The sequence below is a fragment of the Ensifer sp. NM-2 genome (assembly GCF_003024455.1).
GTDB classification, from domain to species: Bacteria; Pseudomonadota; Alphaproteobacteria; order Rhizobiales; family Rhizobiaceae; genus Ensifer; species Ensifer canadensis.
This window is the reverse complement of sequence record NZ_PVZR01000018.1, coordinates 113,614-159,659: the sequence shown is the minus strand read 5'-3', so window position 1 is coordinate 159,659 and position 46,046 is coordinate 113,614. Positions and strand designations below refer to the sequence as shown.

The 46,046-nt window shown below is 61.8% G+C and carries 49 protein-coding genes (1 of these 49 running past the window's edge); 20 read left to right on the top strand and 29 right to left on the bottom strand.

Annotated features, from left to right (window positions below; translation table 11 throughout):
- The coding region (locus C6558_RS28740) for an isocitrate/isopropylmalate family dehydrogenase (RefSeq protein ID WP_245449233.1) at positions 1-236 on the bottom strand (236 nt) is incomplete at its 3' end.
- A 267-nt stretch (positions 237-503) separates the two neighbouring features.
- Here C6558_RS28740 and C6558_RS28735 point away from each other — a divergent pair.
- The 3 genes from C6558_RS28735 to murI all read left to right on the top strand — a co-directional run bounded on the left by C6558_RS28735 (position 504) and on the right by murI (position 4,259).
- Positions 504-2,492: an FUSC family protein gene (locus tag C6558_RS28735; RefSeq protein ID WP_057208679.1), complete on the top strand. Its 1,989-nt coding sequence runs from the start codon at positions 504-506 to the stop codon at positions 2,490-2,492.
- Between the two features lie 89 nt (positions 2,493-2,581).
- Positions 2,582-3,427 carry an RNA methyltransferase gene (locus tag C6558_RS28730; RefSeq protein ID WP_025427171.1) on the top strand — a complete coding sequence of 282 codons (846 nt, stop codon included), beginning with the start codon at positions 2,582-2,584 and terminating at the stop codon, positions 3,425-3,427.
- Positions 3,414-4,259: a glutamate racemase gene (gene murI, locus C6558_RS28725; RefSeq protein WP_025427170.1), complete on the top strand. Its 846-nt coding sequence runs from the start codon at positions 3,414-3,416 to the stop codon at positions 4,257-4,259. The genes C6558_RS28730 and murI overlap by 14 nt, the downstream gene beginning before the upstream one ends.
- Here murI and C6558_RS40070 read toward each other — a convergent pair.
- The gene (locus C6558_RS40070) at positions 4,256-4,414 is read right to left on the bottom strand and encodes a hypothetical protein (protein WP_156407977.1); all 159 of its coding nucleotides are present in this window, start codon (positions 4,412-4,414) and stop codon (positions 4,256-4,258) included. The two genes, murI and C6558_RS40070, sit on opposite strands and share 4 nt — an antisense overlap.
- Before the next feature lie 255 nt (positions 4,415-4,669).
- Here C6558_RS40070 and C6558_RS28720 point away from each other — a divergent pair, with 255 nt between their 5' ends.
- Entirely contained in the window at positions 4,670-6,184 is a 1,515-nt protein-coding gene (locus C6558_RS28720) for an ATP-binding protein (RefSeq protein WP_025427169.1), read from the top strand.
- Between the two features lie 86 nt (positions 6,185-6,270).
- On the opposite strand, the gene C6558_RS28715 is transcribed toward C6558_RS28720, so the two are convergent.
- On the bottom strand, positions 6,271-6,606 hold the full coding sequence (locus tag C6558_RS28715) for a cupin domain-containing protein (protein ID WP_025427168.1): 336 nt from the start codon (positions 6,604-6,606) through the stop codon (positions 6,271-6,273).
- Between the two features lie 113 nt (positions 6,607-6,719).
- Between C6558_RS28715 and C6558_RS28710 the strand changes: the two genes are divergently transcribed.
- The 5 genes from C6558_RS28710 to C6558_RS28690 all read left to right on the top strand — a co-directional run bounded on the left by C6558_RS28710 (position 6,720) and on the right by C6558_RS28690 (position 11,018).
- Positions 6,720-7,247 carry a MarR family winged helix-turn-helix transcriptional regulator gene (locus C6558_RS28710; RefSeq protein ID WP_025427167.1) on the top strand — a complete coding sequence of 176 codons (528 nt, stop codon included), beginning with the start codon at positions 6,720-6,722 and terminating at the stop codon, positions 7,245-7,247.
- A 227-nt stretch (positions 7,248-7,474) separates the two neighbouring features.
- Positions 7,475-8,092 (top strand): 30S ribosomal protein S4, encoded by a 618-nt coding sequence (gene rpsD / locus C6558_RS28705; protein WP_025427166.1) that lies wholly within the window; start codon positions 7,475-7,477, stop codon positions 8,090-8,092.
- Positions 8,093-8,253: 161 nt separating this feature from the next.
- Positions 8,254-9,201, top strand: a complete 948-nt coding sequence (locus C6558_RS28700; protein ID WP_025427165.1) for a glutaminase — start codon at positions 8,254-8,256, stop codon at positions 9,199-9,201.
- Positions 9,202-9,312: 111 nt separating this feature from the next.
- Positions 9,313-10,197, top strand: coding sequence for a tRNA 2-thiocytidine(32) synthetase TtcA (gene ttcA, locus C6558_RS28695; protein WP_025427164.1), 885 nt, complete (start codon positions 9,313-9,315; stop codon positions 10,195-10,197).
- Complete coding sequence (locus C6558_RS28690) at positions 10,194-11,018, top strand: inositol monophosphatase family protein (protein ID WP_025427163.1); 825 nt, start codon at positions 10,194-10,196, stop codon at positions 11,016-11,018. Before ttcA ends, C6558_RS28690 begins: the two co-directional genes overlap by 4 nt.
- Positions 11,019-11,090: 72 nt before the next feature.
- On the opposite strand, the gene C6558_RS28685 is transcribed toward C6558_RS28690, so the two are convergent.
- The 8 genes from C6558_RS28685 to C6558_RS28650 all read right to left on the bottom strand — a co-directional run bounded on the left by C6558_RS28685 (position 11,091) and on the right by C6558_RS28650 (position 19,188).
- Positions 11,091-12,320, bottom strand: coding sequence for a multidrug effflux MFS transporter (locus tag C6558_RS28685; RefSeq protein WP_107028034.1), 1,230 nt, complete (start codon positions 12,318-12,320; stop codon positions 11,091-11,093).
- A gap of 118 nt (positions 12,321-12,438) precedes the next feature.
- Positions 12,439-13,674 (bottom strand): multidrug effflux MFS transporter, encoded by a 1,236-nt coding sequence (locus C6558_RS28680; protein ID WP_025427161.1) that lies wholly within the window; start codon positions 13,672-13,674, stop codon positions 12,439-12,441.
- 392 nt (positions 13,675-14,066) lie between these two features.
- Positions 14,067-14,405 carry a Grx4 family monothiol glutaredoxin gene (gene grxD / locus C6558_RS28675; RefSeq protein WP_025427160.1) on the bottom strand — a complete coding sequence of 113 codons (339 nt, stop codon included), beginning with the start codon at positions 14,403-14,405 and terminating at the stop codon, positions 14,067-14,069.
- 135 nt (positions 14,406-14,540) lie between these two features.
- Positions 14,541-14,783 (bottom strand): hypothetical protein, encoded by a 243-nt coding sequence (locus C6558_RS28670; RefSeq protein WP_025427159.1) that lies wholly within the window; start codon positions 14,781-14,783, stop codon positions 14,541-14,543.
- Between the two features lie 7 nt (positions 14,784-14,790).
- Entirely contained in the window at positions 14,791-15,024 is a 234-nt protein-coding gene (locus tag C6558_RS28665) for a BolA/IbaG family iron-sulfur metabolism protein (RefSeq protein WP_025427158.1), read from the bottom strand.
- Between the two features lie 19 nt (positions 15,025-15,043).
- On the bottom strand, positions 15,044-17,284 hold the full coding sequence (purL, locus tag C6558_RS28660) for a phosphoribosylformylglycinamidine synthase subunit PurL (protein WP_025427157.1): 2,241 nt from the start codon (positions 17,282-17,284) through the stop codon (positions 15,044-15,046).
- 196 nt (positions 17,285-17,480) lie between these two features.
- On the bottom strand, positions 17,481-17,663 hold the full coding sequence (locus C6558_RS41085; protein WP_371412312.1) for an acyloxyacyl hydrolase: 183 nt from the start codon (positions 17,661-17,663) through the stop codon (positions 17,481-17,483).
- A gap of 106 nt (positions 17,664-17,769) precedes the next feature.
- Complete coding sequence (locus tag C6558_RS28650) at positions 17,770-19,188, bottom strand: PLP-dependent aminotransferase family protein (protein WP_025427156.1); 1,419 nt, start codon at positions 19,186-19,188, stop codon at positions 17,770-17,772.
- A gap of 82 nt (positions 19,189-19,270) precedes the next feature.
- Between C6558_RS28650 and C6558_RS28645 the strand changes: the two genes are divergently transcribed.
- Entirely contained in the window at positions 19,271-19,525 is a 255-nt protein-coding gene (locus tag C6558_RS28645) for a DUF1127 domain-containing protein (protein ID WP_025427155.1), read from the top strand.
- 140 nt (positions 19,526-19,665) lie between these two features.
- Here the strand turns inward: C6558_RS28645 and C6558_RS28640 are convergent, their stop codons facing one another.
- The 4 genes from C6558_RS28640 to purC form a co-directional block, all read right to left on the bottom strand.
- Positions 19,666-20,073, bottom strand: coding sequence for a hypothetical protein (locus C6558_RS28640; RefSeq protein WP_025427154.1), 408 nt, complete (start codon positions 20,071-20,073; stop codon positions 19,666-19,668).
- A gap of 55 nt (positions 20,074-20,128) precedes the next feature.
- A complete protein-coding gene (gene purQ, locus C6558_RS28635; RefSeq protein ID WP_025427153.1) occupies positions 20,129-20,800 on the bottom strand; it encodes a phosphoribosylformylglycinamidine synthase subunit PurQ in 672 nt (223 codons plus the stop codon).
- 269 nt (positions 20,801-21,069) lie between these two features.
- The gene (purS, locus tag C6558_RS28630) at positions 21,070-21,312 is read right to left on the bottom strand and encodes a phosphoribosylformylglycinamidine synthase subunit PurS (protein WP_025427152.1); all 243 of its coding nucleotides are present in this window, start codon (positions 21,310-21,312) and stop codon (positions 21,070-21,072) included.
- A gap of 32 nt (positions 21,313-21,344) precedes the next feature.
- On the bottom strand, positions 21,345-22,109 hold the full coding sequence (purC, locus tag C6558_RS28625; protein ID WP_025427151.1) for a phosphoribosylaminoimidazolesuccinocarboxamide synthase: 765 nt from the start codon (positions 22,107-22,109) through the stop codon (positions 21,345-21,347).
- 335 nt (positions 22,110-22,444) lie between these two features.
- Between purC and C6558_RS28620 the strand changes: the two genes are divergently transcribed.
- Positions 22,445-22,759: an ATPase inhibitor subunit zeta gene (locus tag C6558_RS28620; protein ID WP_025427150.1), complete on the top strand. Its 315-nt coding sequence runs from the start codon at positions 22,445-22,447 to the stop codon at positions 22,757-22,759.
- Between the two features lie 57 nt (positions 22,760-22,816).
- Here the strand turns inward: C6558_RS28620 and C6558_RS28615 are convergent, their stop codons facing one another.
- Positions 22,817-25,369, bottom strand: a complete 2,553-nt coding sequence (locus C6558_RS28615; RefSeq protein WP_051509167.1) for an EAL domain-containing protein — start codon at positions 25,367-25,369, stop codon at positions 22,817-22,819.
- Positions 25,370-25,460: 91 nt separating this feature from the next.
- Positions 25,461-26,015, bottom strand: coding sequence for an alpha/beta hydrolase (locus C6558_RS28610; RefSeq protein WP_025427148.1), 555 nt, complete (start codon positions 26,013-26,015; stop codon positions 25,461-25,463).
- A gap of 161 nt (positions 26,016-26,176) precedes the next feature.
- Between C6558_RS28610 and C6558_RS28605 the strand changes: the two genes are divergently transcribed.
- A complete protein-coding gene (locus C6558_RS28605) occupies positions 26,177-26,995 on the top strand; it encodes a DUF2189 domain-containing protein (protein WP_057208670.1) in 819 nt (272 codons plus the stop codon).
- A gap of 58 nt (positions 26,996-27,053) precedes the next feature.
- Here C6558_RS28605 and C6558_RS28600 read toward each other — a convergent pair whose 3' ends face one another.
- From C6558_RS28600 to C6558_RS28570, 7 genes are all read right to left on the bottom strand, one after another.
- Entirely contained in the window at positions 27,054-27,359 is a 306-nt protein-coding gene (locus tag C6558_RS28600; protein WP_025427146.1) for a PilZ domain-containing protein, read from the bottom strand.
- Between the two features lie 229 nt (positions 27,360-27,588).
- Complete coding sequence (purB, locus tag C6558_RS28595; RefSeq protein WP_025427145.1) at positions 27,589-28,890, bottom strand: adenylosuccinate lyase; 1,302 nt, start codon at positions 28,888-28,890, stop codon at positions 27,589-27,591.
- A gap of 69 nt (positions 28,891-28,959) precedes the next feature.
- The gene (locus C6558_RS28590) at positions 28,960-29,514 is read right to left on the bottom strand and encodes a hypothetical protein (protein ID WP_051509166.1); all 555 of its coding nucleotides are present in this window, start codon (positions 29,512-29,514) and stop codon (positions 28,960-28,962) included.
- Positions 29,511-30,254: a DUF2259 domain-containing protein gene (locus C6558_RS28585; protein ID WP_025427143.1), complete on the bottom strand. Its 744-nt coding sequence runs from the start codon at positions 30,252-30,254 to the stop codon at positions 29,511-29,513. The genes C6558_RS28590 and C6558_RS28585 overlap by 4 nt, the downstream gene beginning before the upstream one ends.
- Positions 30,254-30,928 (bottom strand): ribulose-phosphate 3-epimerase, encoded by a 675-nt coding sequence (rpe, locus tag C6558_RS28580; RefSeq protein WP_025427142.1) that lies wholly within the window; start codon positions 30,926-30,928, stop codon positions 30,254-30,256. Before rpe ends, C6558_RS28585 begins: the two co-directional genes overlap by 1 nt.
- Positions 30,929-31,002: 74 nt before the next feature.
- Positions 31,003-32,010, bottom strand: coding sequence for a P1 family peptidase (locus C6558_RS28575; RefSeq protein WP_199197066.1), 1,008 nt, complete (start codon positions 32,008-32,010; stop codon positions 31,003-31,005).
- Complete coding sequence (locus C6558_RS28570) at positions 32,007-33,095, bottom strand: branched-chain amino acid ABC transporter substrate-binding protein (RefSeq protein WP_057208667.1); 1,089 nt, start codon at positions 33,093-33,095, stop codon at positions 32,007-32,009. Before C6558_RS28570 ends, C6558_RS28575 begins: the two co-directional genes overlap by 4 nt.
- A gap of 339 nt (positions 33,096-33,434) precedes the next feature.
- Between C6558_RS28570 and C6558_RS28565 the strand changes: the two genes are divergently transcribed.
- The 7 genes from C6558_RS28565 to C6558_RS28535 all read left to right on the top strand — a co-directional run bounded on the left by C6558_RS28565 (position 33,435) and on the right by C6558_RS28535 (position 39,196).
- On the top strand, positions 33,435-33,884 hold the full coding sequence (locus C6558_RS28565) for a flavin reductase family protein (protein WP_082523666.1): 450 nt from the start codon (positions 33,435-33,437) through the stop codon (positions 33,882-33,884).
- 122 nt (positions 33,885-34,006) lie between these two features.
- Positions 34,007-34,936: a MoxR family ATPase gene (locus C6558_RS28560; protein WP_057208662.1), complete on the top strand. Its 930-nt coding sequence runs from the start codon at positions 34,007-34,009 to the stop codon at positions 34,934-34,936.
- Between the two features lie 2 nt (positions 34,937-34,938).
- Positions 34,939-36,216, top strand: coding sequence for a VWA domain-containing protein (locus tag C6558_RS28555; protein WP_057208659.1), 1,278 nt, complete (start codon positions 34,939-34,941; stop codon positions 36,214-36,216).
- Between the two features lies 1 nt (position 36,217).
- Complete coding sequence (locus C6558_RS28550) at positions 36,218-36,550, top strand: XdhC family protein (protein WP_057208657.1); 333 nt, start codon at positions 36,218-36,220, stop codon at positions 36,548-36,550.
- 3 nt (positions 36,551-36,553) lie between these two features.
- A complete protein-coding gene (locus C6558_RS28545; RefSeq protein ID WP_057208654.1) occupies positions 36,554-37,261 on the top strand; it encodes an XdhC family protein in 708 nt (235 codons plus the stop codon).
- Positions 37,258-38,874, top strand: coding sequence for an NTP transferase domain-containing protein (locus tag C6558_RS28540; protein ID WP_057208650.1), 1,617 nt, complete (start codon positions 37,258-37,260; stop codon positions 38,872-38,874). The genes C6558_RS28545 and C6558_RS28540 overlap by 4 nt, the downstream gene beginning before the upstream one ends.
- A gap of 4 nt (positions 38,875-38,878) precedes the next feature.
- Positions 38,879-39,196, top strand: coding sequence for a TfoX/Sxy family protein (locus C6558_RS28535; RefSeq protein WP_025427133.1), 318 nt, complete (start codon positions 38,879-38,881; stop codon positions 39,194-39,196).
- 15 nt (positions 39,197-39,211) lie between these two features.
- On the opposite strand, the gene C6558_RS28530 is transcribed toward C6558_RS28535, so the two are convergent.
- The 5 genes from C6558_RS28530 to C6558_RS28510 all read right to left on the bottom strand — a co-directional run bounded on the left by C6558_RS28530 (position 39,212) and on the right by C6558_RS28510 (position 44,105).
- Entirely contained in the window at positions 39,212-39,649 is a 438-nt protein-coding gene (locus C6558_RS28530) for an NUDIX domain-containing protein (protein ID WP_025427132.1), read from the bottom strand.
- 8 nt (positions 39,650-39,657) lie between these two features.
- The gene (locus C6558_RS28525; protein ID WP_025427131.1) at positions 39,658-41,169 is read right to left on the bottom strand and encodes a DEAD/DEAH box helicase; all 1,512 of its coding nucleotides are present in this window, start codon (positions 41,167-41,169) and stop codon (positions 39,658-39,660) included.
- Positions 41,170-41,367: 198 nt separating this feature from the next.
- The gene (locus C6558_RS28520; protein WP_245449232.1) at positions 41,368-42,699 is read right to left on the bottom strand and encodes a M23 family metallopeptidase; all 1,332 of its coding nucleotides are present in this window, start codon (positions 42,697-42,699) and stop codon (positions 41,368-41,370) included.
- 48 nt (positions 42,700-42,747) lie between these two features.
- Entirely contained in the window at positions 42,748-43,617 is an 870-nt protein-coding gene (locus tag C6558_RS28515) for a ferritin-like domain-containing protein (RefSeq protein WP_057208648.1), read from the bottom strand.
- Between the two features lie 20 nt (positions 43,618-43,637).
- The gene (locus tag C6558_RS28510) at positions 43,638-44,105 is read right to left on the bottom strand and encodes a peroxiredoxin (protein ID WP_025427128.1); all 468 of its coding nucleotides are present in this window, start codon (positions 44,103-44,105) and stop codon (positions 43,638-43,640) included.
- Positions 44,106-44,425: 320 nt separating this feature from the next.
- Here C6558_RS28510 and C6558_RS28505 point away from each other — a divergent pair, with 320 nt between their 5' ends.
- A protein-coding gene (locus C6558_RS28505; RefSeq protein WP_084814275.1) for a DUF3971 domain-containing protein crosses the window boundary here: on the top strand, positions 44,426-46,046 show its beginning. Its footprint extends 1,775 nt past the window's final position; the window shows 1,621 of its 3,396 coding nt (coding positions 1-1,621); the start codon lies at positions 44,426-44,428; its stop codon lies beyond the right edge, outside the window.

The window sequence follows — 46,046 nt, the reverse complement described above, 5'->3', positions numbered from 1 at the left end:
TCCGGGGTGATCGTGGCGCACTTGACGCCGACGCCGTGCTTCTTGATGGCGTTGGCTGCATCGATCGTCACCTGGTCGTCGGTGGCGTCGCGGTTTTCCATGCCGAGGTCATAATACTCAAGATCGACGTCGAGGTAGGGATGGATCAGCTTGTCCTTGATGAACTGCCAGATGATGCGGGTCATCTCATCGCCGTCGAGTTCGACGACCGGATTGGCGACCTTGATCTTTGCCATGAATATGCCTCGTAGCTTAGCGGGACAACGGGAGCGATGTCCCTTCCTCTTTAGAAAAATCCAGAGCCCTATAGCATTGTGAAACGGCAAGGCAAAGCATGCTTGGCTGAAACTTTGGGTGGAGACTCGATCGACCGGCGGGCAGGGGCCGAGGATGGGTTTTGGACTGGTTTAAGCCGGCCTGCGCCTTGAAAAGATCGGAGGCAGCGTTAATCAAGAAGAAGCGGTGACGCGTCGATGGTCACCGTAGCAGGCAAAAGGCATCCGATGGAAATTCGCTCCCGCGTGCGCGACTGGCTTCTCGCCAATGATCCTGCCTTTTCCCGGCTGCGCCAGGCGACGCGCATCACCGCGACGATCGTTTCGTCGGTTTGCCTGCTGATGGCCTTCCACTATCTCGTGGCGCCATTGCCGCCGGCAGCCTACGGCCTTGCCGTTTCGCTCTCGATCGAAGGCGGCCTTGCCGTCCGCGACCGCACGCACGGCGAACAGCTCGTGACCCGTATAATCGCCGTCATCGTTGGCGTCTCGATGGTCGCGCTGGCCTCGGTGCTGGAGAGCCACCGCTACGTCTCCGATGTCGTTTTCCTGTCGATCATCTTCCTGGCGGTCTATTGTCGCTCCTTCGGGCCGAGATGGTTTGCCGTCGGCATGTTCGCCTTCATGTCCTATTTCATCGGAGCTTATCTGCGTCCGACGATTGACCAGTTGCCCGCACTGGTCTTCGGTGCAGCGGTTTCGGCCATGGTCGCCCACCTGGTCCGCACCGTGCTTCTGCCCGACCACCGCTATCGCGACCTCATGCGCGCTGCGGCCAGCGTCCAGCAGCGCGTCGACCAGATGCTGGAGGAGCTGGTCGATGTCGCACGCAAACCGACCCTGATCGAGACGGATCGCACCCGGCTGCACCGGAGGGAAGAGCGCCTCAAGGAGGCGGTGCTGATGGCGGAAAGTTTCATTCCGACCGAGAACCGACGCCCGGAACCCGAGCCCGGCCTTGCCTCGTCGGATGTGGTGATCAACCTTTTCGACCTGCATCTGGCGGCAGAAAGCGTCATCGTGCTGAGCCTTCAGGCCATGCCTCCGGTCGCATTGGTCGAAGCGATGCTTACGCGCAACTCCGCCGAGATCGAAGCGGAGACGGCGCGCATCGACCGCACGAACGAGCGGCTTGTCGAGACCGTCAAGGCGCTCTCGTGGCTGCGCAATGTTCGCCAGCGCCTCGCCCATAGCCTGGAAAAACTCGACGCGCATGATCTCGAGGATCCGGTGGAGCGAGCCGTTGCCCCGGCGTCCACGCGTCCAAAGCTGACAGTGTCTAATCCGGCGCTCAAAACGGCCATCCAGATCACGCTCGCCGCCGGCATCGCCATGGTGTTCGGGCTGATGCTGTCGCGCGACCGATGGTTCTGGGCGGTGCTGGCTGCCTTTCTCGTTTTTACCAACACCCGCTCGCGCGGCGATACGGCGGTCAAGGCGCTACAGCGCTCGGCCGGTACGCTATTTGGCATCGTGGTCGGCATCGTCGCCGGCACGCTGGTTGCCGGAAACATCTATTTGGTGCTGCCGCTGAGTGCGCTCTGCATCTTTCTCGCGTTCTATTTCCTCGCAGTTTCCTATGCGTCGATGACCTTCTTCGTCTCTATCGTGCTGTCGCTGCTCTACAGCCTGATGGGCGTGCTGACCCCACAGCTGCTGCAGCTGCGGCTGGAGGAAACCCTGATCGGCTCCATCGCCGGTACTGTGGTTGCCTTCGTGGTTTTCCCGACCCGTACGCGAACATCGCTTGATCTCGCGATCAAGGCCTGGTGTGGCGAACTGACAGGACTGCTGCAAGCGGCGAAGGAGGGCGCCTCCGGCATGGCGCTGATTGCGCGGTCGCAGTCCGTCGACCGCGCCTACCGCGAGCTTGCCGCGGCGGCCAAGCCCCTTGGCGTTTCCTGGCAGCTTGTCACGCGCCCCGGCCACGTCAGGCAGACGCTGGCGATCTTCATGGGGTGCACCTATTGGGCGCGCGTGTTTGCCCGTCGCGTTGCCGACGAGGCCGACGCCGTCGGCTCCACGTTCCACACCGACATCGACGAAAATCTGACATTGGTTCGCTCGATCGCGGAGAAAGGGGCCGGCTATTTCTACGACGGCGGCCGCGTCGCCGGGCCAGTCAGCCGACATCTGCCGATATCGAAGGACGATGCGGAACTGGGGCTGGAGATGATCGGCATCTCCCTCAGCCGTCTGCATCCGGCTACACCGTGATGCCCGCAGTCCTCAGCATGTCGGCCGGACTTTAATTTTCCGGTCTTTTGTGCGAGGGAAGCGCCGAACAGAAGGCGAAGGCGAAAGACATGGCAGGCACCAACAGCGAACGAGAACTCCTGACCGAAGGACCGGCGATCATTCTCGCCTATCCGCAGCTCGGCGAGAATATCGGCATGGTTGCCCGCGCCATGGCCAATTTCGGCCTGTCTGAACTGCGCCTCGTCAACCCGCGCGATGGCTGGCCGAACGAAAAGGCGCAGTCTGCCGCCAGCCGCGCCGACCACGTCATCGAAGGCGCCAAGCTCTACGACACGCTGGAAGAGGCGATCGCCGACCTCAACTTCGTCTATGCGACAACGGCGCGCGACCGTTACGGCTACAAGCCGGTTCGCTCGCCGATAGTGGCGGCGCGCACGCTGAGACAGCGCTTCGTAGCCGGCGAGGCGACCGGCATCATCTTCGGCCGCGAGCGCACCGGATTGACGAACGAGGAAGTGGCGCTTGCCGACGAGATTGTGACGTTCCCCGTCAATCCGGCTTTCGCTTCGCTCAATCTCGCCCAGGCGGTGCTGCTAATGTCCTACGAGTGGCTGAAGACGGGCATGGAAAGCGAAGACCAGACGTCGTTCCAGGCACTGGAGCAGCGTCCGGCGAAGAAAGACGATCTGCAGGGCCTGTTCGATCACCTCGAGGATGCGCTGGAAGCGCGCAACTATTTCCGCTCCGCCGACAAAAAGCCGAAATTGGTCGAAAATCTGCGCACAGTTCTGACCAGACCAGCCTTTACCGAAACGGAAATCCGGGTGCTGCGCGGCGTGATTTCGTCGCTCGATCGGTTTTCGCGTGAACATCCCCGAGGTTCCGGCGCTCCCGTTGATCACAGCAGGGCCGAGCACAACAAGAAAGTATCAGACAGCGGTGACAGCGACTGAACTGAAACCCATTCTCGTCTTCGACAGCGGCATCGGCGGGCTCACGGTGCTGCGCGAGGCGAGGGTGCTGATGCCGGAGCGGCATTTCATCTATATCGCCGACGATGCCGGCTTCCCCTATGGCGGCTGGGAGGAAGAGGCCTTGCGCGCCCATGTCATCGCGCTCTTTGGCCGGCTGCTGGCCGAGCACGATCCCGAAATCTGCGTGATTGCCTGCAACACCGCATTCACCCTCGTCGGTGCCGATCTGCGCGCCGCCTTTCCGCAGATGACCTTCGTTGGCACCGTGCCGGCGATCAAGCCGGCGGCCGAGCGCACGCGCTCGGGGCTGGTTTCCGTGCTTGCGACACCAGGCACGGTCAAGCGCGCCTATACGCGCGACCTCATCCAGTCCTTCGCCAGCCAATGCCATGTCCGCCTGGTCGGATCGGAGAACCTCGCCAAGATGGCCGAGGCCTATATTCGCGGCGAAAAGCTCGATGATGCGGAGGTATTGGCCGAGATCACCCCGTGCTTCATCGAGATGGATGGCCGCAAGACCGATATCGTCGTTCTCGCCTGCACGCATTATCCCTTTCTGGCCAATCTGTTCCGCAAGCTGGCGCCCTGGCCGGTCGACTGGTTGGATCCAGCCGAGGCCATCGCCCGGCGGGCCCGCTCGCTCGTGCCGCTGCCCGACGGCTTTGAGCCGTTGAACGGCGAGGACCCGGCGATCTTCACTTCGGGAAATCCCGATTTTTCCACACGCCGGCTGATGCAGGGCTTCGGCCTGACCGTCATGTCGAACGTCACTACCCCCGAACAGACGGCCGCCAGCGAAACGATCGGCTAGAAGAAGATCGCCAGCAGGACGCCAATCGACGCGGCGAGCGCAATCGCAATCAGGAAGTTCGCGCGGCCTGATTGCGCGGATTCCTTTTTCGAGACGATGCGTTGACCATCCTCGTAGTTCATCTGGAAGTGGTTTTCGGTCTCGTTCTGATCCATTCGTGGCCCGGAAATCCCGGTCGCTCAAAGACGTATGGGCCGGGGCAGGCGCTTGTTAAAGATGTATCAATAGGTTTATTCAACGTTTCCGCGCAAACAACCGGGTGAACTGGCCGATCTTTCCATGGTCCACAACGCGGTATTCCCTGTGGGTTTTCTGCAGCGGTTGCATGACCGCCGGCAAAACCGTGCTAGGTGTCGCTCGTTTGGCGAACTCAGCATGGTCGCGAATCAATCCAAAATGAAGAGGTGGAAATGAAGGTCGGCATCGACATGGGAGCGACGTCCGAAGGGACCTCGGCCTCGCTCGATATCGAAGAGCTTCTGGCCACCCGTCTTCTGGTGCAGGGCAATTCCGGTTCGGGAAAATCGCACCTTCTAAGAAGGTTGCTGGAGCAGTCTGCGCCATGGGTGCAGCAATGCATCATCGACCCCGAGGGCGATTTCGTCACACTTGCCGACAAGTTCGGCCATGTGGTCGTCGAGGGTGAGCGCACGGACGCTGAGCTGATCGGCATTGCCACGCGCATTCGTCAGCACCGAGTTTCCTGCGTGCTTTCGCTCGAAGGTCTCGACATCGAACAGCAGATGCGCAGCGCCGGCGTCTTCTTGAACGCCATGTTCGATGCGGATCGGGAATACTGGTATCCCGTACTCGTGGTGGTCGACGAAGCGCAGATGTTTGCGCCGTCGGTCGCTGGTGACGTCACCGAAGAAGTCCGCAAGATCTCGCTCGGCGCGATGACCAACCTCATGTGCCGTGGCCGAAAGCGTGGACTTGCCGGCGTCATCGCCACGCAGCGCCTGGCAAAACTTGCCAAGAACGTGGCGGCGGAGGCGTCCAACTTCCTGATGGGCCGCACATTCCTTGATATCGACATGCTGCGCGCTGCCGACCTGCTCGGCATGGATCGCCGCACGGCCGAAATGTTCCGCGATCTGAAGCGCGGCTCCTTCGTCGCCCTTGGCCCGGCGCTGTCGCGCCGGCCGCTGAAGGTGACGATCGGTGCCGTCGAGACTTCAGCACGCTCGACGAGCCCGAAGCTGATGCCGCTGCCGGAAGCGCCGCAGGACGTGGAAGACCTGATCTTCACGCCTGACGCCGACGAACTGACGCGGCCGATCATGCGCCGTGCCGTACCGCCGCCGCGCCCGGCAACCGATATTCTCGCGGAGCTTTCCCGGCCGCGCCCCGAACCGGTCGCCCCGGTGGAAACCAGGCCAGCCCAGCCGGAAATGTCGGCGGAGGAGCGCGGTGCGCTGCTGGACGGTCTGTTTACCGAGATTCTCGCCAATCCCGATGCCGCGTTCCGGCCGGATGCCGAACTGTTCCAGGATTTCCTCGTGCGCTGCCGGATTCGCCGCGTGCCGGGAGCAGCCCTGTCCTTGAGCGCATTTCGGCGCAAGATGGCAATTGCCCGCTCCGGCGTCGACACTGAGACTGCGGCGACAGAGGCCTGGGCGTCGGCGCTCCGGCTTGCCGATCGCGTCACCGAGGACCTGCAGGGCGTGTTCCTGATGATGGCGCAGGCGGCCGTGCGCGGCCTTGCCTGTCCGTCGGACGCGATGATCGCGCGCGCCTACGGCACCCATTCCGCACGACGCGCCAGACGCCTGCTCGGCTATTTCGAGGAGAATGGGCTCGTTGTCGTCCATGCCGATTTCACCGGCAAGCGTATAGTCGCCTTTCCGGACCTCGGCCACGAAACGGCGCCGGGCGACGCCAACGGGCCGGATGCAATGGATCCGTCCGCCGCTGCAGCTGAATAGGCACGTCCTCCGCCCGAGGCTTCAATTCCAAGTATTTGAAGACGAGACGGTACCGATGCACAACGCCACCCGTCGCTTGCGGGGCGTCAAACCCACTCCTGAATCACGCGGTCGGACGCGTGGATGCAGGTCATCTCAAGCCGGGTGTTGCCGCTGTTGACGAAACGGTGCGGCGTGCTGGGATCGACGATGATGATGTCGCCGGCCTTGCCGATGAGCGTCTGCTCACCGACCGTGAACTCCGCCTCGCCCGAATGAATGAGCCAGGTCTCCGGATAGGGGTGAACGTGAAGCGCCGGCCCTTGGCCAGGCTCCGCATCCATCAGGAAAAGCGAAACCGGCGTGCCGTACTGCCCCCCTTCAAAGAGGATCGTCCGGTTGGGGCTCTGTTTCTGCTCTGCACGGGGAATGACATGAAACATGCTGGCCTCCATCGGGGTTGGTTTACCGGTTCGAATGAATTATCTTGACGAGAAGATATTATGTAAAAATATCTTCTCGTCAAGATATATTGCCAAACACCGCGGAGTTGATAATGCAGCATGAGCAAGAGGAGAGGGACCACGTCGACCGGTTGCGCGCGCAATGGGATCGCGAATTGCCGGATCTCGATACGGAGCCAATGACCATCCTCGGGCGGGCCTATCGGCTTTCTAATCTCGTGCGTCCGTCGATCGAGGAAACCTTTGCCTCCTTCGGTCTCGACCGCGGCGAATTCGACGTGATCTCAACACTCCGGCGCTCCGGCCCACCGTATCGCCTCACGCCGACCGACCTTTATACATTGCTGATGATTTCGTCAGGCGGACTGACACATCGACTCGATCGATTACAAAAGGCGGGGCTGATCCTGCGCGAGCGCTCGGTATCGGATGGACGCAGCAGCGTGGTTGGGTTGACGGAGAAGGGCATAGCGCTTGCCGAAGCCGCGTTTCGGGCTGACATGGCGAGCGAGGCGCGCTATATCGCAGGTCTGAAGCCGGAGGAACGCGCAGCACTGGCAGCGCTATTGAAAACGCTGCTTGTTTCCTTGGAAAACCAACAGGCTGGCGACCCTGCCTGAAATGGTGCCGAATACGGTGATTTCGTTTGACAATGGCGGCTGGAAGCCCTAAAGCCGCCCCAACGCCGGGCAGAAATGTCCGGTGTTTCATTTGACATGTCCCGTGGTTTCTCCGGCAGCGTGATCGTGAGAATCCTGTCAGAACTCTCAAAATGGGTTCAGAGGAGGGCGTGTTTCCTTGATCCGGTTTGGCAACAGACCGGTGTAACCGACTGAAAGGAAATGCGATGAGCAAGCGCGAATCGTCCAAGTACAAAATTGACCGCCGTATGGGCGAAAACATCTGGGGCCGTCCGAAGTCGCCGGTTAACCGCCGCGAATACGGCCCGGGCCAGCACGGCCAGCGTCGCAAGTCCAAGCTTTCGGACTTCGGTGTGCAGCTGCGCGCCAAGCAGAAGCTCAAGGGCTACTACGGCGACATCCGCGAAAAGCAGTTCCGTGCGATCTTCGCCGAAGCTGACCGCCGCAAGGGCGACACCCCGGAGAACCTGATCGGCCTGCTCGAATCGCGTCTCGACGCGATCGTCTACCGCGCAAAGTTCGTTCCGACCGTTTTCGCCGCACGTCAGTTCGTCAACCATGGCCACGTCAAGGTTAACGGCGTTCGCGTCAACATCGGTTCCTACCGTTGCAAGCCGGGCGACGTCATCGAAGTCAAGGAAAAGTCCAAGCAGCTCGTTACGGTTCTCGAAGCCGTTCAGCTCGCTGAGCGCGACGTTCCGGATTACATCGAAGTCGACCACAACAAGATGGTTGCAACCTTCGTCCGCGTTCCGGTTCTCTCCGACGTGCCTTACGCCGTCGTCATGGAACCGCACCTCGTCGTCGAATTCTATTCGCGTTAATCCGAGGCTCTGGCCTTGTGAACGATCGAAACCGCCCGGAAACGGGCGGTTTTTTTGTCTCTTCAGATACGTGGCTGTTTGATCTGCCGCGCGTCTTGTTCCGCGACGGGGACTTGGTCGCCTCGGCGGGACAATGGCTCGCGCGACGAAGGGGAAATCGCATGCCGGAGCAGAAGACGCCGCAGGACCTGCAGGCGATCATCGAGGACATTTACCGCGAGCTGACGCCACGGCTCGGCGAGGGCAAGGTCGCCGACTACATCCCACAGCTTGCGCGCGTTTCTCCGAAACACTTCGGAATGGCAATCGTCACCACCGACGGGCAGGTGCACCGGGTCGGCGACGCCGAGGTGCCGTTCTCCATCCAGAGCGTCTCCAAGGTATTCACCCTGACGCTGGCGCTCGGCAAGCACGGTGAGACCATCTGGCACCGCGTCGGCCGCGAACCTTCAGGCTCGGCCTTCAACTCGATCGTCCAGCTCGAGCAGGAAGGCGGCAAGCCGCGCAACCCGTTCATCAATGCCGGCGCGATCACCATCAGCGACCTGATCCTTGCCGGCCACACGCCGCGCGAACTGATCGGCGAGATCGTCCAGTTCGTTCGTTATCTCGCAGATGACGATGCCATCGTCATAGACCACGAGGTCGCGCGCTCCGAGACGGCGACCGGCTTCCGTAATTTCGCGCTTGCCAACTTCATGCGCTCCTTCGGCCGGCTCGATCACCCGGTCGAGCATGTGCTCGGCGTCTATTTCCACCATTGCGCTCTGGCAATGACCTGCAGCCAGCTCGCCAAGGCGGGCCTGTTTCTGGCAGCCGGCGGCACCAACCCGCTGACCGGCCATTCCGTCGTATCGCGCCAGCGGGCCCGACGTATCAACGCGCTGATGCTGACCTGCGGCCACTATGACGGCTCGGGCGATTTCGCCTATCGCGTCGGTCTGCCCGGCAAGAGCGGTGTTGGCGGCGGCATTCTCGCGGTCGCACCCGGCAAGGCCTCCGTCGCCGTCTGGTCGCCGGGCCTGAACGAGAACGGCAATTCGCTGTTGGGATCGCTGGCGCTGGAGATGTTGGCCGCCCGCACCGGTTGGTCGGTGTTTGGCTCCTGATTTCGGACGAAGGGCCGTTTTCCCTTGATCTTGCGGATGGAACGGGGCAAGTGCTGGCCGTGACGTGCCGTGCGCTCTCCTTCCCGAGCCGGCCATTCCAGGATCGTTGCCATGGATCATTCGCCAGCCCTTTCGCCTGACGCAATCGACAATGCCGTTGAAGACGGCGATATCGAGACGGGTCTTCATCCGATCTTCGAACGCATGCCGTCGTCGGTCTCCTTCAACAAGCTGCGCAAGCGGCTCTTGCGGCAGACGCGCCAGGCGCTCGACGATTTCGGCATGCTGAAGGGCGCCAAGCGCTGGCTGGTCGGGATTTCAGGCGGCAAGGACAGCTATAGCCTGCTGGCACTGCTGATGGACCTGCAATGGCGCGGGCTGCTGCCCGTCGAGCTTGTCGCCTGCAACCTCGATCAGGGGCAGCCGAATTTTCCGAAGCATATCCTGCCGGAATACCTGGCCTCGATCGGCGTTAAGCACCGTATCGAGTATCGCGACACCTATTCGATCGTGAAGGAAAAGGTGCCGACAGGCGCCACCTATTGCTCGCTCTGTTCGCGGCTGCGCCGCGGCAATCTTTACCGGATCGCGCGCGAAGAGGGCTGCGATGCGCTGGTGCTCGGCCATCACCGCGAGGATATTCTGGAGACGTTCTTCATGAATTTCTTCCACGGCGGCAGGCTCGCCTCGATGCCGGCGAAGCTTCTGAACGACGAAGGCGACCTGATGCTGCTGCGGCCGCTGGCCTATGCGGCAGAGGACGACTTGGCGAAATTTGCCACTGCCATGGAATTTCCGATCATTCCCTGCGACCTCTGCGGCTCGCAGGACGGCCTTGAGCGCAATGCCATGAAGGCAATGCTTGCCGACCTCGAACGACGCATGCCGGGCCGCAAGGACACGATGCTGCGGGCGCTCGGCCATGTGAACCCCTCGCATCTGCTCGACCCCAAGCTTTTCGACTTCCAGTCCCTCTCGCCGGAGCCCAAAGAATGAGCCATTCCGTCGACATCGCCGCCCTTGCCAATCTGCTGCAGGAGGCTGCGGTCAAAGAAATCCTGCCGCGGTTTCGTAATCTCGGCGCGGGCGATGTCCGGATGAAGTCGGAAGCGATCGATCTCGTCACCGAGGGCGACGAGGCAGCCGAGCGCCTGATCAAGGCACGCATGGATGAGATTGCGCCAGGCGCCGTGTTCATCGGCGAAGAATCCGTTGCTGCCGATCCGGCGCTGCTCGACAAGCTGGCAGACGCCGATCTCGCCGTCGTCGTCGATCCGATCGACGGCACCTTTAACTTCGCAGCCGGCCTGCCGCTGTTCGGCGTCATGGCGAGCGTCGTGTCCAAGGGCGAGACCGTTGCCGGCATCATCTACGACCCGCTTGGCAACGACTGGGTAATCGCCGAGAAGGGCTCCGGCGCCTGGATGTGCCGTCCTGACGGCTCGCAGGAGCGCATGTCGGTGACTGCAGGCGTTCCGCTTGAAAGCATGGTCGGCGGCGCCTCGACGGGCTTCTACAGCCAAGAGGCGCGGCGCGAAGTCATGGCCAACTTGGCCAAGGTCCGTATTGCGACCAGCTACCGGTGCGCCGCGCACGAGTATCGCATCCTTGCCGGCGGCTACATCCACTTCTTGATGTACCAGAAGCTGATGCCCTGGGATCATCTGGCCGGCACACTGATCGCGCAGGAGGCGGGTGCCTATGCCGCACGCTTCGACGGCGCGCCCTATCTGCCTGCCCACCTCAATGGCGGCCTGCTGCTGACGACCGACAAGGACAGCTGGGAAACGCTGCGTCGCGAAGTCTTCACCATCTAAACACCGACATCGTCGAAACAGAAAAGCCCGCCTGGAGCGATCCAGGCGGGCTTTTTGTTGGTGAGGTCGATATCACATATGGCCGCCGCCGTGGTCGAGCGAGACATCCTTGTCGCCGGGATGGGTGAAGAGCTTGCCCTTTTCGGCCCAAAGGGTGGCCAGGATCGTCACGAGCCCGAAGAGGGCAAAGCCCCCGAGCAACGGCTGCAGCGTGCCATTGAACAACTGGCCGACGGCGCCACCGAGCAGTGCGCCGCCGGTCGTCGAGACGAAACCGGTGATCGCGGTCGCCGTTCCGGCAAGGTGACCCATCGGCTCCAGGCTGATCGCGGTGAAGTTGGTGGCGATGACAGCGAAGAACATCAGAAGAACCGAGAACATCAGGTAGCTGATGACGAATGCCGGCGTGCCCCAGAGCGACATGGCAAAGCCGATCACGGAAATCAGCGTGAACAGGATCATCGACACGTGCGAGATGCGGCGCATGCCGAAGCTGCGCACGAAGAAGCCGTTGGCGAAATTGGCAACGGCGATGCCGCCGGCAGTGCCGGCAAAGGCGATCGGCAGCCACTCGCCGAGGCCATAGACCTCGCCGAAGATCTGCTGGACGGTGACGATGTAGGCGCAGATGACCGCGGTGAACATCGTCATGCCGATCATGTAGCCGCAGGTGATGCGGTTGGTCAGCACCGTCTTGAAGCCGGATGCGACCGATGAGACGGAAAGCGGCAGGCGCTCTTCCTTCGGCAGCGATTCCTTCATGCGGGCCAGTGCCCAGACGAAGAGGACAGCGCCGACGATGCCGATCAGGATGAAGATCCAGTGCCAGTTGGCGTAGAGGATGACGAGCTGACCGATCGACGGTGCGACGATCGGAACGATCATGAAAACGATCATGACGTAGGACATCACCCGCGCCATCTCGCGACCACCGAAGCAGTCACGCACGATCGCCATGGTGGTGATGCGCACGGCGGCAGCGCCGATGCCCTGGACGAAGCGCAGGACCAGCAGCATTTCGAAACTCTGGGTCAGGGCGGCGGCAAACATCGACACGGTGAAGAAGGCAAGGCCGCCGAGCAGCACGGCGCGACGTCCGAACGTATCGGAAAGGCTGCCGAAGAAGATCTGCGAAAGCCCGAAGCCAAGGAAGAACACGCCGATGACGAGCTGGGTGTCGTTGGAGTTGGCGACGCTCAGCGACTGGCCGATGCTCGGTAATGCCGGCAGCATGCTGTCGATGGCGATTGCCACGCTCGCCGTCATGACGGCAATGGTGATGATGAATTCGACGAGGCCCATATTGAGGCGGGCCGCGCCCGAAACCCCGTCGACATGTTCGGATTGTGTGGTGATCGTGGTCATTGTGCGAACCCGTGAAGAGCAGATCTGGGAGGAATAATCGGCCGGCAGGCTATCGTCAGCCTGCCGGATTGTGTGCCTTGAACAGCTTTCCGCGTTCGGCGATGAGGACGAAGACGACGCCGATCGCCGCGACGGTGAAGTAGCCGATCGCGAGCGGTGTCGCCGTCCCATCGAAAGCCTGGCCGATGAAGGCGCCGATGACGCCGCCGCCGATGGTCTGGGTGAAGCCGAGCACCGAGGAGGCCGTGCCGGCGACGTGGCCGAGCGGCTCCATCGCCATCGCATTGAAGTTCGACGCGATCAGCCCGAACTGGAACATGGCGGCGCCATAGAGCACCACGAACAGCGGGAAGGGCACCGGACCATAAAGCGACGCCGCCATCCAGAGGAAGCTCGCCAGCGTGAAGCCGAGTAGGGCAGCATGCGACAGCGCCCGCATGCCGAAGCGCCGAACGAGCTGCGAATTAGTGAAGGACGCGACCGCCATCATCCCGGCAAATGCCGCAAACACGACCGGAAACCACAGGCCCAGCCCATAGACCCCGACCAGGATCTGCTGGGCAGAGTTGATGAAGCCGAAGAGCGCCCCGAGGATAACGGATGTCGCCAGCGTATAGAACAGCGACAGCCGGTTCGTCAGGACGATCTTGAAGCCGCTGAGGATGACCGAAGGGGTAAAGGCGCGGCGATGATCCGGGTTCAGCGTTTCCTGAAGCCGGAACACCACAAGCGTTGCGATCGTGAAGGCAAAGAGCGCGATGACGACGAAGATCATGTGCCATTCGGCAAAGATCATGATCAACTGGCCGACGCTCGGCGCTATGACCGGCACGATCATGAACACCATCATGATCAGCGACATCACTTCAGCCATGCGACGGCCGCCATAGACGTCGCGAACGATCGACACGGTAATAACACGGGTCGCGGCTGCACCGATGCCCTGGACGAAGCGCAACGCCAGCAGCGCGCCGAAGGTCGGCACGATGACGATTGCGATCGCGCAGACACCATAAATGCCGAGGCCGACGAGCAGCGGCGCCTTGCGGCCGAATCGATCAGACAACGGGCCGAAGAAAAGCTGCGCCACGCCCATACCGATAAGATAGGCGGTGATGACATATTGCCGATGGTTTTCGTCGGTTACACCAAGGCTGGCGCCGATCTCCTGCAGGCCGGGCAACATGATATCGATCGACACGGCATTGACCGCCATCAGCATCGCCATCAAGGCGATGAACTGAAATTTGCTGAGGCCGGGAGCGGCCGCTTCGTCTGTCATGCTCGTCATAGGCAAAATCCTTGCGGCGCGCCGGACGCAACCGAAATAGGTCAAGACCGGAGTTTGTTCCGGAAAGAGGCGACGTCGGCTGGCAAAATGCCGGTCGGCATGTCGAGAACAGTTGAGGGGACGGGCCTGGTCCGGCGCAGCGGTGCAGGCGGCATCCGATGTGAAGCGAAAGGGACTATCGGCGATGGGCAGCCGGGCCAAGCCGGAGCATGGGAACGGGCGAACGCCCTTTCAGGCTGCTTATGCCGCTTTATCGCGACCACTTCATGACAGAGCGTGAGTGTGCTCCGCCTAGTAAAGAACAACGAAAATTAGACGATCCGGATTTAATTCCGGAATCAAAAAAGGCGGTCACCCGCCTTTTCCGACCAGATCGGAGTTGGCGGCCTGACTTAGGCAGCGGCGCCCTTGACCGAGATTCCCTGTTCCTGCAGGTGCGACTGGAGCTCGCCAGCCTGGAACATTTCGCGGACGATGTCGCAACCGCCGACGAATTCACCCTTCACGTAAAGCTGTGGGATGGTCGGCCAGCTCGAATAGTCCTTGATGCCCTGACGCAGGTCCGCGTCGGCAAGGACATTGATGCCCTTGTAGTCGACGCCGATGTAATCGAGAATCTGGACCACCTGGCCGGAGAACCCACACTGTGGGAACTGCGGCGTACCCTTCATGAAGAGCACCACGTCGTTGGTCTTGACTTCGTTCGCGATGAATTCGTGAATTCCGCTCATCTTTTCATCCTTCCTGCGCCCGGTTTCAAGGACCGGATATCGATTGGGCCTTAGATAGCATGCATATCGGTGATTTTCATCACCCAAGTGCAACAAATATTGATGGGCCTCAAGATGTGGTTTTAATACAACTGCTCAGGCCGAACGGCGACGGGTCTTGCTGCGTGCGCTGGCGGTTCGCCGCCGGCTCACCTGTTTCTTGGCCGGCTTTCCGATGGCGGCTTCCAGGATATCCCCTAGAATGCCACCCGTCGCCGCCTTGCGCGTCCGGCGCTTGGTCCGCTTCGTCGCGGTCCGCTTGACGCCGGTCTTCTTCAGGATTTCCTTCAGCGCGCTGTCGACAACGCCACTGACCAGTTCCTTGATCAGGTCGGCCATTCCAGCCTTACTCCGGCGCGCTGGTCTGAAGGGCAAGGGCGTGCAGAACGCCGCCCATGTTGCCCTTCAATGCGTTGTAGACCATCTGGTGCTGCTGCACGCGGGTCTTTCCGCGAAAGACTTCGGCCACGACTTCGGCGGCATAGTGGTCGCCGTCACCGGCCAAATCGCGGATCGTGACCTTGGCGCCGGGAATTCCTGCCTTGATCATGTCTTCGATGTCGCCTGGTGCCATGGGCATGATATGCCAACTCCCTTTATTATTCTGCGGCAGCAGCAGCGTTGCTGGAGCCGTCCATAAAGTCAGGGAACCACGATTCATGGGCCGAGCGCAATTGCTGAATTGCGACGGCGCGCGCTGCACCGAGCTTGACGGCATCGCCGCCGGTCTTGCCGATTTCCGGCAGGGCAACGCCTGCCTTTTCCGCACGGGCGCGAACGGCAGCGACGTTACCGGCCGCAACCGTCAGCACGTAGCGTCCCTGGTCTTCGCCATAGAAAACAGCAATCGGATCATGACCTTCGACCACATCCACGGTCGCGCCGATATCCGAAGCCATCGCCATTTCGGCAACGGCGAGAGCCAGGCCGCCGGACGAGCAGTCATGAACTGATGTCGCCAGACCGTCGACGATCAGCCCACGGACGAAGTCACCGACCTTGCGCTCATGTGCGAGGTCGACATGCGGCGCCGGACCGTCAGTGCGGCCATGGACGTCGCGCATGTAGACCGACTGGGCGATGTGCGAACCGAGGCCTTCCGGCGCGCCGGCAAGCAGGATCGTTTCGCCGGCAGCGGCAAACCGGATGCGCGCCATCTTCGACCAGTCCTTGATCAGGCCGACGCCGCCGATGGTGGGGGTCGGCAGGATTCCCTGGCCGTTGGTCTCGTTGTAGAGCGAGACGTTGCCGGAAACGATCGGGAAATCAAGCGCGGTGCAGGCCTCACCGATGCCCTTGATGGCATGGACCAGCTGGCTCATGATCTCAGGACGTTCCGGGTTGCCGAAATTGAGATTGTCGGTTGCTGCCAGCGGCAGCGCGCCGGTTGCCGTCAGGTTGCGCCAGCATTCGGCAACCGCCTGTTTGCCGCCTTCGAACGGATCCGCCTCGACATAACGCGGCGTCACGTCGGAGGAGAAGGCCAGCGCCTTGCTCTGGTGACCCTCGACGCGCACAACGCCGGCGTCGCCGCCCGGCAGCTGCAGCGAGTTGCCCTGGATCAGCGTGTCGTATTGTTCGTAGACCCAGCGGCGCGAGGAATTGTTGGCCGAACCGACCAATTGCACGAGCGCATCAGCAACGTCCGTCTGCGGGATGTCGTTGGTCGCAAGCGCGGTCGGGACCTTGGCCGGGGTCCAGGGACGGTCGTATTCCGGCGCTTCGTCGCCCAGTTCCTTGATCGGCAGGTTCGCCACTTCTTCGCCCTGATGCAGAATGCGGAAACGCAGGTCGTCCGTGGTCTTGCCGACGATCGCGAAATCGAGGCCCCACTTGACGAAGATCGCCTTGGCGACTTCTTCCTTGGCCGGCTCAAGCACCATGAGCATGCGCTCCTGGCTTTCCGAAAGCATCATTTCGTAAGCGGTCATGCGCTCTTCGCGCACCGGCACGGTGTCGAGGTTAAGCTCGATGCCGAGGTCGCCCTTGGCGCCCATTTCGACGGCCGAGCAGGTGAGGCCGGCTGCACCCATGTCCTGGATGGCGATGACGGCACCCGTCTGCATCAGCTCGAGGCAGGCTTCGAGCAGGCACTTTTCGGTGAAGGGGTCGCCGACCTGCACGGTCGGGCGCTTTTCCTCGATCGATTCGTCGAACTCGGCCGAGGCCATGGTCGCGCCGCCGACGCCGTCACGGCCGGTCTTGGCGCCGAGATAGACGACCGGGAGGCCGACGCCTTCGGCCTTGGAGTAGAAGATCGCATCGCTTTTGGCGAGACCGGCGGCAAAGGCGTTGACGAGGATGTTGCCGTTATAGCGGGCATCGAACTCGACTTCGCCGCCGACGGTCGGAACACCGAAGGAATTGCCGTAGCCGCCGACGCCGGCAACGACGCCGGAAACGAGGTGGCGGGTCTTCGGGTGATCCGGCGAGCCGAAGCGCAGGGCGTTCATCGCCGCAACCGGACGGGCGCCCATGGTGAAGACGTCGCGCAGGATGCCGCCGACGCCGGTCGCAGCACCCTGGTAGGGCTCGATATAGGACGGATGGTTGTGGCTCTCCATCTTGAAGACGACGCAGTCGCCATCATCGATGTCGACGACGCCGGCGTTTTCACCCGGACCCTGGATGACGCGCGGGCCCTTGGTCGGCAGCGTGCGAAGCCACTTCTTGGAAGACTTGTAGGAGCAGTGCTCGTTCCACATCGCCGAAAAAATGCCGAGCTCGGTAAAGGTCGGCTCGCGTCCGATCAGGCCGAGAATGCGCTCGTATTCGTCGGGCTTGAGCCCGTGCGAGGCGATGAGTTCCGGGGTGATGGGGCGGGTGTTGGAAATCGTCATCGTCGACCGTCAAATCCTTCGGGCGGCGCGCAATCCTTCCACGGGATATGGCGCGTGCGAACCGCAACAGACACAGGGGGCGCTTTGCCGCTTCTTTAGCGTATGCTGCGGCGCGGCGCGACAGAAAAATACGGGCGATCAACAACGGTTGCCGCCCTTTTTGATGCCCTCACGCGCCTCAGGTGGTGCCGACCTGTCAGAACTTGTAGCCGAGTGCGAGATCGGCACGGGTCGAGCCATCGTTGGGGCCGCCGCAAAGTTCGGCATGCGAGGCATGCGCCACCGTTGCCGACAGGTTCCAATGCTCGTTTAATCTGAATCCGGCTGCGGCATATTCGCAGGCGCTGTCGAAAGCAAACTGACGAGAACAAGCGACGATGTCGCGAGGCGGTGGGATGAACGAAGAAAAAGCAATGCTGGCATGCCGAATTGTTGAGGCGAATCGATCTACACAAGACTGCTAAAACATACGGGACACCGGGTTATCAGTCGAAACTGTCGTAACCCACTCGTCCGCTGTCGAGCAACCGCCGCAAAGTCTGGAAGCCGTTGCGCACTTCGGCACGGTCGGCCGGTGAGGAAAAGCCGATACGGATACGGTGAAAGACGCGGTCCGCCCGGCCGGCCTTGAATTCGTCCTCGTCGTCGACGAGCACGCCTTCCTGCAGTGCAGCCTGCTTGAATGTGCCGGAAAGCCACGGTTCCGGCAGCTTCATCCAGAGGAAGGGAACGCACGGATGCGAGCTGAACTCGATGCCATCGAACACTTCGCGGGCAATCGCCTCGCGCGCCCGGATCTCTTCGATACCCTTGCCGCGCAGAATAGTGGCCGCTCCGGAAAGCACCAGCCGCGAACACAGCTCCGCCAGGATGAACGGCAGGCCGCCACTGACCATCTTGTGGGCAATGCGAATGCGCTGGCTGAAATGGGGAGGGCAGGCAACCCAGCCGCCGCGCACACCGGCAGCAACAGACTTTGAAAGACCACCAACCAGGAAGGTCCGCTCAGGTGCAAGCTCCGCTAAAGGCGGCGTCGGATCGCCGGTCATGGCGCCGTAGAGATCGTCCTCCACCAGCCAGACACCGTACTTGCGGGCGATATCGGCAATCGCCTGACGCCGGGCGAGCGGCATGACGGCAACGGTCGGATTCTGCGCGCTTGGCATAAGGAAGGCGAGCTTGGGATGCTGCTGCGCGCAGACCCGCTCGAAATCCTCGGGAATCAGGCCGAATTCATCCGATTCCATCAGGGTCGTGCGGCGCCCGATCAAGCCGGCGCTGCGGCTGACCTGGGAATAGGTCAAGGTCTCGAAGGCGATACGATCGCCGGGCGAGGTGACTGCCGCGATCACGGCAATGACAGCCGCGTGCGCTCCGAGCGTCGGCACGATCGTTTCAGGCGAGGGACGAAAGCCGCCGCGCGCCAGCCATTGGCATCCGGCCTCAAACCAGTGATCCGGGAAATTGCGCGCGTAGCTGGCAATGTCGGCGTGGTGATCGCGGCTGATCTCGCTCAAGAGCTCACTCAGGACAAAGCCCTGGCCGATGTCCGGCGCCGCGGTGCTGTCGAAGCGCAATTTGCCGGCGGGTGCAATCAGCGGCCGGGTGCCGGCCAAGGATGTGGTCAGCGGATCGGCCTGCTCGGGCGGGCGGCTTTCCTGGTGATCGAGAACATAGGTTCCGCGCCCGACCTCGCCGCTGACGAGGCCGCGTTCGCGCACGATATTGTAGGCGCGTCCAATGGTACCAATGGTGACACCAATGTCATAGGCGAGATTGCGCTGCGGCGGCAATTTTGCGCCGACGGGCAGGGCGCCTTCGCCAATTGCCTGTTCGATCTGGTCGGCGATCCGCGCATAAAGCGGACCATGACCCTGCTGAATGTCCGGGAGCCAATTTGTCATAGTGACAATTACCTAGATTACACAGCGAAATATGTCAATTATCACCAATGCAATGATAGCAATCGATGCATTGGAGCCTACAATGAGTACAATTGATACAATTTGCTCGGCAGTCGTGAAAAAGGCCCCTCGCGCGCGTCGCAAGATCGGGTTTGATGTCGAAATCTCGGGGAGTGCTAAGAACGCGCTTCAACGTCTCTGGCGGCTCTATTGTTTCCTGGCCGCCAAGAGACGCAGCCGGTTAGCTCTCGAAGAGATGAGCGATTGGCAACTGATCGATATCGGGGTCTGCGAGAAGGATGCCCGGCGGGAATCGTCCGTGGCGTTCTGGCGTTAACGGGCATCACACAAAGCGTGCGGTGGTTTTGCGATAGCGGCATGCGAACAAAGCGCCGTATGCCCTAGAGATTGCGACGCGCATCAGCGAACGCTGAGGGCACCAGCCAACAGCGTCCGAACTCTCAACCGGTGCCTGGATTAATTGCAGCCCTGGCCGCCAGCGGCCCAACGCCGGATATCTGCACTCATGCGGGTGGCGACCGGTTCGCTCATGAGCGGTCCGAACGCCTGCAACCGCGCCGGCTGGCCTTCCGCCTGGATGACGGCAAGCGGCCGTGCTTCCGGCGACTTGCGCGGCACGATCAGGATGCGGGGACGTCCGGAGAAGGAATTGAGTTCAGGGGCAAGCCGGTAGTTCTTGAAGGCAGCATCGCCCGATTTGAACCAGCAGCTGTTGGCGCCGAGCGCCACGCGTTCCATTGTCGGCAGGGCTGCCGAGCTTGCCGTCGGCGCCGGCGGGCGCGATGTTTGGCAGGACGCCAGAAGCGTCAGGGCGAACGCCGCGCAAGCAGGGCCGGTCAGGCGTCTAGAAAACATGGAAGGCATCGACGGTCTCGCTTGCGTTACGGGGATGGTCGGATGCCTTCTATCAGCGCGACGGTTAAGCGGCGATTACTTCGAGAGCCGAAGCGAAGATGCCGCGACCATCGGCGCCGCCATGAGCCGCCTCGATCAGGTTTTCCGGATGCGGCATCATGCCGAGCACGTTGCCGGCCGTGTTCATCACGCCGGCAATATCGCCCATCGAGCCATTCGGATTGGTGCCTTCGGCGTAGCGGAACACGACCTGGCCGTTGCCTTCGATCGTCTTCAGGGTCTCCGCGTCGGCGAAGTAGTTGCCGTCGTGGTGCGCAACCGGGCTGCGGATGATCTGTCCCTTGGAATAGGCGCGGGTAAAGTCGGTGTCGGCGTTGACGACTTCGAGCTTGACCTCGCGGCAGACGAACTTGAGCGATGCGTTGCGCATCAGCGCGCCCGGGAGCAGACCGGCCTCGACCAGGATCTGGAAACCGTTGCAGACGCCGAGGACCTTCACGCCCTTTTCGGCCTTCGCCTTGATCGCCTGCATGACCGGCATGCGCGCGGCAATCGCGCCGCAGCGCAGATAGTCACCGTAGGAGAAACCGCCGGGGATGACGATCAGGTCGACATCAGGGATCTCCGTTTCGGTCTGCCAGACGGTTACGGGCGCCTTGCCGGAGATCTTGGTGAGGGCAGCGATCATGTCGCGATCGCGGTTGAGGCCTGGAAGCTGGACGACGGCTGACTTCATGGTGCGGTTCAAACCCTGCCTGCGCCTCTTGAAGCTCATGCAATTCGAGGCGGTTTCCGATGCGGCCGAAGCGCAATTTGACGCGCTCGGGCCGATATTGGATGCACTGCGCATCCTGCTATTTCGAAACCATCGAGCCGCGGACAGTATGCCCCTTCGATGTCGTTTCGGCTGATCTGCGTGAGGATGGCCCATGTCAGATGGGCCTCCTCATTATTTCCAGATCACGCCGGCCTTCACGTCAGGCCATCCGCGGCACTCCGCCGCCATCAGGCGAGGGAGATGGTGTAGTTTTCAATCACTGTGTTGGCGAGCAGCTTTTCGCACATCGCCTTGAGGTCGGCCTCGGCCTTGGCTTTGTCGCCGGTTTCGATCTGTAGATCGAAGACCTTGCCCTGGCGGACCTGGCCGATGCCGTCGAAGCCGAGTGCGCCGAGCGCACCTTCAATTGCCTTGCCCTGCGGATCGAGAACGCCATTCTTCAGCGTCACGGTTACACGTGCCTTGATCACTTTCACTTTCCCCGAACTAACTTGACCAGAAATTACTTGACCAGAACGGGGCCGGTGCCGCGCACAGGCTCGTTCTCGTTCATGATGCCGAGACGGCGAGCCACTTCCTGATAGGCCTCGACCAGCCCGCCCAAATCACGGCGGAAGCGGTCCTTGTCGAGCTTTTCCTTGGTCTCGATGTCCCACAGACGGCAGCTATCCGGCGAAATCTCGTCCGCCAGGATGATGCGCATCATGTCGCCTTCGAACAGGCGGCCACACTCGATCTTGAAATCGACGAGCTGGATGCCGACGCCGAGGAACAGGCCGGTCAGGAAGTCGTTGATGCGGATGGCAAGCGCCATGACGTCATCGAGTTCCTGCGGGCTTGCCCAACCGAATGCGGTGATGTGCTCTTCGGAGACCATCGGGTCATCAAGAGCATCGGCCTTGTAGTAGAATTCGATGATCGAGCGGGGGAGGACGGTGCCTTCCTCGATGCCGAGGCGCTTTGCCAGCGAGCCGGCAGCAACGTTGCGCACGACGATCTCAAGGGGGATGATCTCGACTTCCTTGATCAACTGCTCGCGCATGTTCAGGCGGCGAATGAAGTGCGTCGGAATGCCGATACGGTTCAGATGCGTGAAGATATACTCGGAAATCCGGTTGTTCAGCACACCCTTGCCGTCGATGACGTCATGCTTTTTCTTGTTGAAGGCGGTCGCGTCGTCCTTGAAAAACTGGATCAGCGTGCCCGGCTCGGGACCCTCATAGAGGATCTTTGCCTTGCCCTCGTAGATACGGCGGCGACGATTCATGGATATTGTCTCTGTGGTTGTTGGCGCACTTGGGTCGCGCTAGTGGAGTCTTCTCACGGCGTCCATAGCTGAAAAGAACGCGTTTCACAATCGGCGTATCTTCCCTTCCCCTGATTTACCTAAAGCGTGTCGCAACCTTTCAGATTCGCTCCTTGCGCATCCGTTCTTTGGTTTTTCGCATGCCGTTGTCGCAAAACCGCTGCGCACTTTTGCGCGACATGCTTACGGTACCACGAAAGTCACGAAACGAGAAAACTTCGCATTGCACTTTGACCACTGTTTTGGTTTATGGCCATAACTATTTCCGGCATGGAATTCTCACGGGAGATCAATTGATGACGACGATGCAGGATCGCGAAAAGGCCTTCGAAGCAAAGTTTGCGCTGGACGAGGAACTGAGGTTCAAGTCTGAGGCGCGCCGCAACAAGCTTCTTGGTCTCTGGGCTGCCGGCTTGCTCGGCAAGAGCGACCCAGAGGCCTATGCGAAGGAAGTCGTTGTGGCCGATTTCGAAGAGGCCGGCCACGAGGACGTTGTGCGCAAGATCAAGGCCGATTTCGACGCTGCCGGCGTTGCCCAGAGCGAAGAGCAGATCCGTGTGCGCATGCTCGAGCTTCTCGGCGTCGCCATCGAGCAAGTCCAGAGCAGCTGATCTTCGAGGCTATCATACGCCCATGATATCGCCGCTCGGCCTCAGGTCGGGCGGTTTTTATTTGACCGCCTTGTAGCGACGCCCTTTTTCCGGCGGCGCATCCGCGTTCGGTGACAGTTTCCAGCCGCTCTTGATGCGCTGTTCGAAATCGAGGCGGCTCATCGGCTTTGCCAGGGCGTAGCCCTGCAGAATATCACAGCCAAGCTCCCTCAGTATCGCCGCGTGCTCCCACGTTTCCACACCTTCGGCCACCACCTTGATATTGAGCGAATGCCCGATGTCGATGATGGCACGAACGAGCTTTGCCTGCTTGGCGCTTTCGTTGATCGGCCCCACCAGCGCCCGGTCGATCTTCAGGCGGGCCGGGTTCAGGTTGAGCAGGCCGATAATCGAGGCATGGCCGGTGCCGAAGTCGTCAATTTCGATCTCGATACCGAGCGTGTTGAGCGCGGCGATCGTCGCGGCAATCTCGTCTTCGAGATCGTCAAGAAAGATGGATTCCAAGAGCTCGAAAGACATGACACCAGGCGGGATGTTCATGGCGCGAAGGTCTGAAATCAGGCTCGGGTCCCGCAGTCTGCGCGAGGAGACATTGACCGAGATCTTGGGGACGGTCAGACCGGCACGCCCCCAGGCCGCAAAATCGGCATAGGCCATCTCGACGATGTTCCTGTCGATCGCGGGCAGGGCGTTGATCTCTTCAGCTACCTTCAGAAAGTGGCTCGGAGGAAGAATTCCGCGTTCCGGGTGGTCCCATCGCACCAGAGTTTCGACGCCGGTGAGCTCCAGCGAGTGGGCGTCGAACTGCGGCTGATAGTAGGGCACGAACTGGCCTTCTTCGATCGCCTGACGGATATCGTCGCCGGTGCGTTTGGCGCTGAGGATCTGGTTCTGGATCTGCTCGGAAAACACCTCGAAGCGATCGCGGCCGAGGCTCTTGGCCCGGTAGAGCGCGATATCTGCATTCATCAGCAGTTGCTTGGGATCCGTCTCGACCTCGCCCCTCCAGGCAATGCCGATGCTGGCCCCGAGCCGGCAAAGCTGGCCGTCATAGGGAATGGGCCGGCGGAAGGCATGGACGATGCGGGCGGCCAGATCTCCAAGCTCGTCCATCCCGCGGCCGCGCCGACAGAGGATCACGAATTCGTCGCCGCCGATGCGGGCGATGAAATCGTCCTGGTCGGCATGAGACCGCAGGATTGCGGCTGCATGGGTCAGCATCGCATCGCCGGCCTGATGCCCGAGCGTGTCGTTGATCTGCTTGAAGCGATCAAGATCGAGGTGGAGGATAGCGTTGAGCGTCGGATCGTCCGCCAGTATCTGGTCGAGATAGCGCCTGTTCGGCAGGTCCGTCAGGTAGTCGTGCAACGCGTTGTATTCGATACGGATGCGCGCTTCCTCAAGCTCGCGGTTGCGGGCCTCGGTTGCGGCCTTGGCCTTGCGCAGTTCCTCCTGCAGCGCGATGTCTTCGGTTACGTCCCAGTTCGCGCCGATCAGTTTGCGGGTGCCATCGCGGTCGACATAGAACGCCGTGTTGGCGCGAATGTGCCGGATTTCTCCATTCGCCAGGACGATGCGGAACGCATTGGTGAAGGGTGCACCCGCGGCGACGCCGTCATTGACGCGGGCGATCGCCTTTTCGCGGTCGTCGGGGTGGAGCATATCTTCCCAACTGCGGCCGCTGGGCGCGCCGGCTTTGGGGTCAAGCCCATAAATACCGAGGATACGTTCGTCCCAAAGCGTCTCCTGGGTTTCAAGGTTATGGTCGAAGACCCCGATCTTCGATACGTCGAGGGCAAGTCTCAGGCGCCGCGAGATTTCCTCCAGCCGCGCCTCGGCCTCCTTGCGCGGCGTAATGTCGGTGTCGGTGCCGATGATGCGAGTGGGCTTGCCGTCCGGCCCATAGGCGACGGATGCGCCGCGGCTTTCGATCCAGACCCAGTGTCCGTCCGCATGGCGTTCGCGGTACTGGAAGGTGTTGTACGTGACCTCTCCAGAATCCTGGCGTCCGATCGAGGCCATGACATGCGCGCGGTCGTCCGGATGCACATTCTCGATCCAGCGATCGAGCGCGCCATCGACCTCGGCGTCATCAGCCAGACCACGCAGGCGCTTCCAGGTGGCGGAATAGAAGAGGTTTCCGGTCGAAAAATCGTGATCCCAGACGCCTTCAAGTGCGCTTTCCAGCGCATACTTCCACCGCGTCTCGTCGTTGCGAAGCCCCGCGATCTCGGCGATCAAGTGGTCGACCGGCAGCATCAGCAGCATGCGACCGTCCGCCATTGCATAGGAAGTGCAGACCACCGAAACGATATCGGCTGCTCCATGCAAGCGGATCGTCTGGGCGGACGCGGAAGATCGCACCGTCCCGGTCGGCCTCAGCAGGTGATGGTCGTCGGGGTGAACAAGGTCACGAAGAGAACGGTTGAGCAACTCTGCCGGCGGAAGACGCAGAAGCTCGCTGGCATAGGGGTTTACCGAAACGATTGACGCTTGTTCATTGAAAACGAGCGCCGCCACCGGCAGCTGGTCCAGCGCCGCTTGCGTCACGATATTCAGCTTCGCCGGCGCGCGGCGTTCGCTCCTGATGGGATCTTTCGGTCCGGTCACGTATCCCACGATCCAGCATTTGTTGCCGGCAGATGATGATCGCGGACCATGAACTTCGGATTAATGCCGAGTCGTCTTATTCGCAGTGCGATCAGGGTTGGAGGCGGCTGAGGAACTGCGCAAAGACCATCGTGCCTTCCGGCCAGGGGCCATGCCCGGACTCGGTGTTGAGGTGGCCGGATTCCCCCGCATCCACCAACAGCGAGCCCCAGGACTTGGCGATTTCGTCGGCATGCTCATAGGAGCCGAACGGATCGTTGCGGCTTGCGATCAACAGCGACGGGAACGGCAGCGGATCGCGGGGATAGGGGCCGAATGTCATGAGATGCTTCGGACGGATCGCGGCATTGGCCACGTCAGGCGGAGCCACCAGGAAGGCGCCGGCGATCTTCTTTTCGATGTGGGGCAGGGCATGGACCGCGGTCGCGACGCCGAGGGAGTGGGCGACGATGACCACCGGCTTTTCAGCGGCATTGACCTCCTCGACCATGCGCGCCACCCAATCCTCGCGCACGGGCTTGGCCCATTCGGCCTGCTCCACGCGGCGGGCGGTGGACATTTTTCTCTCCCAGCGTGACTGCCAATGGTCAGGGCCGGAGTTGGTGTAGCCGGGAACGATGAGGATATGGGCGTCGGAAAGTTTCATAATGGCCGCGATGTGGCGTCGAAAATCGTCGAAGTCAAGGCGTAGGCGACAGAGGCATCATTTTATGTATAATCGACACTGCAGGTCGCGGTCGATGCGGCTCGAGTTTTGCCGTTGTCGCTGGTCCGGGACCGCTCTGTAGTGGTTGAGGAGTGTGAGCCATGACAACATTCCATGTTCTGTCGGGACCGGACGCCAGCGTCGCCCATCCCGGAATAAAAAAGATCGGCCTGGCTGACGTGATGGACGCGTTGCGCCTCGGGTTCAACGACTTTCGCGAAAAGCCGTCTCACTATGTTTTTCTCTGCTTGATCTACCCCATCGCCGGTGCCGTGCTCATGACGTGGAGCGCGGGCGCCAACATGCTGCCGCTGCTCTATCCGCTCGCGTCCGGCTTTGCCCTTATCGGGCCGGTCGCCGCCATCGGACTCTATGAAATCAGCAGGCGCCGCGAACTTGGCATGGACACGTCCTGGCCTCACGCCTTCCGCCTGCATCGATCTCCGGCACTGCCCTCGATCGTGGCTGTCGCAGCGATGCTATTCGTCATCTTCATTGCCTGGCTCCTGGTGGCACAGGCGCTCTATATCAGGATCTTCGGCGCCGAACCGCCGGCATCGATCGCCGCCTTCTGGAACGGCATCGTCAACACGGAGCAGGGCTGGAACCTGATCCTGGTCGGCAACGCCGTCGGGTTCGTCTTCGCCGCGATCGTGCTGTCGATCAGCGTAGTGTCGTTCCCGTTGCTGATCGATCGTGACGTCGGTGCTGTGGCTGCCGTCGAAACCTCGATACGCGCAACTCTCGTCAATCCCATCCCGGTTGCCTTCTGGGGGCTGATCGTTGCGGCCGGCCTGCTGATCGGGTCGATCCCGGTCTTCGTCGGCCTTGCCGTCATCATGCCGATCCTCGGTCACGCGACATGGCACATGTATCGCAAGATGGTTGAGCCCGGTGCTCGCAGCAGCCGTATGCGATAACGACAAAACGGCCAGCCTCCCGGAGGCTGGCCGCTTCCTCCTGTGAGGATCGTCCGACCTACTTGAAAAATTTGTAGTAGGACGAAATCTGGGCGGCGGTGTTGGACGAAAGATTGAGCTTGATGCCGATCTTGTCACCGCGATACCAGCGGACCATGCCGGTCAGAAATCCGAGTTCTTCGCTGCGGATCGTCACTTCCTGTCCGGTGCGTGCATTGATGTCGAAATAGAGCTGAAAGCAGATGCCTTCTGCGGAAAGATCCGTAACGATGCCGTTGCTCGCACCCGTCTTGCAGGTCACCGTTCCGGTAATCTTCGTCTGCGTGCGCGCTGCCGTGCGCTGAACACTGTCCTTGTAGGCCATGTGAACCCTCGATCTGAATTGATCAGCCTCGATCATCTCACGCAAAGATTGAATTCCTCGCTAACAAAAATGCCCGCATTCGAGCAAACTGCATCAAATGCGGGCATAATAGCGCAATACCACAGAAACGTGCTTCGCTCTGACACGAACCGGGCGGCTATCGCGCCCGGCCCTTATTGCTTGCGCATGTCGTTATCGCAAAAGCGCTACGCACTTTTGCGCGGCGGCGTCAGCCAAAGACCCGGCCGAAAATCGTGTCGACGTGCTTGGTGTGGTAGCCGAGATCGAACTTTTCGCGGATGTCGGCTTCCGACAGGGCCGCGCGAACCTCCGTGTCGGCAAGCAACTCCTCAAGGAAGTCCTTGCCCTCTTCCCAGACCTTCATCGCATTGCGCTGAACGAGGCGATAGGCGTCCTCACGCGAAACACCGGCCTGCGTCAGAGCGAGCAGGACACGCTGCGAGTGAACGAGACCGCGGAACTTGTTCATGTTCTTGGTCATGTTGTCGGGATAGACGAGCAACTTGTCGATCACGTTGGTCAGGCGGGCAAGCGCGAAGTCGAGCGTCACCGTCGCATCAGGGCCGATCATGCGCTCGACCGAGGAATGCGAGATATCGCGCTCGTGCCAGAGGGCTACGTTCTCCATCGCCGGAATGGCGAAGGCGCGAACCATGCGGGCAAGACCCGTGAGGTTCTCCGTCAGCACCGGGTTGCGCTTGTGCGGCATGGCCGACGAGCCCTTCTGTCCCGGCGAGAAGTATTCTTCCGCTTCCAGGACTTCGGTGCGCTGTAGGTGGCGGATTTCGGTTGCCAGCCGCTCGATCGACGAGGCGACGACGCCAAGAGTGGCGAAATACATCGCATGGCGGTCGCGCGGAATGACCTGGGTGGAAACCGGCTCCGGCTTCAGGCCAAGCGCCTTGGCGACGTGTTCCTCGACGCGCGGGTCGATATTGGCGAAGGTGCCGACGGCGCCGGAGATGGCGCAGGTCGCGACTTCTTCACGGGCCGCGATAAGGCGCTGCTTGCAGCGATCGAACTCGGCATAGGCAAGCGCCAGCTTGACGCCGAAGGTCGTCGGTTCGGCATGAATGCCGTGCGAGCGGCCGATCGTCACCGTATCCTTGTGCTCAAAGGCGCGGCGCTTCAGTGCTTCGAGCAGCTTGTCGATATCAGCAAGCAAAAGGTCGGTTGCGCGCACGAGCTGTACGTTGAAGCAGGTGTCGAGCACGTCGGAGGATGTCATGCCCTGGTGGATGAAGCGGCTGTCGGGGCCGACGAACTCTGCCAGATGCGTCAGGAACGCGATGACGTCATGCTTTGTGACGGCCTCGATTTCGTCGATCCGGTCGACGTCGAATTTGGCGGCGCCGCCTTTTTCCCAGATCGTCTTTGCGGCATCCTTCGGGATCACGCCGATTTCGGCCAGCGCATCGCAGGCATGGGCCTCGATCTCGAACCAGATGCGGAACTTGGTTTCCGGCGACCAGATGGCCACCATTTCCGGTCGGGAATAACGGGGGATCATGGGCTCTCAGCTTTCGTCATCAGTGGAGGATGGCTGTGCCTCTAGCAAAGATGCCCGACAAGCTCAACGTTATTGACGGCCTCGCGAACCTGCAAGCCACAGGCTGGCGGCCAGAAGTGCGGCGCCGCCAACCGGAAGATAGAGCCGAACGCCCAGCACAAGGAACTGGTAGAAGGCGACAAGCGAGGTAAAGGCGAACTGGTAGAACCAGGTCCGGGTACCGGTATTGGCATGCCAGCGGGCGTAAAAGACGCGATAGTCGAGTGCGAAGAGCATTGCCGTCACGGCGATCGTGCCGAGCGAAAGGCAGAGCAGATAGGCCGCAAACCGCGTCTCGGCAGGGCGGCCAAGCGTAGAAAACCGTGCGAGGAACAGGGCAGCTGGCCAGGCCAGCATGCCGCCCAGACCATACATCACCAGCAGTTCCACCAGGTGGAAGGTCAGGGCGCCCTCGCGCAGCCAGAGCGCGACCCAGGCGGAAGCGACCATCACCAGCCCCCAGGCTGGCGTGCCGAAGACAAGTTCCGCCGCGGACGGAAACGCCCGCAGGAATCGCGAGCGCTTGAGGGAGGGCGCGGAAGCATATGCTGATTTCACTTCCGCCCCGGCGCCCGTTTCGTTCATTTTGCGATCCGCGTCGGAACCGCAATCCATCGTCCGTCAGTCGTGCCCTCGAACCCGAGCGATTTGACGAGCACCATCACAACGTGGGTTTGCGTGCCGTCGTCATTCATGTGCGTTACCGCACCGCCGATGCGATAGCCCGTCGGGCAACGGCGGCTTTCCGGCACACGGGTATCGTCCTGCAGCACGTCGCTTGCAGGCTTGCCCGCCTTCATCGTCATCGACAGGCGGAAGCCTTTGACCTCCTTCAGGAAGTCCTTGCAGAGCCCACCTGGTTCGAAGCTCTTTTCTTCGAGCGTCAGGCCGTAGGTCTGGCGGAAGGCATCGTCGGCGGCAAAGGCATCGTAAGTGAGGGCCAATGGCGTTGCATTGGCTTCGGTAATCGGATTGTAGGCCGCCAGCAATCCCGGCGCCTCGGCAAGCCTGTAGGCGTCGATCAGCGGAGCGGCGCGCCGATGCGCCTCATGTCTCATCCGGTGCAGGGGGGCGCCATCTTCGCGACCGACTGCGCGCACCGGCGCACCCGGCAGAAAAGTGTCGTTGCGGGTATCGATGACGTAGATCGTGGAATAGGGAAAACCCGAGCCGTCCTGGACACCGTATTCCTCGAACGCAAAGACATATCCATCGGAGGAAAAGCCGATCGGCTGGAATGCGGCATAGTCACCCGCCGATGCCTGCGAGGCGACAAATGTCACCGCCAGGAGGAGGAGCCCTGGCGCTGCCGGGCGCGAGATCATCAGCGGGCCTGTTCGGCAGGCGCTCGGATCGCCTGGATGGCGGAGCGATAGGCATCGACCCAACCACCCTTGAAGATCGCCGAACCGGCGACCAGCACGTTTGCGCCGGCGCCGGCTGCAATCGCCGCCGTTTCAGGCGCAATGCCGCCGTCGACTTCGATCTCGATCGGCCGGTCGCCGATCATCGCCTTGATCCGGCGGATCTTTTCCGCGGTCGCGTCGATGAACTTCTGGCCGCCGAAGCCCGGGTTGACCGTCATCACCAGCACCAGATCGACGGTGTCGAGCACATATTCGATGGCGCTTTCGGGTGTTGCCGGGTTGAGCGAGACGCCGGCCTTCTTGCCGAGCGACCGGACAGTCTGCAGCGAGCGGTGCAGGTGCGGCCCGGCTTCGGCGTGAACCGTCAGGATATCGCAGCCGGCCTTTGCGAAGGCTTCGAGAAAGCCGTCGGCGGGCGAGATCATCAGATGGCAGTCGAAGGTCGCTTCGGTGTAGGGGCGCAGCGACTTGATCACGTCGGGCCCAAACGTGATGTTCGGGACGAAATGGCCGTCCATGACATCGAGATGGATCCAATCCGCGCCGGCATCGACGACATCGCGGACTTCCTGTCCGAGCTTCGAGAAATCGGCCGCCAGGATCGACGGGGCAATGCGGATGGGATGGGTCATGAGAGGCTCCGGCTGTTTCCCGCGCAATAGCACTCCGCAGCCGCGCAAACAACATGCGCGGTGCTAATCGCGCTTTAGTCGCGGCTCGACCATGACGGCACGGGATCGTTTTCGGCAGGTGTGGCGTCGTGGACGCCGCGGGCGATCGCGCGCGCCATCGTCGCGGCGGCGGCAGCACCCAGCTCGAGGAAGTCTGCGAGCTCCAGCGTCCGGCCGCTTGCGCCGGTGGCAAGGGCGAAAATGAGGTCGCCGTCGAGCGGCGTGTGCGCCGGCCATATTGCCCGCGAGAAGCCATCATGCGCGGCGATCGCCAGGCGCTTGGCCTCGGCCTTGGTCAACACCGCATCTGTGGCGATGACCGCAATCGTGGTGTTGGCGGCGGCCAACAAGTTTGCGCCCATTTTCGTGCGGACCTCGGATGCATTCGCCGGCATGGGGTGGGGAAGGCCGAGCCCACCGAACTCGTCCTGTTTCTCGTGAGGGGCGGCCCAGAAGTGCCGGGTGCTGCCGACAGTCGCAGAACCCAAAGCATTGACGGCCACGAGCGCGCCGACGGTAATGCCGTTCGGCAGCACGATTGAGGCGGAGCCAAGGCCACCCTTGAAGGTCGCGGTCAAGGCGCCAGTGCCGGCACCGACCGAGCCGGTGGCAAAATCAGCGTCAGCCTTTTGTACAGCCTCATACCCAAGTTCGCGGTAGGGCGGAAACTGCCCCCAATCCTTGTCGCCGCCATTGATCAGGTCGAACAGGATGGCGGTCGGGACGATCGGCACACGGTGCGGGCCGATCACAAACCCACGTCCCATTTCCCTGAGCGCCGCCTGCGCCCCGGAGGCGGCATCCAGCCCAAACGCTGACCCGCCGGACAGAATGATACCATCGACTGTCTGCACGGTGTTGTGCGGTTCGAGAAGATCCGTTTCGCGCGTGCCGGGCGCGCCGCCGAGCACCTGGACGGCGGCCGTTGCCGGCGGATCGCAGACGATGGCAGTCACGCCCGATTTCAAGCGATGATCTTCGGCATTGCCGACGGAAAGGCCGGCGACGTCGGTGATAAGGTTGCGTGGACCAGGCAGCATCATTGCACTCCGGCGGCGTCGGCAACCGGCACGAAGCGGCCGCTCTGCCATTGCATCAAGCGATAGGGGTTGTCGGCGCGTTCATGCCCCGCATTGAAAGCAATCGGCCCAAGAACCGTCTGGTATGGCCCCTTGAGCAGGGCCTCTGTCAACGGCTTTTCATCCTTCTCGGCCTGGTCCTTGGCCTGCTCGAGAACAGACATGGCGCCGAAGGCCTGAAGCACATAGCCATCGGGCTCGATGCCGGCGGCACGCATCGCCTCGGCTATGGGCTTTCCTTCGGGCGACCGCGCCGCATCGGGCAACGTCAGCGCCAGGACACCATCGGTGAGCGGCTCGGCCACGTCGGCTGCATTCAGCGTGTCACCGCCGAGCAAGGTGAGGTTCGCGCCTTCCTCCTGCGCGTCGCGCGCGATCACGGCAGTATCCTGCCGGTCGCCGCCGGTGAAAACGTGGGTGGCGCCGCTCTTGACGAGCCGCCGTACAAGATTGATCTGCTGTTCCTGGGCCGGCCGATAGGTGTCGGTAAAGACCGGGGTCAATCCGATTTCGCCGAGCGCTGCGCGCACGCTCTCGACCAGTTCGCGGCTATGGATCGTGCCGTCGTCGATCAAGGCGATCGGCTTGTCCTTCCAACGCGCGGTGATCGCAGCAACGACGGCTGCCGATTCGGCCTTGCCACTCGGCGCCAGGCGGAACAGCGGCCAATGCTTCTTGAGTACGTCTTCCATCAGGATGTCGGACCGTACGCTCAACGTCACCGCCGGTATATTGGCCTCGGCGAGGGCGGGCAGTGTCGCGTCGAGGCTCTCGACGCAGAGGAAGCCGATGGCCGCCTCTGCAGCTGCTGCCACAAGCGCCTTGGTCAGCGCTTCTGCACCGGCCGCGTCGCATGTTTCCGGGATGACGACGATTTCGCTGCCGCGATCGCCGGCCTGGAAAGAGGCGCCATCGATGATCTGTTTGCCGAGAAGGGCAAATGGCCCTTCAACGGGGGCAACGACCGCGACCTTGACGCCGGCAGCGGCGGCAGGTGCGGCTTGCGCCATTCCCGCTACGATGAGGCTCAAAACGATCGATCGAAGCATGCAATTCCCCGCTACTGCATAATTCCCAAGCTCGGATTGGTTTCAAGGAAAGATTATGCAGCGAGTCCAAAAATGCTACCGCAATCCTTGGCATGAACTCAATCACCCGCAGCGCTGTAGTGGCCGCATGTTTTAAGGATGTGGCCACCGGCGTCAAAGGAAAAGATGCGAGTGGAAACAACGGGCATCCGATCCGCGCCATGGCCATGTCGCGGATCTGCAAGAATCTCCAGCCGGCGGGTTTCATAATTTACGCCAGCGTCTATATGTGCCTGACCTCGCCCGGAGAGAGATGTGTTGGAGAGAACCCGACTGGACCCGATAAGTTATCGCGACGCCATGAGCCGCCTGGCCGGCCACGTGCAGCTCATCACCGCTGCCAGTGGCGGCGAGCGCCGCGGCGTCACGGTCACTGCTTCCTGCTCGGTTTCCGACAGTCCGCCGACCGTTCTCGTTTGCCTGAACGGCGCCAACCCGCGCAACGACATCTTCGTGCGCGGCGACAGCTTTGCGCTGAACCTGCTCGGTGACGAACACCGTGCGCTCGCCCACGCCTTTTCCGGCCGTGACCAGCTCGACATGGATCGTCGCTTTGCGCTTGGCCAATGGAGGCAGCTGGCAACCGGTTCGCCGATCCTCGTCAATGCGACGGCCGCGTTCGATTGCCGGCTGATCGAGGTCAAGACCATTGCGACCCATCTGGTGCTGTTCGGCGAGGTCGTGGACGTCGCGCTTGGCCCGCCGCGCCCGCCGCTCATTTATGTAGACCGCGGATATCACTCGCTGTAGGTTTTCACGAGGCGTAATTCACTCTCTGCGCTTGATTGAGAAAACGCCTGCAACTTGCTGATATAAAGGCATTACTTCAACCGAAATAGCTTACAACTGAAACTGGCCGTGGCGGAGGATGCATGACGGCACCGGCGACAGGCGTATTGCCCCAATCCATCGATGAAACGATGGCGATGCTGGAGGCACAGGATTATCTCGCCGGCACGGCGCTTGCGACCGTGCTGTTTCTCGCGTTGCGGATGAAACGCCCGCTCTTTCTCGAGGGCGAGGCCGGTGTCGGCAAGACCGAGATTGCCAAGGTGCTGGCTCGTGCCCTCGATCGGCCTTTGATCCGCCTGCAGTGCTACGAGGGGCTCGACGTCGCCTCCGCCGTCTATGAGTGGAACTACCCTGCGCAGATGCTGGAGATCCGGTTGTCGGAAGCGGCCGGAGCGGTCGACCGACGCAGGGTCGAAAGCGACATCTTCTCCGAACGATTTCTCATTCGACGCCCGGTACTTCAGGCGATTTCCGCTGAGAACGGGCGGGCGCCGGTGTTCCTGATCGACGAACTCGATCGCACGGATGAAGCCTTCGAAGCGTTCCTGCTCGAAGTCCTCTCGGATTTCCAGGTCACCATTCCTGAACTCGGCACCATCCGTGCCATTGAGCCGCCTATCGTCATCATCACCACCAATCGCACGCGCGAGATCCACGACGCCTTGAAGCGGCGCTGCCTCTATCATTGGGTCGACTATCCGAAGGCAACACAGGAACTCGAAATCATCCGCCGCAAGGTTCCGGGCTGCAACGCCGCCCTGTCGCGCGAAATCATCGCCTATGTGCAGCGGCTTCGCACCATCGCTCTCTTCAAGAACCCGGGTGTCGCCGAGACGATTGACTGGGCAACGGCCCTGACCGAGCTCGACCGGCTCGCGCTCGACCCCGAAACGATCGCCGATACGCTCGGCACCTTGCTCAAATACCAGGACGACATCGCCAGGATCGACGGAGCCGAGGGGCGCAAGCTGCTCGCCGAGGTCAAGGCCGAATTGCTGGCGGCCGGTTGACGATGGAGCCGGGAGAACATTCGCCTGACGGTGCCATTCTCCCGCCGATCCCGCCCGGTGACGGAAAGCTCGCCGACAACATCGTGTACTTTGCCCGCGCCCTGCGACGCGCCGGGATAAAGATCGGACCCGGGGCGGTGGCCGACGCCATCGACGCGGTGACCCTGATCGGCATCGGCGCCCGCGAGGAATTCTACGCCGCCCTTCAGTGCATCTTCGTCAAGCGCCACGAGGACCAGCCCGTGTTCGACGAGGCGTTTCGCCTGTTCTGGCGCTCGCGCGGCCTCGTCGAGAAAATGATTGCGATGATGTCTCCGCTCGCGCCGCAACGCGAGAGCGAGCGCCAGCGCCGACAGGCCGGCGAGACGCGCGTCAGCGACGCACTGATGTCCGGCCACGATGACACCCGGCCGCCACGTGACGAACCCGAGATCGAGGTCGATGCGCGCTATACGGTTTCGGGGCGGGAGCTGTTCCGCAAAGCCGATTTCGCCCAGATGACGGCTGCCGAGATTACCGAAGCAAGGCGGGCGCTATCGTCTTTGGTGCTGCCGCTCGATCGGGTTCGTACGCGTCGGTACCGCGCTTCGGCGCGGCAAATCCGGATCGACCCGCGCGCGACGATGCGCGATGCGATGCGCTTCGGCGGCGAACTGATCTTGCCGCGCTTTCGCGAACGGCGTCTCGTTCATCCGCCGCTGGTCGTGCTTGCCGATATTTCCGGCTCGATGAGCCAATACACCCGCATCTTCCTACACTTTCTCCATGCCCTGAGCGAAAAGCGCCAGCGCGTTCACACCTTCCTCTTCGGCACGCGGCTGACCAATGTTTCGCGACCGATGCGAAACCGCGACCCGGATGTCGCGCTCGACGAATGCATCTCCGCGGTCAAGGACTGGTCGGGTGGCACGCGCATCGGCGAAACCCTGCATGAGTTCAACCGACGCTGGTCGCGGCGCGTCCTGGGGCAGGGCGCCATCGTGCTCTTGATTACTGACGGGCTCGAGCGGGACGATACAACTGAGCTTGAGCAGGAGATCGATCGCCTGCATCGATCCTGCCGTCGGTTGATCTGGCTTAATCCGCTGTTGCGGTTCGACGGCTTCGAGGCGCGGGCGCGCGGCGTCAAGGCGATGCTGCCGCATGTTGACGAATTCCGTGCCGTGCACAATCTTGAGTCCGTGGGCGAGCTGGTCAGATCGCTGTCGGGTCAAAGGTCCGGAGAGGCCGACCCTCGACGGTTCATGAGCGAGCATCGCGCCTTGCTGGGAGGCAAGTAAAATGCAGGTATCAGCTGACGTCCTCGATCCGCTCGCCGTCGCCGAAGTCTGGGCTGGCGAGGGCCGCCAAGTAGCGATTGCAACGGTGATCGAAACCTGGGGGTCTGCGCCGCGGCCGGTCGGCAGTCATCTGGTGATTGACGGTGCCGGCAATTTCGAAGGTTCCGTTTCCGGCGGATGCGTCGAAGGTGCTGTCATCAGCGAAGCCGCTGATATCATTGAGACGGGAAATCCGAGGATCCTGGAATTCGGCGTAGCCGACGAGACGGCATGGCGTGTCGGTCTTTCCTGTGGCGGCCGGATCCGGGTGCTTGTCGAGCGGGTTGACGGCTGAGCCATGGACCTCACAACCCTTCAGGCATTGAATGCAGCCCGGACGCGGCGGCAAGCGGCTGTTGTCTTCAGCGATCTCGAGACCGGCCAAAGCGTGCTCTGCGTCGCAGGCGAGCGCTGTCCGGCCGAATGGACCGAGGCGATGGCGGCAGCACTTCGCTCCGGCAAGCCCGGAATGATCGTCGTAGGTGAGCGGTCCTTTTTCCTCAATGTCTACCTGCCGCCACCGCGCATCCTGGTTGTCGGCGCCGTCCATATCTCCCAGGCGCTCGCGCGCATGGCGCCCATCGCAGGCTTCGACCTTACTATCATCGATCCACGCACGGCCTTTGCGACGGCCGAGCGCTTTGCTGGCGTAGAGCTGATAGCGGAGTGGCCCGAAGATGTTCTCAACGTCCGGCCGCTTGATCGGTTCACGGCCATGGTCGCCCTCACGCATGATCCGAAGATCGATGACGAACCGATCCGGGCGGCCCTTGATGCCGGCTGTTTCTATGTCGGTGCGCTTGGCAGCAGAAAGACCCATGCAGGCCGCGTCGAACGCCTGCGTCGCCTGGGGCTAACCGACGATGCGATCGCGCGGATCAGGGCGCCAATCGGCCTCGACATCGGCGCGGCGAGCCCAGCGGAGATCGCCCTTGCTATCCTTGCCGAAATCATCGAAGCGCTCAGGCGCCGGGATATCATGCCCGGCAGCGAGGAGCATCGATGAGATTTGGGAGCCTCAGTGTTTCAGCGGCCGAAGGCACCGTGCTTGCGCACGCGGTCAAGATTGGCGATCTTCGATTGCCGAAGGGGCACGTCCTGACCTCAGCCGATATTGCTGCATTGGTTCAGGCGGGCACCGACGAAGTTATCGTCGCCCAGCCGGATCGGGGCGATCTGCTGGAGGATGAAGCGGCGGCCCGGATCGCTGCGGCGATCGCGCCCGACCATCTGCGGTTCTCGGCAGCGGCAACCGGCCGCGTAAACATCTATTCCCGCGTACACGGACTGTTCGTCGCCACCCGCGACACCGTCGACCGGTTGAACCGCATCGACCCGGCCATCACGCTCGCCTGTCTTGCAGATCATGTGCCGGTGCAGCCCGGCGACATGGTGGCGACGATCAAGATCATCCCGCTTGCGGTGGCAGGCTCGCTCGTGGCGAAGGCGGAAACGCTGCTACGCCAACACACAACCTTCGAGGTCAAACCCTTCGCCCCGCGCGACGCGGCACTAATAGCAACCGAGTTGCCATCGCTGAAGCGCCAGGTCATGGACAAGACCCATGCCGTGCTGGCTGCGCGCCTGCGGCAATCCGCAAGCCGGCTAACGACCGAGCGGCGCGTCGCCCATACGGAAGACGCCGTGGCTGCAGCCATCGGCGATTTGAAGGCAGACCACGACCTCATCGTCGTCTTCGGCGCGTCGGCGGTTGCCGATTCGGATGATGTCATTCCGGCCGCCATCCGCCTTGCGGGCGGCACTGTCGATCATGTCGGCATGCCCGTTGATCCCGGCAATCTCATCGTGCTCGGCCGCGTCGGCACGGTGCCGGTGGTCGGAGCGCCCGGCTGTGCGCGGAGCCCGCGTGAAAACGGCTTCGATTGGGTGCTCGATCGCATCCTCGCCGGCGAATGGCCAAGCCCGCATGACATTACCGGGCTCGGCGTCGGCGGCCTGCTGAAGGAGATACCCACCCGCCCGCAGCCGCGAGAGCCCGTTGCCTCCAAAGCTCTGGGCCCGGTGGAAACCGTCGTGCTGGCAGCGGGTCGTGCAAGCCGCATGGGGCCGGAGGGCGGCCACAAGCTGCTCGCGACCTTCGGTGGCGTGCCCCTCATCCGTCGCACCGTCGTCAGCGCGCTTGCAGCCGATATCGGCCGGGTGATCGTTGTCACCGGCCATCGGGAGGCCGAAATCCGCGCTGCACTCGGCGATTTGCCGGTGACGCTCGTTTCCAATCCCGATTACATGTCCGGTATGGCATCGTCGCTGACATCAGGGCTTTCGGCACTCGATCAAGGAGCGGGCGGCATGCTGGTGATGCTCGCCGACATGCCCGGGATAACGGCAGGCGATCTGCGCCGGCTCGTCGATACATTTACCGCTGAAGGCGGGCGGGCAGTGATTCGAGCAACGGCCGATGGCCAGCGCGGCAACCCGGTTATCCTGCCGCGCCAGACATTTGCTGCCATCAGCCAGCTGGTTGGCGATGTCGGCGCAAGGCATATCGTCGAGAGATGTGGCCTGCCGGTGGTCGACGTCGAGCTTGGAGCAGCTGCGCGTCTCGACCTCGACACACCGGAGCAGATCATCGCTGCCGGCGGCATATTGGAGGAGTGACAGCATGGACAATGCGGCAATCGAAGAGATGTTCGAAACGCTTGGGGCCGTGACCATCAAACGCATGTTCGGCGGCAAGGGCGTCTATTTCGAAGGCATCATCTTCGCGCTTGAAGTCGATGGCGAAATATTGCTGAAGGGCGACGACAGGACAGGCCCGACCTTCGAAGCGGCCGGATCCAGACAATGGGCCTATGACGGCAAGGGGAAAACGGTGAAGATGCCCTATTGGAGCATCCCGGAAGAAGCGTACGACGATCCGGACGAAATGGCGCGGTGGGTCAGGCTTGCCTATGAGGCGTCGCTGCGGGCCAAAAAATAGAATCGACGACGGAGTTTAATTGGCGTCAACCAGCGCCTTCGTCTGCACGCGAATGGCACGGACGGCGTCGGCGGCAAACCGCGAAAGCGGCTGGGGCAGGGCATCGAGATCGTACCAGCCGATGTCGGAAAGCTTGTCCGGTTCGGTCAGTTGCGGTTCGCCCGAAAAGTCGTCGGTCACGTAGATCATCGAGATCCAGTGCTGACGATCTGCTTCGATCAGTTGTTCGCTGAGGCAGAGAAAGCGGGTCGAGCGGATAGACAGGCCGCTTTCCTCTTCCGCCTCACGGCGCGCAGCAAGCTCGCTGCGCTCCATGTGATCGACCTTGCCGCCCACGATATTCCAGTGGCCGGCCTCGGGCGCCTTCAAACGCTTGCACAACAACAGCTTGCCATCGCGCATGATCGCTAGTCCGCAACCGAAGCCCGGAAAGTCGATGCCTGGCCGACCCATTGATAGGATCAGGCCTTGCCGGCGATCAGCATGAATGCGGGGATTTCGTCGCCGAAACCGACAGGTGTCGGGCCGTCGTCGTGATCGCGACGGTGGCGGCTGCGGCGATCGCGGTTGTCGTCATTGGCAGGGTTTGCCGCGCGGACCGGACGTTCCGGACGGTGGCCGTTGCTCTGCTTCGTCTCTGCGTTGCGTGCCGGTTTCACCGATTCTACCCTTTCCACGACTGCTTCAATTTCGGCCTCACTATCGGCACGAACCGTATCGGTTTTGTGATCGGAACGGCCACGTGGCGCCCGGTCCCCATCTTTTTTATTACGGTCCCTGCGACCGTCACGACCGCGTTCACGGCGACCGGTGTCGTGGCTTTCCATCGGCTCGGGAAGGTTCGACAGATCACCGTTCAGCCACTCGACCTTCTGGCCGATCAGCTTCTCGATGGCGTCGGAGAACTTCGTGTCGCGCTTGGTCACCAGCGTGAAGGACGCGCCGGAGCGGCCAGCACGGCCGGTACGGCCGATGCGGTGAACATAGTCTTCCGCATGGATCGGCACGTCGAAATTGAAGACATGGCTGACATCGGGGATGTCGAGGCCGCGGGCAGCAACATCGGATGCGACCAGCAATGTGATGTTGTTGTCCTTGAAGCCGGCAAGCATGGCCATGCGCGAGCGCTGGTCCATGTCGCCATGCAGAGCACCAACCGAGAAGCCATGACGCTCGAGCGACCGGAAGAGGTCGGCGACATCCTTCTTGCGATTGCAAAAGATGATGGCGTTCTTCAGCTCGTCCTGGGCGCGGATCAGATCGCGCAGCACGGCGCGCTTCTCGTAATCCTTCGCGTGCGTCGCGACGAAGCGCTGCGTCACCGTCTGTGCCGTCGATGCCGGACGGGCAACTTCGACCCGTTCCGGGTTCTGCAGGAAGCGGTCGGCAAGCTTCTGGATCTCCGGCGGCATGGTTGCCGAGAAGAACAGCGTCTGGCGCGTGAACGGGATCATCTTGGCGATGCGCTCGATATCAGGAATGAAGCCCATGTCGAGCATGCGGTCAGCTTCGTCGATGACCAGGATTTCGACGCCGCTCATCAAAAGCTTGCCACGCTCGAAATGGTCGAGCAGGCGGCCGGGCGTGCAGATCAGCACATCGGCGCCGCGCTCCAGCTTGCGGTCCTGTTCGTCGAACGAGACGCCGCCGATCAGAAGTGCGATGTTGAGCTTGTGGTTCTTGCCGTACTTGTCGAAGTTCTCTGCAACCTGGGCCGCCAGTTCGCGCGTCGGCTCCAGAATCAGCGTGCGCGGCATGCGCGCACGTGCACGACCCTTTTCGAGCAGGGTCAGCATCGGCAACACGAAGGATGCCGTCTTGCCTGTTCCCGTCTGCGCGATGCCGAGGATATCACGGCGCTGCAGTGCCGGGGGAATGGCACCAGCCTGGATCGGGGTCGGGATTGTGTAGCCCGCATCGGTAACTGCGGAGAGAACTTTTTGGCTAAGGCCAAGGTCAGCAAAATTGGTCAAAGGGAAATCTGTTTCCGTTCCGGTTCGGGAAGAACACTGCTCGATCGGTGGAAAACACACCACCGCGTGGCCGGGCTCTTAAGCCGAATGCCGTCGAAAGTCAAGAAATCCAGCACGTTGAAGCTGGAAAAGGTTGATGGCAACGAATCTGTTGCGTTTCTTGTCAAGTAGCACGGGCCGAGCGGGTCGGCATGATGCTCATTTCATGTAGCTCGCGAGCTTGCTGCTGGCGTTGAGAAACCGCATGGGGTCGACTGCCTGACCGTTCAGCCTGACCTCATAGTGCAGGTGCGGGCCTGTCGAACGACCGGTGTTGCCGGACTTGGCAACGACATCACCGGCCTTGATCCGGTCGCCGACCTTGACGAGCACCGTCGAGAGATGGGCATAGCGACTGGAAACGCCATTGCCATGATCGATCTCGACCATGTTTCCATAGCCACCCGTCAGCCCGGCAGTCGTCACGGTGCCCGGAGCCGTCGCGCGGATGCGGGTGCCGACGGTGGCGCGAAAGTCTATGCCCGCATGCAGCGCCAACCGCCCGAGAAAGGGATCGAGCCTGTTGCCGAAGTCGCTGGTGATATCACTTGCGGGCGACGGGTTGCCGAATGGCAACTCCCGGACCTGTGCGCGCGTCCGCTCGAGCTCGACAAGCGCCGAGTCAAGCGCGGCAAGCGATCGACCGAAGCCATCGTTATTGAGGGGCTCTACGAAAGGTCCGCCGATCGCGCTATCTATGGAACCGGTGGTTTCATCTGAGGGCGGCAATTCGGCGACGTCATTTTCTGGTAGGGCAACACCTGTGCGACCGACGATCTTGCGGATCGCCTCGGACGTTTTGGCGGCTCCGTCGGTCAGTTGCTCAAGCCGCAACATCTGGTCGCGCTCAACATCCTTCAGCGAGAGCGTCACTTTCGAAAAAAGCCGATCGGCGCGATCGGAGGTGCTTTCAACCGTGGCAGGCCGGGCATAGGCGAGGGCCGCAACTCGGGCGGGCGCGGCACCCTGTGTGCCGCTCAGCCCCATCAGTTTTTCGATTGCCTGCACACCGCCCGTGGCATCGGCACGTTCTTCGTAGGCGAGGGGTTCGACCGGTGCAGGTTGGGTGAAATCGGTCGACAGACCAGAATTTTCAGCCCGTTCGATCAGCGCGCCGAGTTTGCCGTTTCGAGAAGAAAGCGCCTGCTGCTGCTGAAGCAGCTTTTCGACTTTCTCTTCGACCACCTGTTGATCGAGTAACTGCCGGCTCGTAACGCGATCGACCTGCGCTCGCAACGCGGTGATTCGATCTTCGTATTCGTGCTGCATGCGCGCTTGGCGGGCGATCGTGCCACCGATGAGGTCGTCGCGAAGAACAAGGTAGGATGTGGCGGCGAGGTAACCGATGCTGAACACACCGGCTGCAGAAACGGCAAGGGCCGCCATCCAAGGACGCACGGTCATGTGACGAACCTTGTCGCCGCTCGCCAGGATCAGGACGTGATTCTGCGCGCGATTTCCGAAGGTGCGATTTGCCGAACGTTCAGACACTCCACCGCTCCCGCCATGTGCGAATTGTCTCGCATTGCTTGACGGGCATTACACTTCGTTAGGGTTAATATTTGGTTGAGTGCTCGCGCTACGAGAGGTTGTGGAAGCCGTCATCGAGCGATAGAACGATGGCGTCAACCCGGCTTCGGCGCGGGCGATATCGTTGAATGGCGCCTTGAGGGGACCTCGAAAATTGGCGCGAACGAGCTGCTGGAAAGTCGCTGCCGGATCTTTCCGCTCCCGCGCGCACAGGAAACGAAACCATTTGGCACCGACGGCCACATGGCCTTTCTCGTCTTCGTAGATGACGTCGAGTACCGCGGCAGTCTCGAAGTCTCCGGTCTCGCGCATGCGCGCCTGCAGCGCCGGCGTCACGTCGAGCCCGCGCGCCTCGAGGATAAGCGGGACGACGGCCAGCCTGGCGGTCAGATCGTTGCGGGTGTCGTGCGCCGCCTGCCAGAGCCCGTCATGCGCGGGCAGGTCGCCATAGTCGGCGCCAAGGTCGTTCAGGCGCTGCCGAACCATGCGGAAATGCTTGGCCTCCTCGAATGCAACCTTCATCCAGCCGTCGAAAAACGAATTCGGCACCGATTCGGACGCAAAGCGGGCGACGATATCGAGCGCGAGATCGACGGCGTTGAGTTCGATATGGGCGATCGAATGCAAGAGCGCGATCCGGCCCTTGAGCGAGCCGAGCGAGCGCTTCTTCACCTGCGTGGGTGGCGTCAGAACAGGCCTTTCCGGCCGACCCGGACGCAGAGGAACGGGGCGATCCAGCGGCGAACGCAGCGACAGCGCACGGCGCTGCCAGCGCCGTGCCGCTTCCTGGGCCAGTTCCGTCTTGACGGTCAGGTCGGCAGCACTGATCGCCTCAACGGCAGCGCCGCGTAGACTGTGAAAGTTGGGAAGCGTCTTCATTGCGGCCTCGTCGTTTTGACTTAGAGCGCCTTGGCGGCCTCGAGCACTTCATTGGCGTGGCCATTGACCTTGACCTTCTCCCAAACGCGCGCAATCCGGCCGTCGGCGGCAATCAGGAAGGTGGTGCGTTCGACGCCCATATATTTGCGCCCGTAGAGGCTCTTTTCCACCCATAGACCATAGGCGTTGACGACGGATCTTTCCTCGTCGGCAGCAAGCGTGACTGCCAGATCATATTTCTTCGCAAAGCGATCGTGACGTTTCACCGAATCGGGCGAGAGCCCGATCAACTCAACGCCTGCAGCGGCAAACTCGGAGGCGAGTTCGGTGAAGGAAATCGCTTCCAAGGTGCAACTTTTCGTGTCGTCCTTGGGGTAGAAGAACAAGACGACCGGACGCCCGCGCAAGGCAGAAAGCGAAATCGTGCCGCCGCCGTCACGGGGAAGCGTGAAGTCGGGAGCGAGATCTCCGGGGGTGAGGCTTGCCATGAATAAACCTTCCTTGCGCCAAGTTTTGTGAACAATCGCCGGCTAGGGCATATCGAGAATCGGCGACCGCAGTCCAGCGGATTTGTGCTAGATTTGACAGGTTCCGGACGGGTTGCGTCGATAGGACCCTTTGCCCGGCATTCGCGCACACGAAACCCACGGATGTGTGAATGCTTTCCACAGCATGGTCGGCCAGACGTGATGACACCGTCCGGCCAGATGTGGTCTACGTGACGGCAATGATCCGTCGACCCGCTGCCGCATGATGCGTCGACGGGAGAGGCGGGCTTTCCCGTATGAACTGGAGGGCGTCCGCGCCGATGAGTGAGATCCGCGGCGAAAAAGTCGGCTTTCGCAAGAAAGACATCGTCGCGTTGCATGCGTTGCCCTCGGCGCAGGCACACGAACCCGTCATCGTGCATGCCCCGCACAAACGCGGGCTCTTGCGCTTTCTCAGCAAGATTGCCCTTTGCGGCTTACTGCTCGCCTTCATCACTGCGGCCAGCCTCATCGCCGTCGTCGAGAGCGGGGCGATCGACAGCACACTGAACGCGCGCGCCCGCACGGCGCTGAACGCGGCACTCGGCGGCGCCTATCGCGCTGAGGTCGGTAGCACCGTCGTTCGCATGACCTCGAACGGCGCGCTGGCGCTCAAGGCGCGGGAAGTGGCGCTGAGCGAAGCCACGTCCGGCCAACCTGTCGCAAAGTTGAGTTCGATATCCATTGCCCTCGACCCTCTGGCGCTGTTGACGGGCAGGATTTCGGTTTCACGTCTTGAAGCCGAAGGTGGCGACTTCGACACCGGCCTCCTGCCACGCGGCGAGCCGGTCGATCTGACGAAGATCAAGATCGCCGATGTCGGCGACGCACTGGAGCAGCTTTTTGCCCATGTCGACCGCATGTCGAAGATGGCGGCAGGGCGTGGCGACCAGACGGTGTTGCTTTCCAACTTTTCTTTCACAGTCGCCGGTGCACGTAACCGTGTCGTGCCGGTCGATGCCAAGGAGCTGGAGTTCAATCGTGATGCCGATGGCTCCATGCACGTCAAAGGCAGCGTGACCGTCGATGGAGTCGATGTCGATCTCAGCGCCAACGCTCTTGGTGCAAAGGGTCATATGTCCGGCTTCGAAGCGGCAATCTCGAACATTCCGCTGAAGCCCTTCTTCTATCACGGCCCCTTCGGCAAGGAGGCCGCCTTCGGCATCGATGCGACCGCGGGGCTGACCCTCACGGCGACACGCGCCGCCGAAGGCGCCAAGCCCGACCTTCGCGTGGCCGTCAGGACGTCGGAAGGTGCATTCCACGCCGGTGGGCTGGTTTCGACGATCAATCCCTCCCAGATGGATATCGCCTATGACTTTGAGCGGGCTGCCGTCGAGGTGCTGCCGTCGACGGTCAATATCGGTCGCTCGATCTTCCCGTTTACTGGTGCAGTGAAAGACCTCGACAGAACAGCAGGCGCAACCGATCAGGGTTTTGCCATCGATCTTTTGTTCAGGAATGCAAGTTCCGCGCCGGAGGACATTACCGAACGTCCCTTGATCTTCGATGCGAAGGCAAGCGGCCGCTTCACCTCGGATGCGCGCCACCGCCTGATCTTCGATCAGCTCGCCGTTTCCAGCCCGCTCGGCTCGATGTTCGGTTCGCTTTCGGTCGCCTTCGGCAAGACTTCGCCGCAGGTCAGCTTTGCCGCCGTCAGCGACCAGATGCAACCGACGGCCGTCAAGCAGCTTTGGCCCTGGTGGATCGCCAAGGGCGCGCGCCGCTGGGCGATCCGCAATCTCTTCGGCGGCACGGTCACTGATGCGCGCATCGAGGTTTCGGTGGCAGAGGGGCGGATCGCCCAGAACGAAGGCGAGCTGAAGCTCGACGAGAAAGAACTGAACATCACGTTCAACATCGACGAAACGCGGATCAACATTGCTGGTGAGATACCGCCGT

What these genes read in the sequence shown, in the direction of transcription:
- rpe (WP_025427142.1), bottom strand. Translation starts at nt 30,928, where the DNA reads ATGACCCATCCCATCCGCATTGCCCCGTCGATCCTGGCGGCCGATTTC.
- C6558_RS28700 (WP_025427165.1), top strand. Translation starts at nt 8,254, where the DNA reads ATGCCGGAGCAGAAGACGCCGCAGGACCTGCAGGCGATCATCGAGGAC.
- C6558_RS28570 (WP_057208667.1), bottom strand. Translation starts at nt 33,095, where the DNA reads ATGCTTCGATCGATCGTTTTGAGCCTCATCGTAGCGGGAATGGCGCAA.
- C6558_RS28545 (WP_057208654.1), top strand. Translation starts at nt 36,554, where the DNA reads ATGGACCTCACAACCCTTCAGGCATTGAATGCAGCCCGGACGCGGCGG.
- C6558_RS28510 (WP_025427128.1), bottom strand. Translation starts at nt 44,105, where the DNA reads ATGGCAAGCCTCACCCCCGGAGATCTCGCTCCCGACTTCACGCTTCCC.
- C6558_RS28685 (WP_107028034.1), bottom strand. Translation starts at nt 12,320, where the DNA reads ATGGGCCTCGTCGAATTCATCATCACCATTGCCGTCATGACGGCGAGC.
- C6558_RS28640 (WP_025427154.1), bottom strand. Translation starts at nt 20,073, where the DNA reads ATGCCTTCCATGTTTTCTAGACGCCTGACCGGCCCTGCTTGCGCGGCG.
- C6558_RS28610 (WP_025427148.1), bottom strand. Translation starts at nt 26,015, where the DNA reads ATGAAACTTTCCGACGCCCATATCCTCATCGTTCCCGGCTACACCAAC.
- purB (WP_025427145.1), bottom strand. Translation starts at nt 28,890, where the DNA reads ATGATCCCCCGTTATTCCCGACCGGAAATGGTGGCCATCTGGTCGCCG.
- C6558_RS28560 (WP_057208662.1), top strand. Translation starts at nt 34,007, where the DNA reads ATGACGGCACCGGCGACAGGCGTATTGCCCCAATCCATCGATGAAACG.
- C6558_RS28575 (WP_199197066.1), bottom strand. Translation starts at nt 32,010, where the DNA reads ATGATGCTGCCTGGTCCACGCAACCTTATCACCGACGTCGCCGGCCTT.
- C6558_RS28550 (WP_057208657.1), top strand. Translation starts at nt 36,218, where the DNA reads ATGCAGGTATCAGCTGACGTCCTCGATCCGCTCGCCGTCGCCGAAGTC.
- C6558_RS28690 (WP_025427163.1), top strand. Translation starts at nt 10,194, where the DNA reads ATGAGCCATTCCGTCGACATCGCCGCCCTTGCCAATCTGCTGCAGGAG.
- C6558_RS28605 (WP_057208670.1), top strand. Translation starts at nt 26,177, where the DNA reads ATGACAACATTCCATGTTCTGTCGGGACCGGACGCCAGCGTCGCCCAT.
- C6558_RS28730 (WP_025427171.1), top strand. Translation starts at nt 2,582, where the DNA reads ATGGCAGGCACCAACAGCGAACGAGAACTCCTGACCGAAGGACCGGCG.
- C6558_RS28590 (WP_051509166.1), bottom strand. Translation starts at nt 29,514, where the DNA reads ATGAACGAAACGGGCGCCGGGGCGGAAGTGAAATCAGCATATGCTTCC.
- C6558_RS28555 (WP_057208659.1), top strand. Translation starts at nt 34,939, where the DNA reads ATGGAGCCGGGAGAACATTCGCCTGACGGTGCCATTCTCCCGCCGATC.
- purL (WP_025427157.1), bottom strand. Translation starts at nt 17,284, where the DNA reads ATGACGATTTCCAACACCCGCCCCATCACCCCGGAACTCATCGCCTCG.
- C6558_RS28650 (WP_025427156.1), bottom strand. Translation starts at nt 19,188, where the DNA reads ATGACAAATTGGCTCCCGGACATTCAGCAGGGTCATGGTCCGCTTTAT.
- C6558_RS28720 (WP_025427169.1), top strand. Translation starts at nt 4,670, where the DNA reads ATGAAGGTCGGCATCGACATGGGAGCGACGTCCGAAGGGACCTCGGCC.
- C6558_RS28530 (WP_025427132.1), bottom strand. Translation starts at nt 39,649, where the DNA reads ATGGGTCGGCCAGGCATCGACTTTCCGGGCTTCGGTTGCGGACTAGCG.
- ttcA (WP_025427164.1), top strand. Translation starts at nt 9,313, where the DNA reads ATGGATCATTCGCCAGCCCTTTCGCCTGACGCAATCGACAATGCCGTT.
- C6558_RS40070 (WP_156407977.1), bottom strand. Translation starts at nt 4,414, where the DNA reads ATGGATCAGAACGAGACCGAAAACCACTTCCAGATGAACTACGAGGAT.
- C6558_RS28665 (WP_025427158.1), bottom strand. Translation starts at nt 15,024, where the DNA reads ATGCCCATGGCACCAGGCGACATCGAAGACATGATCAAGGCAGGAATT.
- C6558_RS28735 (WP_057208679.1), top strand. Translation starts at nt 504, where the DNA reads ATGGAAATTCGCTCCCGCGTGCGCGACTGGCTTCTCGCCAATGATCCT.
- C6558_RS28680 (WP_025427161.1), bottom strand. Translation starts at nt 13,674, where the DNA reads ATGACGAGCATGACAGACGAAGCGGCCGCTCCCGGCCTCAGCAAATTT.
- C6558_RS28565 (WP_082523666.1), top strand. Translation starts at nt 33,435, where the DNA reads ATGAGCCGCCTGGCCGGCCACGTGCAGCTCATCACCGCTGCCAGTGGC.
- C6558_RS28585 (WP_025427143.1), bottom strand. Translation starts at nt 30,254, where the DNA reads ATGATCTCGCGCCCGGCAGCGCCAGGGCTCCTCCTCCTGGCGGTGACA.
- C6558_RS28670 (WP_025427159.1), bottom strand. Translation starts at nt 14,783, where the DNA reads ATGGCCGACCTGATCAAGGAACTGGTCAGTGGCGTTGTCGACAGCGCG.
- purC (WP_025427151.1), bottom strand. Translation starts at nt 22,109, where the DNA reads ATGAATCGTCGCCGCCGTATCTACGAGGGCAAGGCAAAGATCCTCTAT.
- C6558_RS28715 (WP_025427168.1), bottom strand. Translation starts at nt 6,606, where the DNA reads ATGTTTCATGTCATTCCCCGTGCAGAGCAGAAACAGAGCCCCAACCGG.
- purQ (WP_025427153.1), bottom strand. Translation starts at nt 20,800, where the DNA reads ATGAAGTCAGCCGTCGTCCAGCTTCCAGGCCTCAACCGCGATCGCGAC.
- C6558_RS28710 (WP_025427167.1), top strand. Translation starts at nt 6,720, where the DNA reads ATGCAGCATGAGCAAGAGGAGAGGGACCACGTCGACCGGTTGCGCGCG.
- C6558_RS28515 (WP_057208648.1), bottom strand. Translation starts at nt 43,617, where the DNA reads ATGAAGACGCTTCCCAACTTTCACAGTCTACGCGGCGCTGCCGTTGAG.
- C6558_RS28620 (WP_025427150.1), top strand. Translation starts at nt 22,445, where the DNA reads ATGACGACGATGCAGGATCGCGAAAAGGCCTTCGAAGCAAAGTTTGCG.
- grxD (WP_025427160.1), bottom strand. Translation starts at nt 14,405, where the DNA reads ATGAGCGGAATTCACGAATTCATCGCGAACGAAGTCAAGACCAACGAC.
- C6558_RS28600 (WP_025427146.1), bottom strand. Translation starts at nt 27,359, where the DNA reads ATGGCCTACAAGGACAGTGTTCAGCGCACGGCAGCGCGCACGCAGACG.
- C6558_RS28535 (WP_025427133.1), top strand. Translation starts at nt 38,879, where the DNA reads ATGGACAATGCGGCAATCGAAGAGATGTTCGAAACGCTTGGGGCCGTG.
- C6558_RS28540 (WP_057208650.1), top strand. Translation starts at nt 37,258, where the DNA reads ATGAGATTTGGGAGCCTCAGTGTTTCAGCGGCCGAAGGCACCGTGCTT.
- C6558_RS28645 (WP_025427155.1), top strand. Translation starts at nt 19,271, where the DNA reads ATGAGTACAATTGATACAATTTGCTCGGCAGTCGTGAAAAAGGCCCCT.
- rpsD (WP_025427166.1), top strand. Translation starts at nt 7,475, where the DNA reads ATGAGCAAGCGCGAATCGTCCAAGTACAAAATTGACCGCCGTATGGGC.